Genomic DNA, 41,986 nt, shown 5'->3' on the forward strand with positions numbered 1-41,986 from the left:
CGATCGAGCCCAACGTCGGCGTGGTCGAGGTGCCGGACCTGCGACTCCAGGAGCTCGCCGAGATCGTCAAGCCCGAGCGGATCGTCCCGGCGATCGTCGAGTTCGTCGACATCGCGGGCCTCGTGGCCGGCGCGAGCCAGGGTGAAGGCCTCGGCAACCAGTTTCTCGCGCACATCCGCGAAACCGACGCGATCGTGAACGTGGTGCGCTGTTTCGAGGACGACAACGTGGTCCATGTGGCCGGCAAGGTCGATCCGATCTCGGACATCGAGGTGATCCAGACCGAGCTGTGCCTGGCCGACCTGTCGACGGTCGAAAAGGCGCTCGCTCGCCACACCAAGACCGCGCGCTCGGGCGACAAGGAAGCCATCAAGCTCGTCGGCCTGCTCGAGAAGTGCCAGGCCGCGCTCAACGACAACAAGCCGGTGCGTGCGGTCGAGTTCAGCAAGGAAGACCGGCCGCTGATCAAGCAGTTCTCGCTGATCACCGCGAAGCCCGCGATGTTCGTCGGCAACGTGGCCGAGGACGGCTTCGAGAACAACCCCTTCCTCGATCGCCTGCGCGAATACGCTGCGGCGCAGAACGCGCCGGTCGTGGCCATTTGCGCCAAGATCGAAGCCGAGCTGGCCGACATGGACGACGAGGACCGCAAGATGTTCCTCGCCGAGATCGGCCAGGAAGAGCCGGGCCTGAATCGCCTGATCCGCGCCGCCTACACGCTGCTGGGCCTGCAGACCTACTTCACCGCCGGCGTGAAGGAAGTGCGTGCATGGACCATCCACATCGGGGACACCGGCCCGCAGGCGGCCGGCGTGATCCACACCGATTTCGAGAAGGGCTACATCCGCGCCCAGACCATCGGCTTCAGCGACTTCATCGCCTACAAGGGTGAGCAGGGCGCGAAGGACGCGGGCAAGATGCGCGCCGAAGGCAAGGAGTACGTCGTCAAGGATGGCGACGTGATGAACTTCCTGTTCAGCTCCTGAGCACGCTTCCTGCTTGCGGCAAGCGCATCGATGATCACGGTCCACCATCTCGACAATTCGCGATCGCAGCGCGTGCTCTGGCTGCTCGAGGAGCTGGGCGTGCCGTACGAGATCGTGCGTTACCAGCGCGATCCGAAGACGATGCTTGCGCCAACTTCGTTGCGCTCCGTGCATCCGCTGGGCAAGTCACCGGTGGTGACCACCGAAGACGGCATCACGCTGGCCGAGTCGGGTGCGATCGTCGAGACGCTGATCGAGCGTTATGGCCAGGGCCGGCTCATTCCGCCCGCTGGTACGCCCGAAGCCGTTCGCTACCGCTACTGGCTGCACTTCGCGGAAGGGTCGGCCATGTCGCCGCTGCTGCTCAAACTGGTGTTCGACCGGATCGAGAAGGCGCGCATGCCCTTCTTCGCGAAGCCCATCGCGAAGTCGATCGCGCAGAAGGCCAAGTCCAGCTTCATCATGCCGAACATCCGGGCGCATCTGGACTTCATGGAAGCCGAGTTGAGCAAGAGCCAGTGGTTCGCGGGCGATTCGTTCACCGGCGCCGACATCCAGATGAGCTTCCCGGTCGAAGCCGCTGCGGCACGCGGCGGGCTCGATGCATCGCGGCCCAGGTTGATGGCGTACCTCGAACGCATCCACGCACGACCCGCGTATCGGCGCGCACTGGAGCGCGGCGGCCCTTATGGCCTTTTGACCTGAACGGGAACGGGCTTCAGTTCGGCCAGATATAGAGCAGCGCCACCGTCATCGTGACGTAGCGCAGGAACTTGCCGATCGCCATGTAGGCCACGCAGGGCCAGAAGGAAAGCTTCAACCATCCGGCCACCGCGCACAGCGGATCGCCGACGATCGGCAGCCAACTCAGGAGGCATGCCTTGGGTCCGAGGCGTTCGAGCCAGGCGAGCGCGCGCAGGTGCGTTTTCGAATGCGAGTACTTGTCCGCGACCTTGTGGGCGCCGTAGCCCATCCACCAGTCGACCGCGCCGCCGAGCGTGTTGCCTGCGGTGGCGACCAAGATGGCCGGCCAGAACAGCTCCGGATTGAGGTGGAGCAAGCCGAACAGTGCAGGCTCGGAGCCCACCGGAATCAGCGTGGCCGACACGAATGCGGCGAGGAAGAGCGTGCTGAGCCCGTACTGTGGCAGTGCGAGAACGCCGAGGAGTGAGTCGAGCCAGGCTTGCATGAGCGCCGGAGTATAGAAAGGCACTCATGCAGTGGCGTGTAGGTGCAAGTATGGATACCGACTGTCGCGGACTTGGCACCAGGATGCGCAATGAGTGCAAATCGTTGCAGCCGACGGGTGCACGCCCCGCTACAATCGTGCCTCATTTTTCAGCAGCCCGGCGCGCGCGCCACTCTCCTTTCATGACTTTGCACATCGGCAACATCGCGCTGGAAAACGCCCTGTTCGTCGCGCCCATGGCGGGCGTCACGGACCGGCCGTTTCGCATGTTGTGCCGCGAACTCGGTGCGGGTTATGCGGTGAGCGAGATGGTCACCTCGCGCAAGGAACTGTGGAACAGCCTCAAGACATCGCGACGCTCCAACCACGATGGCGAGCCCGGCCCCATTTCGGTGCAGATCGCAGGCACCGATGCCGACATGATGTTTGAGGCCGCGCAATACAACATCGACCGCGGTGCGCAGATCATCGACATCAACATGGGCTGCCCCGCGAAGAAAGTCTGCAACAAGTGGGCGGGCTCCGCGCTGATGCGCGACGAGCCGCTCGCGCTCGAGATCGCCGAGGCGGTCGTCAGGGCTGCTGCGCCGCACAACGTTCCGGTCACGCTCAAGATGCGCACCGGCTGGAGCGAAGACCATCGCAATGCCGTCACGCTGGCGCGACGTTTCGAAGCGGCCGGCGTGCAGATGCTCACCGTGCACGGACGCACGCGCGAGCAGGGCTACAAGGGCCATGCCGAATACGACACGATCGCGGCCGTCAAGGCCGCGGTGCGGATTCCGGTTGTCGCCAACGGCGACATCACTTCACCAGAGAAAGCGCGTGACGTGCTGGCACGGACCGGCGCGGACGCCATCATGGTCGGCCGTGCCGCGCAGGGCCGCCCGTGGATCTTTCGCGAGATCGCGCACTTCCTCGACACGGGTACGCATCTGGCCCCGCCGTTGGTGGCCGAAGTGCGACGTCTCATGCTCGATCACCTCAAGGAGCACTACGCCCTCTACGGCGAATACAGCGGCGTGCGAACCGCGCGCAAGCACATCGGCTGGTATGTGCGCGCGCTTCCCGGGGGCGAGGCGTTCCGCTTCGCGATGAACGCGATCGAGGACTGCGATGCGCAATGGCTCGCGGTCGCGGCGTTCTTCGACCAGCTCGCCGGACGGATGGACCGCATTCCTGCCGCAGCCGAGGGCTCGCTCGATCCCGTGGACGAACAAACAGCCGATGCACTGGCGTAAGAAGAGCCGAACGAGGAGAAGAAGAGAAAGCCATGAGCAAGAAACACATCGAAGACTGCGTACGCAGCAGCCTGGACAGTTATTTCCGTGATCTCCGAGGGACCGAACCCGATGGCATGTACGACATGCTGGTTCGCGTCGTCGAAAAGCCATTGCTCGACGTCGTCATGACGCGGGCTGAAGGCAATCAATCCAAGGCCGCGCAATGGCTCGGCCTCAACCGCAACACGCTGCGCAAGAAGCTGGTCGAACACAAACTGCTGAAGTAACTCCTGATGAACGCACTGATTTCCGTTTCCGACAAGACCGGCATCCTCGAATTTGCCCAGGCGCTGCATGCGCTGGGCATCAAGCTCCTTTCCACCGGCGGCACCGCCAAGCTGCTCGCCGATGCCGGTCTGCCGGTGACCGAAGTGGCCGAAGTCACGGGCTTCCCCGAAATGCTCGACGGCCGCGTGAAGACGCTGCACCCCAAGGTGCACGGCGGCCTGCTCGCGCGCCGCGACCTGCCCGCGCACATGGCGGCGCTGAAGGAGCATGGCATCGACACCATCGACCTGCTGGTGGTCAATCTCTATCCGTTCGAAGCCACGGTGGCCAAGCCGGGCTGCACGCTCGAAGACGCGATCGAGAACATCGACATCGGCGGCCCCGCGATGGTGCGCAGCGCCGCCAAGAACTGGAAGGACGTCGGCGTCCTCACCGACGCTTCGCAATACCCGGTGGCGCTCGCCGAACTGAAGGCGAACGGCAAGCTCGGCGACAAGACAAAGTTCGCCTTCTCGGTCGCGGCGTTCAACCGCATCAGCCAATACGACGGTGCGATCAGCGACTACCTCTCGCGCATCCAGGAAGACGGCTCGCACCTGCTCTTCCCCGGCCAGAGCAATGGCCGCTTCGTCAAACTGCAGGACCTGCGCTACGGCGAGAACCCGCACCAGCAGGCGGCGTTCTACCGCGACCTGTATCCGGCGCCCGGTTCGCTGGTGACGGCGAAGCAGCTCCAGGGCAAGGAGCTCAGCTACAACAACATCGCCGATGCGGATGCCGCCTGGGAATGTGTCAAGAGCTTCGATGCGCCGGCCTGCGTGATCGTGAAGCATGCCAATCCCTGCGGCGTCGCCGTGGGCAAGGATGCGCACGAGGCTTACAGCAAGGCCTTCAAGACCGACCCGACCTCGGCCTTCGGCGGCATCATCGCCTTCAACCGTCCGATGGACCGCGCCGCCGCTGAAGCGGTCAGCAAGCAGTTCGTCGAAGTGCTGATGGCGCCCGGCTATGCGCCCGATGCGCTCGAGGTGTTCAAGAGCAAGGTCAACGTGCGCATCCTCGAGATCGCGCTGCCGTCGGGCGGCAAGACCGACTGGGAGAACGGCCGCAACGCGGTCGATGTCAAGCGCATTGGTTCGGGCTTGCTCATGCAGACGGCGGACAACCGGGAACTGTCCGTCGATGAACTCAAGGTCGTGAGCAAGAAGCAGCCGACGCCGCAGCAGCTCCAGGACCTCCTGTTCGCCTGGAAGGTCGCGAAGTACGTCAAGAGCAACGCGATCGTCTTCTGTGCCGACGGCATGACGATGGGCGTCGGCGCGGGCCAGATGAGCCGCCTCGATTCCGCGCGTATCGCCAGCATCAAGGCGCAGCACGCGGGGCTCACGCTGTCGGGCACGGCCGTGGCGAGCGATGCGTTCTTCCCGTTCCGCGATGGGCTCGACGTGGTCGTCGATGCGGGTGCCACTTCGGTGATCCAGCCGGGCGGTTCGATGCGTGACCAGGAAGTCATCGATGCCGCGGACGAGCGCGGCGTCGTGATGGTGTTCTCCGGCGTCCGCCACTTCCGACACTGATCATCTCGCCGCCCCTTGCCGGCCGGTGCAGCCAGGCCTGTTGATGGAACACCGCGGAGCCGGCTTTGCCGGGCCGCTGGGGTTGCCTCCTGCAAGGAGATGCAGAGCCACACGAAGTGGGCGAGGCTGGGGGTGTGCCTATTCCTTGAAACGGTACTTGAGCTGGAAGCTGATCGCCCCGTAGAGGCGATCCTTGTAGCTGGGGATGATCGCCACGTTCAGACCCCAGTGCGTGCCTTCGATCGCGGCGACCGGAATCAGGGCCGGGAACCAGCCGCCTTCCCTGTAGTTCGGGTAGCCGTTGAAGCCCCCGACGACGGCGCCGAGCTTCACGCCGTGGAACTCGAACGGCATTACGTAGACGCCGATGTAGTTCGAGTACTCGCGATCGCTGTTGCGGAACCTGCCGGCCGTGGCCGAAAAAGTCTTGTCGATCGGCCATTCGATGCCGATGCCGGGGTTCGCGTCCTCCAGCCCCTTGTTGCGATCGAAGTGCAGCGAATAGAAGCCCGGGTTGATCCAGACCTGGCTGAGATCCGCCACCTGGGCGAAGGCCACGCCGGGCAGGAGCAGGCTGGCGCCCGCCAGCGTCGACAACAACTTCATGGTGAGGGTCAGAGGGTCGCGAAGATCTGCCGCGCCGCTTCGATCGTGGCGGCGATGTCGTCGTCGCTGTGTGCCGCGCTGACGAAGCCTGCTTCATAGAGCGCGGGCGCGATGTAGACGCCGCGGTCCAGCAGACCGTGGAAGAGGGCGTTGAACTTCGCACCGTCGCTCTTCATGACGGCCGTATAGTTCTGCGGCAGCGCATCGAGCAGGAAGAAGCCGAACATGCCGCCTTCACTGTCCACGCTGAAAGACACACCCGCGGCTTTCGCGGCGGCCTCGAGGCCATCGACCAGCGCACGCGTCTTCCTCGACAGTGCTTCGAAGAAACCAGGCTTGGCCACTTCCTTGAGCGTGGCGAGTCCGCAGGCCGTCGCCACCGGGTTGCCCGACAGCGTGCCGGCCTGGTAGACCGGGCCGAGCGGCGCGAGGTGTTCCATGATCGCGCGCGGGCCGCCGAATGCCGCCAGCGGCATGCCGCCGCCGATGACCTTGCCCAGCACCGTGAGATCGGGCGTGATGCCCAGCACGCCTTGCGCGCCGCGCGCGCCGACGCGAAAGCCGGTCATGACCTCGTCGAACACGAGCAGCGCGCCGTTCTGGGTGCAGAGCTCCCGGCAGCGCTTGGCAAAGGCCGCGCTGGCGCGCACGAAATTCATGTTGCCCGCAATCGCTTCGATCACGAGGCACGCGATCTCGTGGCCATGCAGCGCGAAGGTTTCCTCGAGCTGGGCGATGTTGTTGTATTCGAGCACCAGGGTGTGCTGCACCACCTCGGGCGGCACGCCTGCGGACGTCGGGTTGCCGAACGTCGCGAGGCCCGAGCCTGCCTTGACCAGCAGCGCGTCGGCATGGCCGTGGTAGCAGCCCTCGAACTTGATGATGTACTTGCGGCCGGTCGCCCCGCGCGCGAGGCGCAGCGCGCTCATCGCGGCCTCGGTGCCCGAGCTGACGAGCCGGACCATCTCCATCGAAGGCACGAGTGCGAGGATCGCTTCTGCGAGCTCGATCTCGCGCTCGGTCGGTGCGCCGAACGAAAAGCCCTCGGTGACGGCGCGCTGCACGGCCTCGACCACCGCGGGATGCCCGTGGCCCAGGATCATCGGACCCCAGGAGCCGATGTAGTCGATGTAGCGCTTGTCCGTCGCGTCCCAGAAGTACGCGCCCTGCGCGCGCTTGACGAATCGCGGCGTGCCGCCGACCGCGCGGAAGGCGCGCACCGGCGAATTGACGCCGCCGGGAATGACGGCGCGGGCGCGCTCGAAAAGGACTTCGTTCTGATCAGTGTTTGGCATCGGCCGAGTATCTTTCATGTGGCGGCCACACGAAGGGGCAAGCCGGGGGCGAGCAACTAGTGCCGGGTGTCGTGCGGTGGGAGGGCGAAGTCCTTTGGCGCCGCCGGATCCTCTTCGCCGTTGTCTTCCTCTTCCGGCTGGGCCCAGAAGAGGCGGTCCGGCAGCACGTGGCCCATGCCCGGCCGGAAACCGGCATCCAGGCAGCGGTCCATGTAGCTCAGGGCCTCGGTGGCGGCGGCCGCGAGATCGGTGCCGCTCGCGAGCAGCGCGGCGAGCGCGGCCGACAATGTGTCGCCGGCGCCCGCGAAGATGGCTTCGAGGCGCTCGTACTTCTCGCTCGCAAGCACCGATTGCGGCGACGCCAGCACGTTGTCGATGAACTGCTCGGGCAGCATGATCCCGGTGACCAGCGTGTAAGGCACGCCGAACTCGCCCGCCGCCTTGGCGATGTCGCGCGCACTTGGCGGGCGCTCGCCGCTCCAGTCGGGCAGAAGCCAGCGCCACAGCGTGCTGTGGTTGCCGACCAGCACGGTGGTCTGCGGCAGCACGAGGTCGCGGAAGGCGTCGAGATAGGCGTCGATCTGGGTCTCGTCCCACCACGACAGGTTGGGCATGTAGGCCACGACCGGGACCTCGGGATAGTCGGTCGCGGTCTCGGCAACGTTGCTCAGGTTCTCCGGCGAACCGACGAAGCCGATCTTGATGAGCTGGACTTCCACGTCTTCGAGGATGGATCGCGCCTGCTCCGACACCGCTTCTTCATCGAACGCAAAGAAGTCGAAGATTTCGGCCGTGTCGCGCGCGTAGGCGCCCGTGACGACGGGTAGCATGTGAGCCCCCACGGAGGCCATGGCCACGGAGTCCGCAGCCAAGCCGCCTGCGCCGCTCGGATCGTTGGCATTGAAGACGAGCACGCAGGGCGGATTCGCGTCGCTTTCCGCAGTGTCTTCGTCGTTCTGGGGGTCGGTAAGATCGCTCACTTTGTGGTCGTGCTCTGCTGGTAATGGGGAAGTTTTCATACCCGATAACAACTCACCGGCATGGTGGCATATCTGAGACGCTTATCACGAGATTTGTTGATACGTTTGGATACGATCGTTGCATTTGATGAACAGGGACTTTAAGCTGCGATGAATACGAAAACCTGGATGTGCCTGATTTGCGGGTGGATCTACGACGAGTCGGTCGGCGTGCCAGAAGATGGTATTGCGCCCGGTACGGCGTGGGCAGATGTTCCGATGAACTGGACCTGCCCGGAATGTGGGGCACGCAAGGAAGATTTCGAGATGGTTGAGATCTGAAGCATGGCATAGGGCCGCGCTTCCTGTGCTCCTCACGGCGCACAGCGGTCCCATCCAATGCGTCACAAGGAGCGGTGCAATGAGCGCGAATGGATCCGGCTACAAGGTGCTTGTCATCGACGACAGCAACACCATTCGGCGCAGCGCCGAGATCTTCCTCAAGCAGGGCGGCCACGAGGTTCTCCTCGCCGAAGACGGCTTCGACGCCCTCTCCAAGGTCAACGACCACAAGCCCCACCTGATTTTTTGCGACATCCTGATGCCGCGCCTGGACGGCTATCAGACCTGCGCCATCATCAAGCGCAACTCGCACTTCTCCAATGTCCCCGTCGTCATGCTCTCGTCGAAGGACGGCGTGTTCGACAAGGCGCGCGGCCGCATGGTCGGCTCGCAGGACTACCTCACCAAGCCTTTCACCAAAGACCAATTGCTCAACGCTGTGCAGCAGTTCGGCACTCTTCAGGAAGCGTAGTAAATGCCCATTCGCAAAGTGCTCGTGGTCGACGACTCGAAGACCGAGCTGGTCTTCCTCTCCGACCTTCTCCAGAAAAACGGCTTTTCGGTGAAGACCGCGGAGAACGCCGACGACGCGATGCGCCGACTCGAGGAGGAGCAGCCGGACCTGATCCTGATGGATGTCGTCATGCCCGGCCAGAACGGCTTTCAGCTCACGCGCGCCATCGCCCGCCACCCGCAGTACGCGACGGTGCCGATCATCCTGTGCACCAGCAAGAACCAGGAAACCGATCGCGTCTGGGGCATGCGTCAAGGCGCCAAGGACTACATCGTCAAGCCGGTCAATCCGGCAGAGTTGATGGCCAAGATCAGCGCGCTGGCCTGACTCCAGCAAGCTTTCGATTCTCATGGCCAATCGAGACGCTCTCCGTGCATTCCAGTCCCGGCTTGCCGGCCGCCTGCAGGCTGCGCGCACGTCGGGTGTTTCCGCGTCGTGGCTCGCGGTCGAGGCCGGCGATGCCAACTACCTGTTCCCGCTCGGACACGCAGGCGAGATCTTTCCCTGGGTGCAGCCGCAACATGTGCCGTATACCGAGCCGTGGTTCCTCGGCGTGGCCAACCTTCGCGGTGGCCTGTACGGCGTCGTCCAGCTGGCAGGCTTCCTGACCGGCGCGCAAGCCGCGCCGGCGACCAGCGAGGCGGCGCATGCGCAGTCCCGCCTCGTGGCGCTCAATGAATTGCTCGAAGTCAACTGCGCCCTGCTGATCGACCGTCTGGTCGGTTTGCGCGGGGTCGACGCCTTCGTGGCTTCCGAGGCGCCGGACGCCGATGCGCCCGCCTGGCTCGGCCATTCCTACACCGATTCCGCGGGAGCGCGTTGGCAGGAGATCAATCTCCAGGCGCTTTCCCAGCAACCCCGTTTCCTGAGCATCGGCGCCTGAGCGCTGGGCCCTGCACCGACCACCACCTGAAGGACCGACCGTGAGCTCGATCGCCGAAAAGTTCAAGAAGTTCATGCCCGTGAGCGGCGGCAACGTCAGCGTGGGCGCCGATAGCGCTGCCACGCTGTCGATGGATAACATCGAAACCGTGCAAACACCGGATGAATCGACAGTGGCGATGCCGCGCGATGCCGCGAAGTCGTCGGCCACCCTGGCTGCGGAAGCGGGTCCGGGCGGTGACGCGGGTTCTTCGTCGGATCCGGGTCCGCAGATCGAGGACGCGATCCCGGCCGCCTCGGCAGGCGGCGCTTCGAGGTCGCGCTCCAAACGCTCGCAACGTTCCAGCCCGGCCCGGCAGCAGCGGATTCTTGCGCTGGCATTGGCCGGCGTGGTGTTGTTGCTGATGCTGGTCGCGGGCTCGGCCATTCTGCGCGCCGAACGTCTCGCGCAGCAGGTGGCCGCCACCGGTCAGTCGCTGATGCAGTCGCAGCGTCTCGCCAAATCGGTCTCGCAGGCGCTGGTCGGCAATGTGGGCGCCTTCACCGAAGTCAAGGAAAGCTCCGAAGACCTGAGCCGTCGCGTGCAGGGCCTGGCAAGTGGCGACGATTCGCTCAAGCTGGAGCGCGTCGGCAGCCAGTACGACGTCGAACTCGGCAAGATCACGCCGCTGGTCGAACGCGCGGACAAGAGCGCCAAGGCCGTCATGGCTCAGCAGAAGATCCTCACGCAGGTCGGCAACGCGCTTCGCGACATCAATCGTCAGTCTTCCGACCTGCTCGAAATGACCGAGACGGTCGCGTCGCTGAAGATGCAGCAGAGCGCGACGCTGCCGGAAATCTCCGCCGCCGGCCAGCTCGTCATGCTGACCCAGCGCATCGGCAAGTCTGCCAACGAATTCCTGACGGTCGAAGGTGTGAGCCCCGACGCGGTGTTCCTGCTCGGCAAGGACCTGAATTCGTTCCAGGAAATCACGCGCGGCCTGCTCGACGGCAGCGCCCAGCAGCGCCTGCCCGGCACCCGCGACGCGCAGACCCGCCAGCAGCTCGAAGCCATCCTGAAGACCTACGAACAGACTCGCACGCAGGCCAGCGCCATTCTGGGCAACCTGCAGGGCCTCGTGGCCGCGCGCGAAGCGCAGGCAGCGATCCTCGCAGACAGCGAACCCCTGCGGAACGCGCTGGGCGACCTGCAGGAAAAGCTCTCGGCACGCACCGGCCTGGGCGCCGGCACCGTGGTGATGCTGTTCGTGCTGTCGCTGGCCGCCTTGGCGCTCGCCGGCGCGATCGGCTTCGTGCAGGTCCGCGAAGGCCGCGAGCGTGCGGCTTCCGCCGAACGCGAGCGTGTCGAGGCCGAGCGCGCCAGCGAAGACGCCGCCCGCGTCAATGCCGCCAACCAGGCAGCCATCTTGCGCCTCATGAACGAACTGCAGACCGTTGCCGAAGGCGATCTGACGCAGGAAGCGACCGTGACCGAGGACATCACGGGCGCTATCGCCGATTCGGTGAACTACACGGTGGAAGAACTGCGCCTGCTGGTGGGCAACGTGCAGAACACGGCGACCCGCGTGGCCCACACCACCTCGCAGGTGGAAAGCACGTCGACCGAACTGCTCGCCGCATCGACGGAGCAGCTGCGGGAGATCCGCGAAACCGGCCAGTCGGTGCTCACGATGGCGGAACGAATCAACGGCGTGTCCTCGCAAGCGCAGGAATCGGCGACGGTGGCGCGCCAGTCGCTGCAGGCGGCATCGTCCGGCCTGCAGGCCGTGCAGAACGCCATCGGCGGTATGAATGCCATCCGCGACCAGATCCAGGAAACCTCCAAGCGGATCAAGCGCCTGGGCGAATCGTCGCAGGAGATCGGCGAAATCACGGAGCTGATCTCGGACATTACCGAACAGACGAACGTGCTCGCGCTCAACGCCGCCATCCAGGCCGCATCCGCGGGTGAAGCCGGCCGCGGCTTCTCGGTGGTGGCGGAAGAAGTGCAGCGACTGGCCGAGCGCTCCGCGGACGCGACGCGCCAGATCTCGGCGCTCGTGAAGGCGATTCAGACCGACACGCAGGATGCGGTGGGCGCCATGGAGCGTTCCACGCAGGGTGTGGTCGAGGGCGCGAAGCTGTCCGACAACGCCGGCACGGCACTGTCCGAGATCGACCGCGTGTCGCGCCGCCTGGCGGACCTCATTGAGCAGATCTCGATGTCCGCGTCCCGCGAAGCCGATTCCGCCAACGTGGTGGCGGCCAACATCCAGCACATCTTTGCCGTAACCGAGCAGACGGGGGAAGGCACGCGCACCACGGCCCAGCAGGTCCGCGAGCTTTCGCACATGGCCGAGGAACTGCGTCAGTCGGTGGCTCGTTTCAAGATTTCCTGAACATCGAGCGCCCAACGTGTCGATTCAAAGTCCCGCTGCCCACACCGCCGGCAATGCGCCGGCCACGGAGGATCTTGGGCCGCTGGCCTGGGTTCTCGGAGAAATCCAGAAGTCGCTCGATGCCGTGGGCAAGACCTTGCGGCGTTTCTCGCGCGATGCCGCGTCGGCCCTGCCGGGTTCCGAAATCGACACCATGCCGGTGCGACAGGCCCGGCAACAACTTCATCAGGCGGTCGGCGCGCTGCAGATGGTGGGCCATACCGCGCCGGCCCTCGTGCTGGGGGCGATGGAGTTCGCGGTGCAGAGCTTCGTCACCGAGCCGTTGCGCTGCAACGATGCCGCGGTCCAGAAGATCGAACGCGCCGGGTTCGCGGTCGCCGATTTCCTGAACGCGGTGGTCGCCGGCAAGACCGTGTCCTCGGTCGCGCTGTTCCCGCAATACCGCGAGGTCCTCGAACTGGTCGGCAACGAGCGGGTCCATCCGGCCGATCTCTGGAGCATGACCTGGCGCTGGGTCGAGATCAAGCCCGCGCCGACCCAGGCGGCGCTCGTGTACGACCCCGCGGTGCGTTCCAAACTCGATCGCGAAGTCTTGCAGGTCGTCAAGAGCGGCGATGACCATTCCGCCCGCCGCTTGCAGGCCTTGTGCCTCGGGCTCGGCCGTGGCGCCTCGGTGCCGAGGGTCGCGAGCTTCTGGACGCTCGCTGCCGGTTTCTTCGAGGCGCTGGCGCTGGCGCTCATCCCTGCGGATTCGCATGTCAAGCGCGCCGCTTCGCGCGTGCTGCTGCAATACGCCACGCTGGCGCGCGGCGACAACACCGTGTCCGACCGTCTCGGCCAGGACCTGCTTTTCTTCTGCGCCCAGGCCGTTCCCGGACCAGGCGACGAAGCCGCGACGCTGCGCGCAGTGCGCGCCGCATGGGGCATTTCCAACGAGCAGAAGGTCGACTACACGATCGAGCAGTTCGGCCGCTTCGATCCGTTGGTGCTCGCGCAGGCGCGCAAGCGCATCGAGACCGCGAAGGAAATGTGGTCGGCGCTGTCCGGCGGCGACGTGGGCCGCACGCGGCAGGTGGTGGAGACCTTCGCGCAACTCGGCGAGTCGCTCCAGAAGCTGCATCCGCCCAGCCTGCCGATGGTGCAGGCGCTCAACAACGCGGTCGAGGCCTCGGTCCGCTCCGGCCAGCCGCCCGGCACCGAACTCGCGATGGAAGTCGCCACCTCGGTGCTCTACCTCGAAGCTGCCTTCGAGGATCTCGATCCGCAGGACCGGCAGCTCACCGCGCGCACGATCCAGCTCGCGGGGCGCATCGAGCGCGCCCGCGACGGCGGCCGCTCGGAGCCGCTGGAGCCGTGGATGGAGGAGCTCTACCGCCGGGTGAGCGACCGCCAGACCATGGGCACCGTCGTCGGAGAGCTGCGCAGCCATCTGGCCGAGCTCGAAAAATCGCTCGACCAGTTCTTCCGCCGTCCGACCGAGAAGGGTCTTCTGCGCAACGTGCCGTCGCAGCTTCTGCAGATGCGCGGTGTGTTCTCGGTGCTGGGCCTCGATCAGGCCGCGCAGACCGTTCAGCGCATGCGCGAGAACGTCGACCAGCTGCTCGCCGAAGAGTCGCCGACCGACGAGATCCGTGCCTTCGACTCGCTCGGCAACAACCTGGGCGCGCTCGGTTTCCTCATCGACATGCTCAGCTACCAGCCTGCCCTGGCCAAACGGCTGTTCGTGTTCGACGCCGACATTGGCGAACTCAAGCCGCTGATGGGCCGGCAGGCCAGCGATGCGTCGTCGGACGCGGCTGCGCCAGCGGCCTTTGCATCGGCGTCCGGTCCGGTCGCGGTGACCGAAGCGGTCATGAGCGTCGAGCAGGTCGATGCGCAGATCGCCGCCAAGCTCGCTGCGCTCGCCACGCCCGGCGCGCGCAAGTCGTCGCCCCCGCCGTCGCCGTCTCCGATCGACGAATTCAGCCAGGCGGCCACGAGCTGGACCTCCAAGATCACCGGCCCCGCACCGCTCGAGGCGTTGCCCGACACCGAGGTGACCGAGCTGGAGGAAGACGACCTCCAGAACATCTTCCTCGACGAAGCCCGCGAAGTCCTGCACAACGGTCTCGCGGCCGTCTCGGCGCTCGGCGCGCGCCCGGGCGACGAAGGCGAGTTGACCGTCCTGCGCCGTGCCTTCCACACGCTCAAAGGCAGCTCGCGCATGGTCGGGCTGATGGATTTCGGCGAAGCCGCCTGGTCGCTCGAGCAGGTGCTGAACACGTGGCTGGCCGACCAGCGGCCGGCCTCGCCGGAGCTGCTCACCGGTACACGCAACGCGCTCCAGGACTTCGCCAAGTGGGTGGAGGCGATCGCCGCGGGTGGTTCGCACAGCTGGAAGTCGGCGCCTTTCCTCGCGATCGCCGAGTCGCTGCGCACGGGCGAGCCGCTGGAAATTCCGGCGCGCGTTGCCGATGCCGAGGCGCTCGTCGCCGCTGCGCGCCACATCGCTGCCGAGGCCGCCGCCGAGGTGCCGTCGGCGCCGATGGAGCCCGTGCCTCTGCCGGAGTTGCCCGAACTGCCCGATCTTCGCGATCTGGAACTCGAGCTCGACCTGGAACTGAAAGGCGCAGAAGCGCTGCCGGTCGATGAGCCGGTGCCGGCAGTCTCCGTGGATTCCCCGGTCGCGGACGCCGAAGAGCCCACCGTCTGGTCGGGCCTCGACGGGGCCAACGAAGAGGCCTTGCAGACTGCTTCTGAACAGGCTCCCTCCGACGCGCCGCGTTCCGACGAAGGGTTTGCCTCGACCGACTTCCTCGACTTCGATGCCCAGCCCGAGCCCCCGCCCGAAGAGGCTGTGTCGCTGGGCGACTACGACGACGGCGATTTCCTGGAAACGGTCCACACGGCGCTCGAGCCCTCGCTCGTGTCGGCTGCATCGCGGCCGAAGTCCGAGCCCGAAGAGCTGTCACCGCTGGAGCTCGAGCCCGAAGTCGCCGCGGTCCCTCAGCCCGAGGTCGAACCTGCGCCGACCCTCGAAGAGGTCCCGGCCGAGCCGGCGGTGGCTTCGACCCCCGACGCCGAGCTTGCCGAGCTCGACGAGCTGACATTTGCGCTGAACCTCGAACCTGAAGCCCCGGCTCTGCCCGAGCCGACGGTCGCCGTCGAGGCTTCCGCCCCCGCTGAAACACCGGTCATCGACGAGTTGCCGATCGCGCATGACGAAGTGCCGGTCGAGATGGCTGCGCCCGAAATCCCGCCCATGGACGTGGCGGAGCCGCCCGTCGAGGCGGCCGCGGCAGCGCCCGAGGAGCCCCAGCCCGAGCGCACGCCGGCACCGAGCGCCGAAGAGCAGGTCAAGGTCATCGGTCCCTTGCGCATCGGGATCGCGCTCTACAACGTCTATCTGAACGAAGCCGACGAATGGTCGCGCCAGCTCGCGACGGAAGTGGGCGAATGGGCGCTCGAAACGCACCAGCGCGTTCCGACGTCCACGATCGGCCTGGCGCATTCGCTGGCCGGCAGCTCCGCCACGGTGGGGTTCCAGAGCCTCTCGGGCATGGCGCGTCTGTTCGAGGCGGCGCTTGCGCATCTGCATACGCAGGGCCGGGGTACGCCCGAGCAGGGCGCAGTGCTGGTCGCTGCTGCCGAGGAACTCCGGCGCCTGCTGCACCAGTTCGCGGCCGGGTTCCTGCGAGAGCCGGCGGAAGAGACCTTGGAGGCGCTTCGCAGCGTCGAGGCGTCGCAACTGCCCATCGAAACGGCCGAGCCGGCTGCTGCACCGCTTCACCTGGTGCGCCATGCCGGGTCCGACGTGTTGCTCGACGATGCCGATGACGCTTCGGACGTCGTCGATGCGGTCGACATGGACCTCTTCCCGATCTTCGAGGAAGAAGCCAACGAACTGCTGCCGCAGCTCGGCGCCGCCTTGCGCGATTGGGTGCAGAACCCCGAAAACAGCGCTTCGCGCACTTCGTCGTTGCGGACGCTCCACACGCTGAAGGGCAGTGCACGGCTGGCGGGTGCGATGCGCCTGGGCGAGCGCGCCCACCGCATGGAATCGGACATCGAGGCGATCGGGGCCGAAGGTGCCGACCGGCAGGCGATCGAGCAGGTGCTGACGCGCTTCGACGCCCTCCAGGCCAACTTCGATGCGCTGCGGGCTGCCGACGATGCGACGCAGGCCGAACTGGTCCAGCGTGCCGCGACAGCGCCAGCGCCTGTCGTTCCCGTGCCCGCCGAGGCAAAAGCTTCGGCGAAGCCGTCGGTTGCCGTGCCGACTGCGCTCGAACTCGAAGCCGTGCCGGAAGCGGCCCCGGCCTCGGCGGAAGCCGCTGCCGTGGAACCGCCCGCCGAGCGTGCCGCGATCGCCCTGCCTTCGCCGTCGGTGCTCACGCCGCTGCGTGCGGTGTCGAGCCAGGCAGTGCGTATCCGCACACACCTGCTCGACCGCCTCGTGGCCCAGGCAGGTGAGGTCATCATCACGCGCTCGCGCCTGGAAGCTGAACTGGGGCAGTTGCGCAGTTCGCTGACCGATCTCACCGGAAACCTCGACCGCCTGCGTCAGCAGCTGCGCGACATCGAGGTCCAGGCCGAAAGCCAGATGCAGTCCCGCCTCGCGCAGGCCAAGGATTCGCAGCAGGGCTTCGATCCGCTCGAGTTCGACCGCTTCACCCGCGTGCAGGAACTCACCCGGATGATGGCCGAGTCGGTCAACGACGTGGCGACCGTGCAGCGCACGCTCCAGAAAACAGTCCAGGCGACGGAAGACGACCTGAGCGCGCAGGCGCGGCAGACGCGCGAACTGCAGCGCGGCCTGCTGCGCACGCGCATGGTGGAGTTCGAGGGCATCTCGGACCGCCTGTATCGCGTCGTCCGCCAAGCGTCGAAGGACACCGGCAAGCAGGTGCGCCTCGACATCACCGGCGGCTCGATCGAGATGGACCGCGGCGTGCTCGAACGGATGACGCCGGCCTTCGAACACCTGCTGCGCAACTGCGTCGCGCATGGCATCGAAGATGCCGCCGCGCGCGAAAAGGCCGGCAAGGATCCGAGCGGCCTGATCGTCATCGAGCTGCACCAGGAAGGCAACGACGTCTCGGTGAGCTTCCAGGACGACGGCGGCGGCCTCAAGTACGACCGGATCGTCGCGCGTGCCCGCGCGCTCGGCCTCATCGCCGAAGGCCAGCAGCTCAGCGATGAAGAGGCGGCGGAACTGATCTACCAGCCCGGCTTCTCGACAGCCGAGCAGGTGTCCGAGCTGGCGGGCCGCGGCATCGGGATGGACGTGGTTCGCGCCCAGGTCGCCGGTCTTGGCGGACGGATCGAGACTCGCAGCAAGGCGGGGCAGGGAACCACCTTCAAGCTGGTCCTGCCGCTCACCACGGCGGTGACGCACGTCGTGATGATGCGCGCCGGCGGGGTCAGCATCGGCGTGCCTTCCAACCTCGTCGAACTGGTGCTGCGCGCCGGTGCGTCCGAGCTCGAAAAGGCCTACCTGGACCAGCACTATCCATTCGGCGGCGAGGACGTGCCGTTCTACTGGGCCGGTGCGCTGCTGCAGTCCTCTGCGGGCAGCGGGCGGGCGCCCGGCAAGGCGAACACGATCGTGGTCGTGCGAAGCGCCGCGCAGCGTGTGGCGCTGCACGTGGACGAAGTGCTGGGCAACCAGGAAGTCGTGGTGAAGAACCTCGGCCCGCAGCTTTCGCGGTTGCCGGGCATGGCTGCGATCTCGGTGCTCGCCTCGGGTGCGGTTGCATTGATCTACAACCCCGTCGCGCTTGCGGCGGTCCACGGGGACAAGGCCCGGGCCTTCCAGGCTTCGCCGAACCGTGGCGCCGCGACTCCGGACTCCGGCGGCGCTCGACCGGAGGCGCCGATCGCTCAGGCCCCCGCGCAGGTGCCGCTGGTGCTGGTGGTGGACGACTCGATCACCGTGCGGCGCGTCACGCAGCGTCTGCTGCAGCGCGAAGGCTATCGGGTGGCGCTGGCGGCCGATGGCCTGCAGGCGCTCGAGCGGCTGCAGCAGGAGCGCCCCGCGGTCGTTCTGTCGGACATCGAGATGCCGCGCATGGACGGCTTCGACCTGGCGCGCAACATTCGCGCGGACCAGTCGCTGGCCGACCTGCCGATCATCATGATCACCTCGCGCATCGCCGAGAAGCACCACGACCATGCGCGTGCGCTGGGCGTCAATCACTACCTCGGCAAGCCGTATTCGGAAGAAGAACTGCTGCGCCTCGTGCGCAGCTACACGGGCGTGGAACTGCCGGTGGCGCTCGTGGCGTGAACTGGCACACCCCCGGGGTTGCTCACTTCGTGTAGCCGCCCACCCCCTTGCAGGGGGCGCAACCGGCGGCCCGGCGAAGCCGGTTCCGCGGCTGCTCCCGCCTTGCGGTGCGCGCCAGCGGGGTTATTGCTTCACCACGGCGTAGCGCTGGAGGGTGCGCTCCCGCGCTTCGGCGTGATCGACGATCGGCCTGGGGTAGTTTTCGCCTAGCTTGACGCCCGCCGCTTCCAGTTCCACGGGGGTCGCCGTCCACGGCGCATGGATCGACGCATTGGGCAGCTTCGAAAGCTGCGGCAGGTAGCGCCGGATGAACTTGCCTTCGGGGTCGAACCGCTCGCTCTGCGTAACGGGGTTGAAGATCCGGAAGTAGGGCTGGGCGTCGCAGCCGCTCGAACTCGCCCATTGCCAGTTGCCGTTGTTCGACGACAGCTCGAAGTCGTTGAGATGGATCTCGAAGTAGCGCTCGCCGCGCCGCCAGTCCAGCCCCAGGTCCTTGCACAGGAAACTCGCGACCACCATGCGCAGCCGGTTGTGCATGTAGCCGGTCTGGTTGATCTGCGCCATCGCGGCGTCGACGAGCGGATAGCCGGTCCGTCCCTCGCACCAGGCGTCGAACAGCATGTCGGCATGCTTGCCGTGGTGCCACTGGATCCTGTCGTACTCGGGCCGGAAGCTGCGCCGCTTGCCGCCTTCCACCATGTGCGGATGGTGCGCGAGGATCTGGAAGAAGAAGTCGCGCCAGATCAGTTCGCCGAGCCAGGTCGCGGCGCCCGGGTCGCCCTGCTGCGTCAGCTGGTGGGCCGCGCCCGCGAGCTGCCGGATCGACACGGTTCCGAAGCGCAGGTGCACGCCCAGGTAGCTCGGCCCGCGCACCGAGGGGAAATCGCGTGTCGCCTGATAGCGGTCGATGCGCTGGGAAAAGTCGTTGAACAGCGCCGAGCCGCCCTGGCTGCCGGTGGGAATTTCCAGGTCGGCAAGATTGGTCTTCTCGAAGCCGATGTCTTCCAGTGACGGGACCGCGCTCCTGAATTTCTCGGGCGGAGGGGCGAGCGCTTCCGCATGGGTCCGCACAGGGTGGGCCTTCAGGTAGAAGTCATCGACCTTCGCCAGCCAGGCTCGCTTGTAGGGCGTGAAGACCGTGTAAGGCTGACCGACCTGCGTCAGCACCTCCTCGCGGTCGAAGACGGCCTGGTCCTTGTAGGTATGGAAGGCCACCCCGGCGTTGGCCAGCGCGCCGAGCACCCGGGCGTCGCGATCGAGTGCGTCGGGCTCGTCGTCGCGGTTCGCGAACACCGCCTGCACGTCCAGCGCACGCGCCAGCGATGCAATCTCTTCCTCGGCCACCGCATGTCGGACGATCAGGCCACCGCCCAGCCGATGCAGCTCCGCGCCGAGCTCGACCAGGGATTCGCGGATGAACTCCACCCGCCGGTCCGCACGCGGCAGCGCATCGAGGATCGCGCGGTCGAAGACGAACACGCAGACCACCTGGCGGCAGGCCCGCAGCGCCTGGTAGAGCGCGGCGTTGTCGTCGACCCGGAGATCGCGACGAAACCACATGAGGCCCTTGGGGTAGATCTTGTCGACGGCCAGTAAAATCGGCGGCATGGCCTCCGATTCTGCCCCGATGAACTTGACGCATCATTTTCTGATTGCGATGCCGGGTCTGGAGGACAAGGCCTTCAGCCGCAGCGTGGTCTATCTCTGCGAGCACAGCGAGCGCGGCGCGCTCGGCCTCGTGATCAACAAGCCCAGCGACATCAATCTCGGCGTGCTGTTCGAGAAGATCGAGCTGCATCTCTCCAGCCCTGAAATCGGCAAGGCGCCGGTCTTCCAGGGCGGCCCGGTGCAGACCGAGCGCGGCTTCGTGCTGCACGAGCCGGTCTTCGCGCACTCCGACAAGCCGAACGAATCCGTCTACGCCTCGACCATGACCATCCCGGGCGGGCTGGAAATGACCACCTCCAAGGATGTGCTGGAGGCGCTCGCCACCGGTGCAGGTCCGCGCAAGGTGCTTGTTTCTCTCGGTTACGCAGCCTGGGGCGAGGGTCAGCTCGAATCCGAACTGGCAGAAAACAGCTGGCTGACGGTCGGCGCTGATCCGGCGGTGATCTTCGACACCCCCGTCGAGCAGCGCTATGACAAGGCGCTGTCGCTGCTGGGCCTGGAGGCCTGGACGCTCTCGCCCGACGCGGGGCATGCATGAGCGGGTTGGCGATGCCTGACCGCGCAGCCCTTCCGCCTTCCGTTCCCTCCCATTTCCAAAGCTTCCTGGCCTTCGACTATGGCCAGAAGCGCACCGGTGTCGCGAGCGGTAACCGCCTGCTGAAGACCGCGACGCCGCAAGCCACCATCAAGGCCGAAGGCGACGCCCGCTTCGCGCAGGTGGAAGCCCGCATCCGCGAGTGGCAACCCGATGCGCTGGTGGTCGGCGTGCCCCGCCATCCCGACGGCGCGCCGCACGACAACACCCGCGCGGCGCAGCGCTTCGCACGACAGCTGCATGGCCGCTTCAGGCTCCCGGTGTACGAGGTCGACGAACGCTACAGCACGACCGAGGCGCTCGCCTCGGGCGCGCGCGATGCCGATGCCGCATCGGCCTGCATCATTCTTGAACAGTTCCTGAGGAGCCTTCCGTGAACTCCATCCCTGACGCCGAAGCGCTCTACGTCGAGCTGCTGCGCGGCGTGAAATCCCTGATGCGCGCCGACACGCGCCTCGTCGGCGTGACCTCCGGCGGCGCGTGGCTCGTCGAGCGCCTGCAGAAAGACCTGGGCCTTGCCGGTGCGCCCGGCGTGATCTCGTCCGCCATGCACCGCGACGATTTCGCGCGCCGCGGCCTTTCCGTCAGCGCGCAGACCTCTCTTCCGTTCGATGTCGATGGCGCCGACGTGCTCCTGCTCGACGACGTGCTCTATACAGGCCGCACGATCCGCGCGGTGCTCAACGAGCTGTTCGACTTCGGCCGTCCGGCGTGCGTGCGCCTTGCCGTCATGATCGACCGCGGCGGCCGCGAGTTGCCGGTGGCGGCCGATTTCGCGGCTCAGAAGCTGGAGCTGCCGACGACCCAACTGCTTGCGCTCGCGCGCGCGGACTCCGGCACATTCAGCTTCAAGGTAGAGGAAAACAAGTAATGCTCTACAAACGAAACCCACAGCTCAACAAGAACGGCGAGCTGATCCACCTGCTGTCCATCGAGGGCCTGCCGAAGGAGATCCTGACCCACATCCTCGACACGGCCGCGAACTTCACCAGCGTGAGCGACCGCGAGGTCAAGAAGGTGCCGCTCCTGCGCGGCAAGAGCGTGTTCAACCTGTTCTTCGAGAACTCGACGCGCACGCGCACCACCTTCGAGATCGCGGCCAAGCGGCTGTCGGCCGACGTGATCAACCTCGACATCTCGCGTTCGTCGGCCTCCAAGGGCGAATCGCTGCTCGACACCATCGCCAACCTGAGCGCAATGGCCGCCGACCTCTTCGTCGTGCGACACAGCGAATCGGGCGCGCCCTACCTGATCGCGCAGCACGTCGCGCCGCATGTGCATGTGGTGAATGCCGGCGACGGGCGCCATGCGCATCCGACGCAGGGCCTTCTCGACATGTACACGATCCGTCACTACAAGAAGGATTTCGCGAACCTCACCGTCGCGATCGTCGGCGACGTGCTGCATTCGCGCGTGGCGCGCTCCGACATTCATGCGCTGACCACGCTGGGCTGCGCCGAAGTGCGGGTGGTCGGCCCCAAGACGCTGGTGCCGGGCGACCTCGCGCAGATGGGCGTGCGGGTCTTCCACTCGCTCGAAGAAGGCATCAAGGGCTGCGACGTGGTGATCATGCTGCGCCTGCAGAACGAACGCATGAGCGGCGCGCTGCTGCCTTCGTCGCAGGAATTCTTCAAGACCTACGGGCTCACGCCGGACAAGCTCCAGCTTGCGAAACCGGATGCGATCGTCATGCATCCGGGCCCGATCAACCGCGGCGTCGAGATCGACTCCGCCGTGGTCGATGGCCGGCAGAGCGTGATCCTGCCGCAGGTCACTTTCGGCATCGCGGTCCGCATGGCCGTCATGAGCATCGTCGCGGGAAACGAAGCGTAGTGAACCCCACCCCCAGCCTCGCGCACTTCGTGTCGCTCTGCACCCCCTTGCAGGGGGCAATCCCAGTGGCCCGGCGAAGCCGGTTCCACGGCATTTCTGGGCTGGGCTGTGGCCGATAGAGGACAGAACATGAAAATTCAGATCATCAATGGGCGCGTGGTCGACCCCGCGTCCAAACTCGACAAGAAGGCCGACGTCGCCATCGCAGATGGCAAGATCGTCGCGATCGGCCATAGCGGGAGCGACTTCCGCGCGGAGCGCACGCTCGATGCACAGGGGTGCCTCGTCGTGCCGGGGCTGGTCGATCTCGCGGCGCGGCTGCGCGAGCCCGGGTACGAGCACGAAGGCATGCTCGACAGCGAAATGGCCGCAGCCGTGGCCGGTGGCGTAACGAGCCTGGTATGCCCGCCCGACACCGATCCTGTGCTCGATGAACCGGGCCTTGTCGAGATGCTCAAGTTCCGCGCCGAGAAGCTCCAGCGTGCACGGCTGTTCGCGCAGGGTGCTCTCACGCGAGGACTGGCGGGCGAGGTGCTCACCGAAATGGCGGCGCTCACCGAAGCCGGATGCGTGGGCTTCGGCCAGGCCGATGTTCCTTTGGGCAACACGCAGGTGCTCCTGCGTGCGCTCCAGTACGCGAGCACCTTCGGCTATGCGGTCTGGCTGCGTCCGCAGGATCGCGATCTCGGCAAGGGCGTCGCGGCCAGTGGCCCGCTCGCGACGCGCCTCGGCCTCGCCGGCGTGCCGGTGGCGGCGGAGACGATCGCCATCTTCACGATCGTCGAACTCGTGCGCGCGACCGGTGCGCGCGTGCACCTGTGCCGGCTCTCGAGCGCTGCCGGCGTGGCGCAGGTGCGCGCGGCCAAGGCCGAAGGCCTGCCGCTGACCTGCGACGTCAGCATCAATTCGCTGCATCTGGTGGACACCGACATCGGCTACTTCGACAGCCGCGCGCGGCTCAGCCCGCCGCTGCGGCAACAGCGCGACCGCGATGCCCTGTCCGCCGGGCTGGCCGACGGCACGATCGATGCGCTGGTGTCCGACCACACGCCGGTCGAAACCGATGCCAAGACGCTGCCCTTCGCCGAAAGCGAAGCCGGCGCGACGGGGCTCGAACTGCTGCTGCCGCTGGCGCTGCAATGGGGCGAGCAGAGCGGCGCCGGCCTGATGCGCGCGATCGAGGTCGTCACGTCCGCGCCGGCGGGGCTGGTCGGCACCGCAGGCGTGGGGCGCCTGGCGCAAGGCGGCGCGGCCGACCTGTGCGTGGTCGACCCTGCACATGAATGGCAGGTCACGCCCGACGCACTCCGCAGCCAGGGCAAGCACACGCCATTCGGCGGCTACGCCATGCATGGGCGAGCCCGTTTCACCGTGGTCGGTGGCCGCGTCGTTCACGGTTGAGCGGGCTCTTACCCACCCGATGCACGCACTCTCTGCGAGCCTGAAACTGTTGCGCGCCGTCGCGCATGTATGCCGGGGCTGGTGGATCATCCGCACGAAGTTTCCGTCGCTGTCCGTCGCCGAACGCGAGGCGCATGTGCAGCGCTGGGCCGAGCGGATGCTCAATCTCATGGGCATCCGGCTCACGGTGCAGGGCACGCCTCCGGCGCACGGGCCGGTGCTGCTGATCTGCAATCACCTGTCGTGGCTCGACATCCTCACCATCCACGCGGCGCGGCATGTGCGCTTCGTGTCGAAATCCAATGTGCGCCACTGGCCGGTGATCGGCACGCTGTCGACGGGCGCCGGTTCGCTCTACATCGAGCGCGAGCGTCGACGCGACGCAATGCGGGTCGTGCATCACATGGCGCAAGCGCTGCGTGACGGCGACGTGATCGCGGTCTTCCCCGAAGGCACCACCAGCGACGGCCACGGGCTGCTTCCGTTTCACGCCAACCTCCTGCAGGCGGCGATTTCTGCCGGCGCACCGGTGCTGCCGGCCGCACTGCGCTTTGCCGATGCGGAATCGGGTGAGACGAGCTACGCGCCGCGCTACATCGGCGACGACAACCTGCTCTCGTCCGTGTGGAACACGCTCAAGTCGCCGCCGCTGCTGGCGATCGTCCGATTCGGCGAAGCGCAGTCTTCGCACGGCCGCGACCGGCGCGCGTGGGCGAAGAGCCTGCACGCCGAGGTCCAGGCGCTGCGTCGGGACCTGAAGTAGCCGCGTCGCGCTTCTTCGCGATCCACCAAAAAAACAGCGCCCCGAGGGGCGCTGTAGAACGGCGCAGGGAAGCGCCGGGAGGAGGAATCGTCGCTCAACACATCAGTTCCACACCGGGCAGCCGGAGGATGATGCCCTTGCTCGGCGCAACTCCGGTGTGTGTTTGAAAACAGATTAGGCGCAGCTCGGCGCGCTTGCTGCCAGAGAAATGGGGAGGACGGCGTCGGCGCGTGCCTACACGCGGCCTAACGCGGCAGCAGCGCCAGGTAGTGGTCGAGCATCTGGAAATGGTCGTCCAGAAAGCGTTCTTCGCTCGCGCAGAGTTGATCGATCGGCATCCAGTTCGCCGCGGCGGCATCGTCGTCCGCGTGGATGGCGGGCAGTACGCGGTCGCCCAAGTCGAAAAAGAAGCCGTGCGTGATCGTTCGGCCTCGCTGGCTCCGGTCCGGCCGGTCGAACACGTCGTTACCTTTGAGGCAGCTTCGTAGCGTTGCGTGCGGCACTGCGAGGTGCGTTTCCTCCTCGAGTTCGCGCAGAGCCGACTGGAAGGTGGTTTCGCGTTGTTCGAGAAACCCGCCGGGGACCGCGAGCAGTCCCTTGCCGGGCGCGTGTCCGCGCTGGATCACCAGCACCCTGTCGCCGCACTTCACGACGCAATCGACGGTGACCAGGACCGGCGGGTAGGGCGCGACGGACCAGGCGAGGTCGTACTCGCGCAGGATGGCTGCTTCCTGCCGCAGATTCTCGAACGCCGGGCGCGCGCTCCATTCACGCAGGAAATCGATGGTGCCGGGTGGCACCTCGGCGGAGATGTCGGCCAGCGCCGTCTCGCCGTGCGCGAACACGGCATCGCGAAGTGCACTCGCTCGCCGGATCGGCGTGCTGTCCAGCGTCTGCAGCGTCCAGTCCGGAAAGGCGCGGAGGTAGTCGCGGGACGGATCGCGAAAGTGGCCGAGCAACACCGTCGATGCGGGCGGTGCGGCGTGGTGATCCGCCAGGACCTGGGCGACTTCGCGGCGTACCGTCGTCGCCCAGCGCGCTTCGTCGAAGCAGTCACGCACCGGCACGCAGAGGATGCGCGAACGTTCGGATTCGGGGACGGCGGCGTGAATCATGCGGGCGCATTCCTGCCAGTGAAAGGGCAGTTTGGGCGAGCGCGCACTGAAAGCCGAGCCGATCACCACGACGACGCGCGGCGCCAGATCGAGCGCCTGCTTCAGAAGCGAGAGATGGCCGTTGTGAAACGGCTGAAAGCGGCCGATCAGGACCGCGAGTTCGTGAGGGGGGGAAATGGAGGCGGTCATCTGGATACGAAGCATAGGCGCTCGGCCGACCGGAGCGCCGGCCTCGGCCTTTCGGCTTCGCGGTCCCGAAACCGCCCTCTGGCGCGTCAGGAGCGCTTCGCGAGCATCGCCCCCAGCGCGAAGACCGAGTTCGGCGCATTGACCGGTGCGGGCTTCACACGCGTCGTGGGGAGCGGTTCGCGGCGCGGACTGCGATCGCGTTCCACCTCGACGCCGCGCGCGATCTGTTCGTCGACCAGGCTCTGCAGCGTGACGGTGTCGAGAAATTCGAGCGCGCGCCGGCTGACCGAGGCCCACAGCTCGTCGGTGGCGTGCCGGTTCACCGCACCCGGGACTGCGGGGTGGCGGGGGACCGTCTTTTCCTGCCCGTCGCCGTCGATCGCCTGGATGATGTGCGCGATGGTGATATCCGCGGCCCTTCGGCTGAGCGAGTAGCCGCCGCCGGGGCCGCGCGTGGATTCGACAAGGTCGTGGCGACGCAGCTTGGCGAAGAGTTGTTCGAGATGCGACAGCGAGATCCGCTGGCGGCGGCTGATGGAGCCCAGATTGACCGGCCCTGCGGGCCCTTGCAGCGCCACGTCGATCATGGCCGTCACGGCAAAACGGCCTTTGGTGGTGAGACGCATGGTTGATTCCTTCCTACATTCCTGACGGGGTCGGCGGTGGACCGCCGGATCGATCGCATCGCGCGCATGGCGCCGCGATGCGGGGTGCTCGCATCGTGAAATCGAAGGCCGAATGGCCCTCGAAGCGGCGAGCTAGACGAGGAAGAGGCTGCCCCGAGGCGGCCGCTTGGGCCGCTCCAGCAGGGGCGGGGGTGCGGTCAGCGGCGCGAGGCGTGGTGGCCACACCGCGGCGACGACCGGGACGAGGAGCGGGCGAACACCCGTGAGGAATTCGTTGAAGTCGGACCCGGCCTCGTCGAGATCGGCGAACTCGTCGCTCGCGTCCTGCGGGGACGCATCGCCGGCCGGGGTCGTGTCTTGCTGGATCGATGCCGCCGTCACCTTGTAGGCGTCCGCAAGGTCGACTCCGCCCGTCCTGCCTTGCGCGGCGGCCGCGAAGCCGTAGCAGGAAAGCACGAAAGCGATGAAAGAGGCAATGAGCCAGCGGGGCATGAGTGTCGAATTCTAGCCGCGCTTGCCGGCGACCCCTCCCCCGGGGCCATTGCCTATTTCGTGAGCATCGTGTTTCGAGCCGCTCCAGATGTCGATCCGATGCGAATCCATTGCTGTTTTCCCCAAGCTTGTCCCCAACAGGCAGGGAAAACCCGAAAGCGGTGCGTTCGAGCAGGCCAAAAAGAAACCCGCCGAAGCGGGTTAAACAGCCGGATGGTGGAGGGAGTGGAGGGGTCTGTGAAGACTTCCGGCCGCGGAACGCAGTCTGCGGGTCCATCTGGGAGAAATCTCGGAGCCGCCGCACGCTTCGCAGCGAAGGACGGAAATTCTTTCGGGCCCAGCACCTTCAGCCATGCGCCATCAGCATCTTCAGGAAGGTGATGCCGTTGCGCTGCCCCTTATCCTCGTCGCAGTTGTTGAAGATGATGTGCTTGTTGCGCACGCTGTAGGCTATGCGCACCAGCTCTGCCGCAAGCTCCCCGAGTTCCCGATCGGGGTAGTCGTAGTCGAAGCGCTCGGCCGCGGTCTGGGCCGGCGCGTTGTAGGTTTCGACGTTGCGGCCGTGCAGGCGCAGCAGCAGGTAGTCCGGATGGGTGATCTCCCACACTGCCGGAACGCTGTTGTCGGCGCCCTGCGGGCCGTCGACGATCGTGTGCACCAGGCCATGTTCACGCAAGAAGGCCAGCGTACTGGCAGTGCGCTCCGGGCTCTCCCACCATGACCTGTGGCGGAACTCGATGCTCAGCGTGCAGTTCGGCATCCACCCGATGCAGCGCTCGATGTGCGCCATCGCTTCCGGGCTGTATTTCAGTCGCGGGGGAAACTGGAAGTGGACCAGCCCCAGCTTGCCCGCCAGCCGCAGCGGCTGCAGGGCTTCGGCGAAACGTTTCCAGAGTTCGGCGCGGATCTCTTCCGGCACATCCTTGTAGTAGAGCTTGCGTCCGGCGCCGAGCGCCTGCTGCAGATCCTTGTGCATCACCTTGGTTTCGGTGAAGTGACCGGTGAACAGGCGAAAGGCCTTGACGTTGAAGACGAAGCGATCGGGTGTGCGCAGCGCCCATTGCTGCGCGGTCATCGGCGTCGGGATGGCGTAGTAGCTGCTGTCCACCTCCACGAGCGGAAAGGTCGATGCGTAGTAGCGCAGGCGCGCTTCAGGCGTCTTGCAGTCCGGGGGATAGAAGCGCCCGCAGTCGATCAGTGTCTTGTCAGTCCACGACGCGGTGCCGACGAGGAAGCTCATTCCGGCATGCTACCGGCGCGTTGCCGGGAGCGCAGCGCGTGGGCGCTGGATTCGACTTGGCCACGGGCGACTCAGGCCCCGGTCAGGCCCTTCTGCGATGCTCGACGTGACAGCCTTCCATGTCTCGGCTGTTTTGAACCCGCTTCGGCGGGTTTCTTTTCTTATGGCCGCAAGAGCCGACATGGCTTCGCGCTCGGCAGCGCGCACATTCGGCGGGCAAAGCCGCCGCGCCTCTCAACAACCACTCTCGGCGCCCGTGGGACGCGCAGACACCCAATCTGACGCGCTGGCGCTAGCACACCTGCGGCTCTAGAGTCTCCTTCGTTCGAAGGAGTGATACTTAAGTTTCCAAAAGATACACTCGCCGCGCCGAGCGCGCGCTCCTGCCGCGTCGGCATCTCATAGATCAAAAGGACAAAACATGCGATTGAGATACTGCGCCGGCGCGGCGATGTTGGCGGTGGTGGCTGCCTGTGGTGGCGGCGGCGGTGGTGGGGGCGGAGCGGTCCTGCCTGCCGTGCAAACATCGGCACCGACACCGGCGCTGAGCCTCACGGTCAAGGTCAATGGCAATGAGGCCCAAGCGAGCAACGGACGCTATGCAGTCAAGCCCGGCGACAGCATTGCCGTGAGCTCGAATCAGGCGGTCAACTGGACCCCGACGCCCACACCGGCAGAGACGGCCACCCCGCGCACGCCGAGCGTCGCCGGGACGAGCTGGACAGCGCGAGTGGCCAACCTGAGCGCAGCCGCGGCGGTGCTCACCGTGGGCGCTTCCACGGATGCATCACACGCCCGGGACGTGGTGTTCGACATCGCGCCGGGCGACGCGCGCAATGGGAGCTACAAGGTCTTCGCCACGAATGGCTCAAGGCTGACTCTCACGCTCGACTTCGACAACATGGCCTATGCGATGACGGACGAGAACGACGTGACCGTCGCCGACGCGATCGCTGTCGACCCGACTGACAGCACCGCCTACATTTTCGCGAGCACGCGCGTATCTGCGGTAGCGGCCAACAGCCGGTTCCGCATGACCGCCGACACCGTGGTGGGCGCCTTTCCGTTCCATGCGCCCAAGGTGCTGACCAGCTATGCAGTGCAGCCCTTCGTGGCCTCGCGCGCGCTGGTCACGACGCAGGCTGCGCTCGACGGCGCATACACGCGTCTTGGCATCAATCTGCAAACGTCCACGCGGGATTCCAACATTCGACAGTCCCGTATCTCGGGAGGAGGGACAGTCCTGCAACTGTGCAACGACGTCGCCATCACGTCCATTGCGGCCTGCACCTTGCTGGTCGACTACACGGTCTCGCCCGGCCCGACGCCTGGCCTGTGGAAGGTCGCGAATGTGGCGGACCCGGTGAATGACTGGGGGTACTTCGCCATGGCGCGGGTCGCGGGCAAGAACGTGTACCTGTCGGCGGGAACCAGCCCGGGTGCGCCGAACGATTCGGTTTTCCGCATCGGCCTGGAGGAATCCGCAGCCTGGCCGAACCTCAACGCCATCGGCGGTGATACCAGCGGGAGCTGGGGAACGATGGTCTACACAGCGACCACCTACGACACGATGATGGTTCGTACCGACGCGACCGGCTATGGATTCGCCGGCCTCAGTCTCGGTGTCCCGAGCTTCACGATCTCGAACCTGAAGTCGTTCAGCGCCGGGGGCGCCTACTACTTCACGGCGCAAGACGGCACGCTTGCAGCCGTCGTCGGCGCACGCAGCGGGCCGGCAGCGGGACAGATTCAGATCGGACTCGCTCGTTGACTGCGGACGAATCAGTCAGAAGAGAAGTAAAAAATCCGGAGGAGTCTGGACTCATCCGGATTTGTACTGGTGCCCTCGACAGGAATCGAACCTGTATCTGAGTCTTAGGAGGACCCCGTTCTATCCATTGAACTACGAGGACGAAGGCCCGCAACTTTACCAGTTCAGTCGAACTGCAATGTGTAGATCAGGTCGATGCCGCTGGGCTGGCCGGCCTGCGCGCGCAGGGTGAGGTTGCGCGTGAGGTCGTAGAACACGAAGAGCGTGCCCAGCGTCCCCGCGAGGCTGCGTTCGTAAGTGACGTAGAAGTCACGCGCGATGCGCTTGCCGACGGTGACGGACGAGTCGCGCACTTCGCCGCCGCTGCCCGGTCCGCGGAAGCCGATCTCGTCGAGTCCGAAGCGGCTCGCGAGTCCGCCGCCCGTGCCGCCGCTGCCGAGTCCGCCGAGCAACGCCAGCGCGGCCTGCTGGAGCACCGCCGATTCGCTGCCGCTGGTCGCCGATCCGCGCCCCAGCACCAGCCACGACAGCGTTTCCTGGTCGGATAGCTGAGGGTCGGAATACAGGCGCACCCGCGGCGCCTGTGCCGTGCCGGTGATGGCGACCCCCGCGCGCTGCTGGATGTTGGGCCGGATGGCGAGGATGTCGAGCTGCGGGTTGTCGATGGGCCCGTTGAACCGCGCGATGCCGGTTTCGATGTTGAGCTGCTGTCCGTAGGCGCGGTACTGCCCGGCGACGGTGCGGACCTCGCCGGTCACGCGGGGCGGGGCATTCAGCGCAGTGCTCTGGATATTGAGCTTGCCCGCGAGGCGTGTCGTGATGCCGCGGCCCTGGACCGCGAAATCCTGGCCGAGGTCGAAAGTCACCAGCACGTCGGGCGGCTTCGCGGTCTGCGGCCTCGCGCCGAGCCGTCCGGTGGCTTCGGCGAGGCGTTCGGCCTCTTCCCTCGCCTCGCGATCGCGGACCGCCGAGCGGATCACGACATCGCTGCCGAGACTGGGCGCGGTCTGGTCCGGGAGGATGATCACTGCGCGATCGGTGCGCAGGTCGCCGCGCACGGTGAACTGGCCGTTCTCCAGCCGCGCCTGCACGTCGCCCGAAAGCGTGAGCTGCCGGTCCGATCGCACCAGGGTGCGCAGCGAACGCAGTTGCGCCTGCATCGCCATCCGGATGCCGCTGCCGGCGCCCGGGGCCGGCGCGGGGCCCCACGACAGATCGCCGCGCACCGTCAGCGTGCCGCCGTCCCTCGCGGCTTCGCTGGCCGCGGTGCTCAGGTTGCCGCTCTGGCCGGGGATGCGCATCTGGCTGCCGAGGCCGCCCTTGAGCGTGAACTCGTTGACCTCGACGTGGTTGCCGGCCAGGGTCGCGCGCAGACGGCCGTCGTGCAGGTCGAGCCCGTCGACCAGCGCGCGCAGCGCGAGCTGGTCGGCGCCGAGCGTGCCGTTCCAGCGCGGGTCGTTCCGGTTGCCCGAGAGCGTGGCATCCGCCTGCAGCGTTCCGGCGATGCGCCAGCCCGGCGGCGCCAGCATCGACCAGACCCTGAGGTTGGGCATCTTCGCCGTGACGCGACCCGCGAGCGGTGCGTCGGCGGCCCATTGCCAGCCGCCGGGTCTTTGCAGAAGGCGCGTGCTGGCTTCCACGCGAATCTGGCCGGCGCGCTCGCTCTCCCATGCCAGGAGGCCGCGGACGGTGTCGCCTTCTGCGTCGAGCCGGAATTCGGCCTGACGCAAACCGGCCGGCGTGCCGACGCCCGGTCCGGCCGCATCCATGGTGATCTCGCTGCGCGCGCCGGTGCCGGTGCTGTGCACGCGCGTGACCAGTGCCGCCTCGCCGGCCTGCACGCGGAGGTCTCCGCTCTGGCGATTGATGCGGACATGGCCGCGCAGCGTGTCGGCGGCGTCGATGTCCCATTCGCCGTTGAACATCAGGTCGCCGCTGAAGCCGATGCGTTCGAGGGCGTCGGTCTCGCCGAAGGCCTCGGCCCAGGCCATCGGCAGGCCCTGGAACTGGCCCTTGGACTGCAGCCGCGTCGAGCGCGTGGCGCCCGCGCCGCTCTGGCTGAAGCGCAGTGGCTGCCAGTCGATCTTCAGCGTGCCCGGCACCGGGCCGGTCACCTCCGCGCCGGCGCCCGACGCCTCGACTTCGAGACGCCGCGCGTCGCCGTCGACCGTGCGGATGGTGGCGTTGAAGGCGCGATTCAGGGCGAGCGTCCACGGTCCGGGTCGCGTGCTGTCCTTGTACTGCGCGCGGAAGCTGGAGAGCGCCGCGCGCCATTGGTTGGCGCGATCGATGCCGCCACCGCCGCGCGCATCGAGCGTGATCTTGCGCGTGCCGGTGGTGGCTTCGCCCTTGAGCGCCAAGGTGGATTGCGCGAGGCTGCCGGCCAGTTCGGCGCGGACATTGGCGAAAGCGATGCTGACGGCTTCCTCGCCCGATTCGGGCGGCGGCAAGGCGACATCGAGCTTGGGGATGGTCAGCGTGGCGTCGAGGGTCGGTTCGACGGTCCCGCGCGGAGCCGGCTCGTTGGCGGTCCGAAGGCGCCGCTGCACCGCCTGCCAGCCGCCTTTCCAGCTCGCTTCGAGCCGCGCGCTGCCCTGCATGCGCGCGCCGGCGAAGCGCTCCTGCATCGCCGGCAGGCTTTCGATCCAGCGCTGCAGGACGGCGGCATCGTCGATCTGCGTGCGCACCTGCCCATCACCGCTGGCCGGCGCGATGCGACCCTGCACCTGCACGCTGCCGCCCGGCACGACGAGGCGGAGGTTGCCGCTGCCACCCTGTCCGGCGACCTGCGCCTGCAGACGGCCTTCGAGGCTCGCCTGCCGGGCCTCGAGGCGCAGCGTTCTCAGATCGAGCACCTGGTTCTGCCATTGCCCCTGCGCAACGGCCCGTTCGACGAGCACGCCCTGCACGCCGGCGCCTCCTTCGGCACGCAGTGCAACGTCGAAGCGGATCGTGTCGCCCGCCTGATCGGCCTTGATGGTTCCACCCAGCGGCGCGCCGGCGAGATCGGAATGCAGCTGCCCGAGTTGCACACCCCGCACCATGGCGCGCGCCTGCCAGGGTTCGGGGGCGGGGCTCCAGCTTCCCTCGGCCTCGATGCTGCCGCCGCCGATGTGCACGGTGGCTTCAGGCACGGTCCAGGTAGTGCCGTCGAAACCCGCCCGGGCCTGGACCTGTTCGACGGGCAGCTTGCCTGCATCCCAGGGGCCCGCGATCGCGTTGCGGATGTCGGCGGTCGCCTTCCAGTTCGTGGTGCCAGCCGCAGCGTCGGGGCCGGCTTCGATGTGGCCGGTGAGCAGCGTGGCAGGCGCCTCGGGCCACAGTCGCGCGAGGTCCACGTTCTCGACTTCCGCCGTGGCGTCGATCACCGGCTGCGGCTGCCAGGGCGCGATGTTGGCCTGCAACTGCGCGCGCATCGGCGCTGCGGCGCCTTCATCGACCGGCTGCAGTTCCGCGGCCACCGCAAGGCGGGCGTCCGGTCCGGACAGCGTGCCGGTCACGCTGGCATTGGCCAGCACGTCGAGCGGGTTCTCCTTGTCGAGCGACGCGCGGATGCGGCCGTTGAGCTTCGCATCGATGGCCATCGGCGCGGGGCCTTGCAGATCGACGTGCGCACCGTACCGGCCGTCGGCCACCTCTACGCCGACGATCTCGAGAACGTGGTGGTGCTCGCTGGTGTAGCGATAGCTGCCGGCAAGTCGGGTGGCCTGCAGCGCCGGCGGGCCGGCCCAGCGCAGGTCGTCGATCGAGAAGGGCAGCTCGATCTGCACCGGCAGCACGATCTGATCGAGCGGTTCGACCGGCTTGTCCTCGGGTGCGCCGCGCCGTTCGATCACCACTTGTCCGGCGTGTACCTCGCCCAGTTGCACGCGGCGCCGCAACAGAGGTGCGAGCTGCCAGCCGATGCGTGCGCCGCTCACTTCGACGGCGAGCGTGGGACTTTGCCAGCGCAGCCAGCCGATGCGCCCGCCCGCGCGCAGCGAACCCGAGACATCGCGGCTTTCCAGCGTCTGATCCGCGGGCAGCAAGCGTGCGGTGCGCGCGAGCGCAAAGGCCAGGGATTCGTCCGTTCCGAGCCACCACCAGGCCCCGGCCAGCAGCGCGATGAGCAGCGTGACCAGGCCACCCACGAACCAGCCGAGCCCGCGCAGCACGCGGCGCAGGCGTGAGCGCTTCGGCGCCGTGGGCGCGGTTCCTGGCGTGGTTTCGGGCGTCTCGTCGGCCATGGTCAGAAGGTGAAGCCGAAGCGGAAATGCAGCCTGAATTCCTTCACATCGACGCCGTAGGCAAGATCGATCGAAATCGGCCCGATCGGGCTTTTCCAGCGCGCGCCGACGCCGACGCCAACCTTGGCTTCGAGATCGCCGACCTTGTCGGCGACCGAGCCGGCATCGACGAACACGGTGCTTTCCCAGTCGCTGATCTTTCCGTTGTAGACGAACGGGCGCTGCCACTCGATGCTCGCGACGCCCATGTAGCGGCCGGCGATGACGGTGCCGCTGGGCCGCACCGCCCCGATGGAGCGGAAGCTGTAGCCGCGCACCGTGGTGTCGCCGCCGGTCAGGAAGGCGAGGGTGCTCGGGATCTGCGCGCTGTCCTTGGCGATCAGCGCTCCGATTTCCGATCGCAGCTGGATGCGGGCGCCGCGCGATTGCGTGCCGTCGTCGCTGTAGACGGTGCCCGCGGGCACGAAGCCCACCCAGCGTGCATAGGTGCGCGTGAATGGCAGGCGCTCGCCGGTCAGCGTGTAGCCGGCGGCGAGTTCCAGCGCGATGCCCTGGCCGCGGGTCGGCGCGTTGGCGTTGTCGAAGTAGCGGCCGGTCCAGTTCCAGTTGATGCTCAGCGCCGAGGCTGACGGCGGCGCATTGAAGCCGTGGTTCGACGCGTAGTCGTACTGCAGGAAGAGGCTTCGGTCGATATGGTCGCTGGCCTTGCTCTCGCCGCCGCGCAGCCGCCCGCTGTCGACCGTGTAGTCGCCCGACACCTCGCTCTTGAGTTGGGCCGCCGTGAAGGTGCGCCATCCGCTGTCGCGCGGCACCGCGCTCCACTCGGTGCCGAGCGATTGCGTGTCGCGGTCCAGGTAGAGCCGGGACACCGCGCGCCATCCGAGCAGCGGCATCTGGTTGTGGATGTGGTCGAGCGAAAGCCGCGGGCCGCTGTCGGTGGTGTAGCCGACGCCGGCGACCACCTTCTGCAATGGCGCCTCCTGCACCTGCGCGATGACGGGTGCGCTGAGCGGGTCGTCGTGCGTGGTGTCGAGCGTGAGGAAGACCGAATTGAAGTAGCCGCTGCTCGCCAGCCGTTGCTGGGCATCGAGCAGTTGCTGCTGGTCGTAGTCGGCGCCGGTTGGAATACGCGCGATGCGTCGCATCGCGTCGGGGTCGTAGCGCTGGTAGCCCCGCACCACCAGCGGGCCGAAGCGGTAGGCCGGGCCGGAATCGTAGGTGGCGCTCAGCCGCGCTTCGGCGCGATCGGCGTCCACTTCCGCGCGGCTCGTGACGATGGTGCCCGTGGGGTAGCGCCTTGCCGTGAGACTGCGCAGCGCCGTGGATTTTGCGTTGTCCCAGGCTTGCTGGCTGAAGGCCTGGCCTTGGCGCAGGGGCCACGCGGCGCGGATCGCGTTGCGCCGCTCTTCGGATTCAGGCGTCTGCGCGATCGGCCCGTTGAAGTCGACGTGCACGTCGCTCACGTGCGTGATCTCTCCCGGCACGACGGTGATCCTGACTTCGCGCGGCGCCTTGCCGTCGGGTGTTTCGCGCAACTCGAGCGTGAGCGTGGGCGTGAAGTAGCCCATGGTGTTGAGCAACTCGCGCGCGTTGGCCTCGGCCGCGACCATCAGGCGCGAAAGCTCGACGGGCCCGAGATCGTTGAGCTTTCGGTAACGCTGGATCTCCAGGTTGCGCGTGAGGAAGTCGCGCACCGCATCGGGCGCCTGCACGTCGACGGCGAAGGCTTCGCGTCCCGAGGCGCCCGATTCACTCGTCACGGGGCTGTCGGCGGCATCGCGCTGGTCGGGTTCCTTTTGCGACAGCAGGCTGCATCCCTGCAAAAGAAGGAGGGTTGCAAACAACAACGCCGGCATCCAAGCCGGCGTGAGAGATGGAACAACCTGACGCACCCCGCCGATTCTGACAGCAAGGGGGCCCGCTCCGGGTCAGCCTATTTCGACAACAGCCGCATCGCGTCCTCGAGACCGCGCAGGGTCAGCGGGAACATGCGGTTCGACACCAGTTGCTGGATGACCGCAATGCTCTGGCGGTATTGCCAGACACCTTGCGGCTCGGGGTTGATCCACGCGAACTTCGGGAAGGCATGCGTGAGGCGCTGGAGCCACTCCGCACCGGCCTCCTCGTTGTTGTATTCGACGCTGCCGCCCGGCTGCAGGATCTCGTACGGGCTCATCGTCGCATCGCCGACGAAGACCAGCTTGTAGTCCTTGTTGTACTTGCGGATGATGTCCCAGGTCGGGAACTTCTCCGAGTAGCGCCGGCGGTTGTTCTTCCACATGAAGTCGTAGACGCAGTTGTGGAAGTAATAGAACTCGAGGTGCTTGAACTCGGTCTTGACGGCCGAGAACAGTTCCTCCACGCGCTGGATGTGCTCGTCCATCGTGCCGCCGACATCCATCAGCAGCAGCACCTTGACGTTGTTGTGGCGCTCGGGCCGCATCTTGATGTCGAGGTAGCCCGCATTGGCCGCGGTCTTGCTGATGGTCTCGTCGAGATCCAGTTCGTCCTCGTGGCCCTCGCGCGCGAACTTGCGAAGTTTGCGCAAGGCCATCTTGATGTTGCGCGTGCCGAGTTCCTGGCTGTCGTCGTAGTCCTTGTAGGCGCGCTGTTCCCACACCTTCACCGCGCTCTTGTTCTTGCCCGCGCCGCCGATGCGAACGCCCTGCGGGTTGTAGCCGCCGTGGCCGAAGGGCGAGGTGCCGCCGGTGCCGATCCATTTGCTGCCGCCCTCATGGCGCTCCTTCTGCTCCTCGAAGCGCTTCTTCAGCGTCTCCATGAGCTCGTCCCAGCCCATCTTCTCGATCTTGGCTTTTTCCTCGGCGGTGAATTCGCGCTCGAGCGTCTTGCGCAGCCAGTCGAGCGGCACTTCCTTGGTGAAGTCGGCCAGCATCTCCACGCCCTTGAAGTAGGCGGCGAAGGCGCGGTCGAACTTGTCGTAGTGCTTCTCGTCCTTCACCAGCGCGGTGCGCGACAGGTAATAGAAGTCATCGAGCCCGAAGGCATCGTCGGAATTGGGACCGACGACATCGGCCTGCAGCGCTTCGAGCAGCGTCAGATATTCCTTGACCGACACCGGCAGCTTGGCCGAGCGCAGGGTGTAGAAGAAGTCGATCAGCATGGCGAATCACTCCTGGGCCTGCGGCCTGGGCTTGTCCAGCAGGTCATTCAGTTGCGCGCGCACTTCGGGCCATTCGCCCGAGCGCAGGCTGTACATCACGGTGTCGCGGATCGTGCCGTCGCGGCGCAGCGCGTGGCCGCGGATCACGCCGTCCTTCTTCGCGCCGAGGCGCTCGATGGCGCGCTGCGATGCGTGGTTGAAGTTGTCGGTGCGCCAGCCCACCACATGGCAGCCCAGTGCATCGAAGGCATGCGTGAGCATCAGCAGCTTGCAGGTGGTGTTGACGTGCGTGCGCTGGCAGCGCTTGGCATACCAGGTGTAGCCGATCTCGACGCGCTTCACGGCCGGCAGGATGTCGTGGTAGCTCGTGCTGCCGAGCACCGTGCCGCTGGCCTCGTCGGTCACCGCGAAGGCGAAGCGGTTGCCGTCCTCGCGCATCTTCAGCGCGTTCTCGATGTAGGTGCGCGTTTCTTGCGGCTCCGGCACGGAGGTCACGCGGATCTTCCACAGCTCGCCGTCGGCGGCTGCTGCGCGCAGGCCTTCCTCATGGGCGAGCGACAGCGGCACCAGCGCGACGCCGCGTGCCTTGAGCGTGACCGGTTCGACGAACGCCATCGCGACGCCTCAGCGGTTGTGGCGTTGCATGAAGACGAGCTTCTCGAAGAGGGTGACGTCCTGTTCGTTCTTGAGCAGCGCACCCACGAGCGGCGGCACGGCGACCTTGTCGTCCTTGCTCTGCAACGCTTCGAGCGGAATGTCCTCGGCGACCAGCAGCTTGAGCCAGTCGAGCAATTCGGAGGTCGAAGGCTTCTTCTTCAGGCCGGGCAGGTTGCGCACGTCGTAGAAGGTCTTCATCGCCGCGGTGAGCAGTGCCTGCTTCAGGTCGGGGAAGTGAACCGCGACGATGCTCTTCATCGTCTCCGCATCGGGGAACTTGATGTAGTGGAAGAAGCAACGGCGCAGAAAGGCGTCGGGCAGTTCCTTCTCGTTGTTGGACGTGATGAACACCACCGGCCGGCGCCTGGCGCGGACGAGCTCGCGCGTCTCGTAGCAGTAGAACTCCATGCGGTCGAGTTCGCGCAGCAGGTCGTTCGGGAATTCGATGTCGGCCTTGTCGATCTCGTCGATCAAGAGCGCCACCGGCTCGTCGGCCGTGAACGCCTGCCACAGCACGCCTTTGACGATGTAGTTGTGGATGTCCTTGACCCGCTCGTCGCCGAGCTGCGAATCGCGCAGGCGGCTCACCGCGTCGTATTCATAGAGGCCCTGCTGCGCCTTCGTGGTGGACTTGATGTGCCACTGCAGCAGCGGGAGGTTGAGCGACTGCGCCACTTCCTCGGCGAGCATCGTCTTGCCGGTGCCCGGCTCGCCCTTGACGAGCAGGGGGCGTTTGAGCGTGATGGCCGCGTTGACCGCGAGCATCAGATCCTGTGTGGCGACGTAGTTGTCAGAACCCTTGAATTTCATGGATGGCTTCGAGCGGGGTGGTTGGTTGGGGGAACACAACATCGATTCGCGAGACGAGTCTCTCAGGGAGACTCCTGCATGGGTTCCTAGAAGGGCGACCCATATAATCAAACGTTGATTTGCCCTAAAACTCCACGAGATTGTGCGCGCAAAATGAAGAAGTTGTTGACCACGATATTTGCCTTCACTGTCGCTTGCGTGACGGTCTCCGCCCAGGCACAGAAGATCACCGGCAACGCGGAAGCAGGCGCGAAGAAGGTCGCCATGTGCATGGGCTGCCACGGCATCATCGGGTACCAGGCCAGCTTTCCCGAGATCCACAAGGTTCCGATGATCGCGGGCCAGAGCGCTTCCTACCTCGTCTCCGCACTCACCCAGTACAAGGGCGGCGAGCGCAAGCACCCCACCATGCACGCCATCGCGGACACCCTGAGCGAGCAGGACATCGCCGATCTGGCCGCCTACTACAGCCAGCTCGGCCTCAAGGAAGGCGACGCACCGCCGCCGGCCACAGCCGCCGCGCCGAGCTCCCGCGTCGCGGACCTGATCGCGCGCGACAAGGACAACTCCTGCACCAAGTGCCACGGCGCCAACTTCAACACGCCGAATGACGGTTCGGTGCCGAAGCTCGCCGGCCAGCACGCCGACTATCTCTATGTCGCGCTGAAGTCGTACAAGGTCCAGAACCGCATGCAGATCGGCCGCGCGCACCCGGTCATGGGCAGCCAGGCGAAGAAGTTCACCAATTCGGAAATCAAGGAACTCACGAGCTACATCAGCGCGCTGCCGGGCGACCTGAAGACCGTGCCGGAATCGCGCTTCCACGAAGCCAAGTAAGCGCGGCGCATCACTTCGCCAGACACAATGACAAAGCCCGCATTCCTGCGGGCTTTGTCATTCATGGCGCACGAAACCGGCGCGGCCAATTCCAGGGCACCCGCGGAACCGGCTTCGCCGGGCCGCCGGGTGCGCCCCCGGAGAGGGGGAGCGCCGAAGGCGCATGGGGGTGATCAATCCCTTGTTGCCCGGCGCTGGACGCAGGCCACATAGCCCTCGCCGTCGGGCGGCCGGCCGGCGCGCTGGCTCTCCCACATCATCTGGCCAAGGCATTCCATCGCCTCGTGATGCGCGTCCATCAAGGAATCGCGCCGCTTGGCCAGGAGCTCGACCGCCTGGCGGATGCCGCGCGGCTGGTCGATGGAGCATTGCTCGCTGATCGACAGGTGCATCGACAGATGCAGGAACGGGTTCTCCCGCCCGTCCTTGCCGTCATAGATGCGCGCGATCGCCGCATCGGCATCTTCGAGGTCGGCGTGGTATTCGGGGTGCTCGTCGATCCAGCGGGCGGCGATGATCTCGAGCGCCTCCATCGGCTGGCCGCTGCGGCTCTTGGCGAAGACGTCGCAGAAGAAGCGGCGGACTTCTTCCTGGGTGGGATTGAACATCCGCCGAGATTAGCACCGACCCTCACTCCATACAGTGCGCCCCGCGGCTACATTGCCAGCCCATGGATCGCCTGGAAAACATCGAGACCTTCGTCCGCGTCGCGCAGACCCAGAGCTTCGCGGAGGCGGCGCGGCAGATGCGCGTGGCGAAGTCGGTGGTCACCACACGCGTGAAGCAGCTCGAAGACCACGTCGGCGCGCCGCTCTTTCACCGCAGCACGCGGGTGGTGCGCCTGAGCGACGTCGGGCAGGCCTTCCTGCGCGACTGCACCGAGCTGGTCGGGCGGGCGAACGACATCATGGACCAGATGCGCGACGCCCGCGCCGGGCCGACCGGCACCTTGCGCATCCATGCGCTGACGGGCTTCGTGCTCGGGCATTTCGCGACGCTGCTGCGCGCGTTCCAGGTGAGTTTTCCGGACATCCACCTCGAACTGATCGTGAGCGATGCGGTGGTCGATCCGGTCAAGGCCGGCGTCGATTGCGCCTTGCAGATCTTCCCGGCCGCCTCGACCGAGCTCGTGTCACGTCCTCTTTTCCCCGTGCGGCGCGTGTTCTGCGCCACGCCGGAGTACCTGCGCGCGCACGGCGTGCCCGAAAGCCCGCGCGACCTGCACAAGCACACGCTGGGCCTCTATTCGGGCTACCCGACGCGCGACCGCTGGACCTTCCATCACGCGGGCGAGCAGGTCACGCTCTACATGAGCGCCGCCTTGCTGACCAACAGCGTGCACCTGCTGCGCGAATACGCGATGGAGCACGCGGGCATCGTCTGCCTGCCCACGCTGGTGGCCGGCGATGCGATCCTGCGCGGCGACCTGCAGGTGGTGCTGGCGGAGCACCAGCTCTCGTCCTTCTCGCTCAACGCGGTCTATGCGGGCACTTCGCGCAATGCCTTCAAGCTGCGCCTCTTCATCGAGCACCTCACGGCGGCGTTCACGCGCGTGCCGCCCTGGGACGCGGCGATGATCGAACGCGGGCTGATTCCCGAAACGCTGATTGCGGACTAGATTGCGGCCATGAGCGACGCAGCAGCGCCATCGCCCGCACCAGAACCCGCGCCCGCGCCTGCGCCAAGGCGGCCGCTGCCGGCCGGCTACCGAGAAGGGATCATCACCGCGGTCACGGTCATCATCGGCTTCTCGCTTTCCTTCGTGCGCTACTGGGCCTTCGAAGCGCCGGGCGACTGGACGGTGCGCTCGGTCATCGCGCTCATCGCGCTGCTGATCCCGATCGCCGCCGAGATCTACACGCTGTATCGCGCGCTTCTCGTCGAGGACGACGACGAGGCCACCTACAAGGCCACGGTTAAGTGGTTCATCGGCTCGGTGTGCGGGATGCTGGTCTCGGTGTCGCTCGCCGCCATCGTTCTCTCCGGCCGACCCTGACTTCGAGGCTCGGCGCCTCTCCCACGAGGTAAGCGGCTAGCCATCCCGTCTTGATTTCGTCGTATGCGCAAGGATCCACTACTCCACTTAACTTCTTGGTGGAGAAATGGACACTACAGTTGCTCTTAGCGCAGGTCGT

Annotated in this window: 36 protein-coding genes and 1 tRNA gene (1 of these 37 only partly in view); 21 read left to right on the top strand and 16 right to left on the bottom strand. The window is 66.6% G+C overall.

Going from position 1 to position 41,986, the window contains the following annotated elements; all coding sequences use genetic code 11:
- Together ychF and WKW77_RS12310 are read left to right on the top strand one after the other, a co-directional pair.
- Positions 1–986, top strand: the 3' portion of a protein-coding gene (gene ychF / locus WKW77_RS12305; RefSeq protein WP_340357117.1) for a redox-regulated ATPase YchF. It extends 106 nt beyond the left edge of the window; the window shows 986 of its 1,092 coding nt (coding positions 107–1,092); its start codon lies off the left edge, out of view; the stop codon is at positions 984–986.
- Between the two features lie 30 nt (positions 987–1,016).
- A complete protein-coding gene (locus WKW77_RS12310; RefSeq protein WP_340357118.1) occupies positions 1,017–1,691 on the top strand; it encodes a glutathione S-transferase in 675 nt (224 codons plus the stop codon).
- A 13-nt stretch (positions 1,692–1,704) separates the two neighbouring features.
- On the opposite strand, the gene WKW77_RS12315 is transcribed toward WKW77_RS12310, so the two are convergent.
- Complete coding sequence (locus WKW77_RS12315; RefSeq protein WP_340357167.1) at positions 1,705–2,175, bottom strand: YqaA family protein; 471 nt, start codon at positions 2,173–2,175, stop codon at positions 1,705–1,707.
- Positions 2,176–2,357: 182 nt separating this feature from the next.
- Here WKW77_RS12315 and dusB point away from each other — a divergent pair, with 182 nt between their 5' ends.
- From dusB to purH, 3 genes are read left to right on the top strand one after another with little or no spacing between them, the layout of a single operon-like run.
- On the top strand, positions 2,358–3,416 hold the full coding sequence (dusB, locus tag WKW77_RS12320) for a tRNA dihydrouridine synthase DusB (RefSeq protein ID WP_340357119.1): 1,059 nt from the start codon (positions 2,358–2,360) through the stop codon (positions 3,414–3,416).
- Positions 3,417–3,448: 32 nt separating this feature from the next.
- On the top strand, positions 3,449–3,685 hold the full coding sequence (locus WKW77_RS12325) for a Fis family transcriptional regulator (RefSeq protein WP_068683508.1): 237 nt from the start codon (positions 3,449–3,451) through the stop codon (positions 3,683–3,685).
- Between the two features lie 6 nt (positions 3,686–3,691).
- The gene (gene purH / locus WKW77_RS12330; protein ID WP_340357120.1) at positions 3,692–5,263 is read left to right on the top strand and encodes a bifunctional phosphoribosylaminoimidazolecarboxamide formyltransferase/IMP cyclohydrolase; all 1,572 of its coding nucleotides are present in this window, start codon (positions 3,692–3,694) and stop codon (positions 5,261–5,263) included.
- A 138-nt stretch (positions 5,264–5,401) separates the two neighbouring features.
- Here the strand turns inward: purH and WKW77_RS12335 are convergent, their stop codons facing one another.
- Genes WKW77_RS12335 through thiD form a run of 3 tightly spaced genes read right to left on the bottom strand, consistent with a single transcriptional unit; the run spans position 5,402 to position 8,183 of the window.
- Positions 5,402–5,869, bottom strand: a complete 468-nt coding sequence (locus WKW77_RS12335; RefSeq protein WP_340357121.1) for a hypothetical protein — start codon at positions 5,867–5,869, stop codon at positions 5,402–5,404.
- Positions 5,870–5,877: 8 nt separating this feature from the next.
- Positions 5,878–7,164: a glutamate-1-semialdehyde 2,1-aminomutase gene (gene hemL, locus WKW77_RS12340; RefSeq protein ID WP_340357122.1), complete on the bottom strand. Its 1,287-nt coding sequence runs from the start codon at positions 7,162–7,164 to the stop codon at positions 5,878–5,880.
- Between the two features lie 56 nt (positions 7,165–7,220).
- Entirely contained in the window at positions 7,221–8,183 is a 963-nt protein-coding gene (gene thiD, locus WKW77_RS12345; RefSeq protein WP_340357123.1) for a bifunctional hydroxymethylpyrimidine kinase/phosphomethylpyrimidine kinase, read from the bottom strand.
- Between the two features lie 111 nt (positions 8,184–8,294).
- Between thiD and WKW77_RS12350 the strand changes: the two genes are divergently transcribed.
- The 6 genes from WKW77_RS12350 (at position 8,295) to WKW77_RS12375 (ending at position 18,507) form a co-directional block, all read left to right on the top strand.
- Entirely contained in the window at positions 8,295–8,465 is a 171-nt protein-coding gene (locus tag WKW77_RS12350) for a rubredoxin (protein WP_088955233.1), read from the top strand.
- A 79-nt stretch (positions 8,466–8,544) separates the two neighbouring features.
- Positions 8,545–8,937 (top strand): response regulator, encoded by a 393-nt coding sequence (locus tag WKW77_RS12355; RefSeq protein ID WP_088955234.1) that lies wholly within the window; start codon positions 8,545–8,547, stop codon positions 8,935–8,937.
- Between the two features lie 3 nt (positions 8,938–8,940).
- The gene (locus tag WKW77_RS12360) at positions 8,941–9,306 is read left to right on the top strand and encodes a response regulator transcription factor (RefSeq protein WP_340357124.1); all 366 of its coding nucleotides are present in this window, start codon (positions 8,941–8,943) and stop codon (positions 9,304–9,306) included.
- Between the two features lie 22 nt (positions 9,307–9,328).
- Positions 9,329–9,862 carry a chemotaxis protein CheW gene (locus WKW77_RS12365; RefSeq protein ID WP_340357125.1) on the top strand — a complete coding sequence of 178 codons (534 nt, stop codon included), beginning with the start codon at positions 9,329–9,331 and terminating at the stop codon, positions 9,860–9,862.
- A 178-nt stretch (positions 9,863–10,040) separates the two neighbouring features.
- Positions 10,041–12,239, top strand: a complete 2,199-nt coding sequence (locus WKW77_RS12370) for a methyl-accepting chemotaxis protein (RefSeq protein WP_422823181.1) — start codon at positions 10,041–10,043, stop codon at positions 12,237–12,239.
- A gap of 16 nt (positions 12,240–12,255) precedes the next feature.
- Positions 12,256–18,507, top strand: coding sequence for a hybrid sensor histidine kinase/response regulator (locus WKW77_RS12375; protein WP_340357127.1), 6,252 nt, complete (start codon positions 12,256–12,258; stop codon positions 18,505–18,507).
- A 123-nt stretch (positions 18,508–18,630) separates the two neighbouring features.
- Here WKW77_RS12375 and WKW77_RS12380 read toward each other — a convergent pair whose 3' ends face one another.
- Positions 18,631–20,115: a cryptochrome/photolyase family protein gene (locus WKW77_RS12380; RefSeq protein WP_340357128.1), complete on the bottom strand. Its 1,485-nt coding sequence runs from the start codon at positions 20,113–20,115 to the stop codon at positions 18,631–18,633.
- Here WKW77_RS12380 and WKW77_RS12385 point away from each other — a divergent pair.
- The 6 genes from WKW77_RS12385 (at position 20,114) to WKW77_RS12410 (ending at position 24,767) form a co-directional block, all read left to right on the top strand.
- Entirely contained in the window at positions 20,114–20,713 is a 600-nt protein-coding gene (locus tag WKW77_RS12385) for a YqgE/AlgH family protein (RefSeq protein ID WP_340357129.1), read from the top strand. The two genes, WKW77_RS12380 and WKW77_RS12385, sit on opposite strands and share 2 nt — an antisense overlap.
- On the top strand, positions 20,710–21,147 hold the full coding sequence (gene ruvX, locus WKW77_RS12390) for a Holliday junction resolvase RuvX (protein WP_340357130.1): 438 nt from the start codon (positions 20,710–20,712) through the stop codon (positions 21,145–21,147). Before WKW77_RS12385 ends, ruvX begins: the two co-directional genes overlap by 4 nt.
- Positions 21,144–21,641 (top strand): bifunctional pyr operon transcriptional regulator/uracil phosphoribosyltransferase PyrR, encoded by a 498-nt coding sequence (pyrR, locus tag WKW77_RS12395; protein WP_340357131.1) that lies wholly within the window; start codon positions 21,144–21,146, stop codon positions 21,639–21,641. The genes ruvX and pyrR overlap by 4 nt, the downstream gene beginning before the upstream one ends.
- Positions 21,641–22,603, top strand: a complete 963-nt coding sequence (locus WKW77_RS12400; protein WP_340357132.1) for an aspartate carbamoyltransferase catalytic subunit — start codon at positions 21,641–21,643, stop codon at positions 22,601–22,603. Before pyrR ends, WKW77_RS12400 begins: the two co-directional genes overlap by 1 nt.
- A gap of 129 nt (positions 22,604–22,732) precedes the next feature.
- Positions 22,733–24,004: a dihydroorotase gene (locus WKW77_RS12405; protein WP_340357133.1), complete on the top strand. Its 1,272-nt coding sequence runs from the start codon at positions 22,733–22,735 to the stop codon at positions 24,002–24,004.
- Positions 24,005–24,023: 19 nt separating this feature from the next.
- Positions 24,024–24,767, top strand: a complete 744-nt coding sequence (locus WKW77_RS12410; protein ID WP_340357134.1) for a lysophospholipid acyltransferase family protein — start codon at positions 24,024–24,026, stop codon at positions 24,765–24,767.
- Positions 24,768–25,012: 245 nt separating this feature from the next.
- Here WKW77_RS12410 and WKW77_RS12415 read toward each other — a convergent pair whose 3' ends face one another.
- The 4 genes from WKW77_RS12415 to WKW77_RS12430 all read right to left on the bottom strand — a co-directional run bounded on the left by WKW77_RS12415 (position 25,013) and on the right by WKW77_RS12430 (position 28,429).
- On the bottom strand, positions 25,013–26,086 hold the full coding sequence (locus WKW77_RS12415) for an NUDIX domain-containing protein (RefSeq protein ID WP_340357135.1): 1,074 nt from the start codon (positions 26,084–26,086) through the stop codon (positions 25,013–25,015).
- Positions 26,087–26,157: 71 nt separating this feature from the next.
- Positions 26,158–26,697 carry an Rrf2 family transcriptional regulator gene (locus WKW77_RS12420; protein ID WP_340357136.1) on the bottom strand — a complete coding sequence of 180 codons (540 nt, stop codon included), beginning with the start codon at positions 26,695–26,697 and terminating at the stop codon, positions 26,158–26,160.
- Between the two features lie 132 nt (positions 26,698–26,829).
- The gene (locus tag WKW77_RS12425) at positions 26,830–27,189 is read right to left on the bottom strand and encodes a hypothetical protein (RefSeq protein ID WP_340357137.1); all 360 of its coding nucleotides are present in this window, start codon (positions 27,187–27,189) and stop codon (positions 26,830–26,832) included.
- Between the two features lie 346 nt (positions 27,190–27,535).
- Positions 27,536–28,429, bottom strand: a complete 894-nt coding sequence (locus tag WKW77_RS12430; protein WP_340357138.1) for a DUF72 domain-containing protein — start codon at positions 28,427–28,429, stop codon at positions 27,536–27,538.
- 421 nt (positions 28,430–28,850) lie between these two features.
- Between WKW77_RS12430 and WKW77_RS12435 the strand changes: the two genes are divergently transcribed.
- On the top strand, positions 28,851–30,200 hold the full coding sequence (locus WKW77_RS12435; protein WP_340357139.1) for a hypothetical protein: 1,350 nt from the start codon (positions 28,851–28,853) through the stop codon (positions 30,198–30,200).
- Between the two features lie 67 nt (positions 30,201–30,267).
- Here WKW77_RS12435 and WKW77_RS12440 read toward each other — a convergent pair.
- From WKW77_RS12440 to WKW77_RS12465, 6 genes are all read right to left on the bottom strand, one after another.
- Positions 30,268–30,342, bottom strand: a tRNA-Arg gene (locus WKW77_RS12440).
- Between the two features lie 22 nt (positions 30,343–30,364).
- A complete protein-coding gene (locus WKW77_RS12445) occupies positions 30,365–34,426 on the bottom strand; it encodes a translocation/assembly module TamB domain-containing protein (protein WP_340357140.1) in 4,062 nt (1,353 codons plus the stop codon).
- A gap of 2 nt (positions 34,427–34,428) precedes the next feature.
- Positions 34,429–36,282 carry an autotransporter assembly complex protein TamA gene (locus tag WKW77_RS12450; RefSeq protein ID WP_340357168.1) on the bottom strand — a complete coding sequence of 618 codons (1,854 nt, stop codon included), beginning with the start codon at positions 36,280–36,282 and terminating at the stop codon, positions 34,429–34,431.
- A 77-nt stretch (positions 36,283–36,359) separates the two neighbouring features.
- Complete coding sequence (locus WKW77_RS12455) at positions 36,360–37,547, bottom strand: vWA domain-containing protein (RefSeq protein WP_340357141.1); 1,188 nt, start codon at positions 37,545–37,547, stop codon at positions 36,360–36,362.
- 6 nt (positions 37,548–37,553) lie between these two features.
- Positions 37,554–38,162, bottom strand: coding sequence for a GNAT family N-acetyltransferase (locus WKW77_RS12460; RefSeq protein WP_340357142.1), 609 nt, complete (start codon positions 38,160–38,162; stop codon positions 37,554–37,556).
- 9 nt (positions 38,163–38,171) lie between these two features.
- Entirely contained in the window at positions 38,172–39,014 is an 843-nt protein-coding gene (locus WKW77_RS12465; RefSeq protein WP_340357143.1) for an AAA family ATPase, read from the bottom strand.
- 153 nt (positions 39,015–39,167) lie between these two features.
- Here WKW77_RS12465 and WKW77_RS12470 point away from each other — a divergent pair, with 153 nt between their 5' ends.
- Complete coding sequence (locus WKW77_RS12470; protein ID WP_340357144.1) at positions 39,168–39,851, top strand: c-type cytochrome; 684 nt, start codon at positions 39,168–39,170, stop codon at positions 39,849–39,851.
- Between the two features lie 173 nt (positions 39,852–40,024).
- On the opposite strand, the gene WKW77_RS12475 is transcribed toward WKW77_RS12470, so the two are convergent.
- The gene (locus WKW77_RS12475) at positions 40,025–40,459 is read right to left on the bottom strand and encodes a DUF1841 family protein (RefSeq protein WP_340357145.1); all 435 of its coding nucleotides are present in this window, start codon (positions 40,457–40,459) and stop codon (positions 40,025–40,027) included.
- Positions 40,460–40,521: 62 nt separating this feature from the next.
- Between WKW77_RS12475 and WKW77_RS12480 the strand changes: the two genes are divergently transcribed.
- Both WKW77_RS12480 and WKW77_RS12485 read left to right on the top strand, forming a co-directional pair.
- Entirely contained in the window at positions 40,522–41,469 is a 948-nt protein-coding gene (locus WKW77_RS12480; protein WP_340357146.1) for a LysR family transcriptional regulator, read from the top strand.
- 9 nt (positions 41,470–41,478) lie between these two features.
- Positions 41,479–41,847, top strand: coding sequence for a hypothetical protein (locus tag WKW77_RS12485; protein ID WP_340357147.1), 369 nt, complete (start codon positions 41,479–41,481; stop codon positions 41,845–41,847).
- Positions 41,848–41,986 lie beyond the last annotated feature (139 nt).

Origin of the sequence: Variovorax ureilyticus, assembly GCF_037889935.1 — a bacterium.
Taxonomy (GTDB): Bacteria; Pseudomonadota; Gammaproteobacteria; order Burkholderiales; family Burkholderiaceae_C; genus Variovorax; species Variovorax ureilyticus.

Excerpts from the sequence above, each read along its gene's own strand:
- WKW77_RS12310 (WP_340357118.1), top strand. The coding sequence starts at position 1,017 with ATGATCACGGTCCACCATCTCGACAATTCGCGATCGCAGCGCGTGCTC.
- WKW77_RS12315 (WP_340357167.1), bottom strand. The coding sequence starts at position 2,175 with ATGCAAGCCTGGCTCGACTCACTCCTCGGCGTTCTCGCACTGCCACAG.
- dusB (WP_340357119.1), top strand. The coding sequence starts at position 2,358 with ATGACTTTGCACATCGGCAACATCGCGCTGGAAAACGCCCTGTTCGTC.
- WKW77_RS12325 (WP_068683508.1), top strand. The coding sequence starts at position 3,449 with ATGAGCAAGAAACACATCGAAGACTGCGTACGCAGCAGCCTGGACAGT.
- purH (WP_340357120.1), top strand. The coding sequence starts at position 3,692 with ATGAACGCACTGATTTCCGTTTCCGACAAGACCGGCATCCTCGAATTT.
- WKW77_RS12335 (WP_340357121.1), bottom strand. The coding sequence starts at position 5,869 with ATGAAGTTGTTGTCGACGCTGGCGGGCGCCAGCCTGCTCCTGCCCGGC.
- hemL (WP_340357122.1), bottom strand. The coding sequence starts at position 7,164 with ATGCCAAACACTGATCAGAACGAAGTCCTTTTCGAGCGCGCCCGCGCC.
- thiD (WP_340357123.1), bottom strand. The coding sequence starts at position 8,183 with ATGAAAACTTCCCCATTACCAGCAGAGCACGACCACAAAGTGAGCGAT.
- WKW77_RS12350 (WP_088955233.1), top strand. The coding sequence starts at position 8,295 with ATGAATACGAAAACCTGGATGTGCCTGATTTGCGGGTGGATCTACGAC.
- WKW77_RS12355 (WP_088955234.1), top strand. The coding sequence starts at position 8,545 with ATGAGCGCGAATGGATCCGGCTACAAGGTGCTTGTCATCGACGACAGC.
- WKW77_RS12360 (WP_340357124.1), top strand. The coding sequence starts at position 8,941 with ATGCCCATTCGCAAAGTGCTCGTGGTCGACGACTCGAAGACCGAGCTG.
- WKW77_RS12365 (WP_340357125.1), top strand. The coding sequence starts at position 9,329 with ATGGCCAATCGAGACGCTCTCCGTGCATTCCAGTCCCGGCTTGCCGGC.
- WKW77_RS12370 (WP_422823181.1), top strand. The coding sequence starts at position 10,041 with ATGCCGCGCGATGCCGCGAAGTCGTCGGCCACCCTGGCTGCGGAAGCG.
- WKW77_RS12385 (WP_340357129.1), top strand. The coding sequence starts at position 20,114 with ATGGCCTCCGATTCTGCCCCGATGAACTTGACGCATCATTTTCTGATT.
- WKW77_RS12380 (WP_340357128.1), bottom strand. The coding sequence starts at position 20,115 with ATGCCGCCGATTTTACTGGCCGTCGACAAGATCTACCCCAAGGGCCTC.
- ruvX (WP_340357130.1), top strand. The coding sequence starts at position 20,710 with ATGAGCGGGTTGGCGATGCCTGACCGCGCAGCCCTTCCGCCTTCCGTT.
- WKW77_RS12400 (WP_340357132.1), top strand. The coding sequence starts at position 21,641 with ATGCTCTACAAACGAAACCCACAGCTCAACAAGAACGGCGAGCTGATC.
- WKW77_RS12405 (WP_340357133.1), top strand. The coding sequence starts at position 22,733 with ATGAAAATTCAGATCATCAATGGGCGCGTGGTCGACCCCGCGTCCAAA.
- WKW77_RS12410 (WP_340357134.1), top strand. The coding sequence starts at position 24,024 with ATGCACGCACTCTCTGCGAGCCTGAAACTGTTGCGCGCCGTCGCGCAT.
- WKW77_RS12415 (WP_340357135.1), bottom strand. The coding sequence starts at position 26,086 with ATGCTTCGTATCCAGATGACCGCCTCCATTTCCCCCCCTCACGAACTC.
- WKW77_RS12420 (WP_340357136.1), bottom strand. The coding sequence starts at position 26,697 with ATGCGTCTCACCACCAAAGGCCGTTTTGCCGTGACGGCCATGATCGAC.
- WKW77_RS12425 (WP_340357137.1), bottom strand. The coding sequence starts at position 27,189 with ATGCCCCGCTGGCTCATTGCCTCTTTCATCGCTTTCGTGCTTTCCTGC.
- WKW77_RS12430 (WP_340357138.1), bottom strand. The coding sequence starts at position 28,429 with ATGAGCTTCCTCGTCGGCACCGCGTCGTGGACTGACAAGACACTGATC.
- WKW77_RS12435 (WP_340357139.1), top strand. The coding sequence starts at position 28,851 with ATGCGATTGAGATACTGCGCCGGCGCGGCGATGTTGGCGGTGGTGGCT.
- WKW77_RS12445 (WP_340357140.1), bottom strand. The coding sequence starts at position 34,426 with ATGGCCGACGAGACGCCCGAAACCACGCCAGGAACCGCGCCCACGGCG.
- WKW77_RS12450 (WP_340357168.1), bottom strand. The coding sequence starts at position 36,282 with ATGCCGGCGTTGTTGTTTGCAACCCTCCTTCTTTTGCAGGGATGCAGC.
- WKW77_RS12455 (WP_340357141.1), bottom strand. The coding sequence starts at position 37,547 with ATGCTGATCGACTTCTTCTACACCCTGCGCTCGGCCAAGCTGCCGGTG.
- WKW77_RS12460 (WP_340357142.1), bottom strand. The coding sequence starts at position 38,162 with ATGGCGTTCGTCGAACCGGTCACGCTCAAGGCACGCGGCGTCGCGCTG.
- WKW77_RS12465 (WP_340357143.1), bottom strand. The coding sequence starts at position 39,014 with ATGAAATTCAAGGGTTCTGACAACTACGTCGCCACACAGGATCTGATG.
- WKW77_RS12470 (WP_340357144.1), top strand. The coding sequence starts at position 39,168 with ATGAAGAAGTTGTTGACCACGATATTTGCCTTCACTGTCGCTTGCGTG.
- WKW77_RS12475 (WP_340357145.1), bottom strand. The coding sequence starts at position 40,459 with ATGTTCAATCCCACCCAGGAAGAAGTCCGCCGCTTCTTCTGCGACGTC.
- WKW77_RS12480 (WP_340357146.1), top strand. The coding sequence starts at position 40,522 with ATGGATCGCCTGGAAAACATCGAGACCTTCGTCCGCGTCGCGCAGACC.
- WKW77_RS12485 (WP_340357147.1), top strand. The coding sequence starts at position 41,479 with ATGAGCGACGCAGCAGCGCCATCGCCCGCACCAGAACCCGCGCCCGCG.